Origin of the sequence: Kamptonema sp. UHCC 0994 (assembly GCF_029167235.1) — a bacterium.
Classification (GTDB): domain Bacteria; phylum Cyanobacteriota; class Cyanobacteriia; order Cyanobacteriales; family Microcoleaceae; genus Kamptonema.
In genome coordinates this window covers 1-57,671 of the sequence record NZ_JARFTR010000141.1, presented here as the reverse complement: position 1 = coordinate 57,671, position 57,671 = coordinate 1, and the positions used below count along the sequence as shown (strand labels likewise).

Below are 57,671 nucleotides of genomic sequence, written 5' to 3'. Positions count from 1 at the left end.
AGTTGTCTCGATATCCGCCACCACTGCTGTGCAAAATTGACTCGATATTATCCAAAATAATCAGACATTGAGAGGTTCGCAAACACTCCATTAGTCGCGATAATTGCGCCTCAAAAGTTGCTAGAAAATCTGCTTTTTGCTCTTGATGAGATAGGAATTTAATTAATGTTGCTAAGGTTTCCGAGGCGGGCGGGGCGTTGCGGAGACTGCGCCAAATAACGTACTCGAAGCGATCGCAAATTTGTTGGGCGAGACGGACTGATAATGCCGTTTTGCCAATGCCACCCATGCCTAATAAAGCTACTAAGTGAGCATTATCTTGGACGATCCACCGCTCTAGGTTAGCACGTTCGGTGTCGCGCCCGCGAAAAGAGGAGACATCGGGAGCATCCCCCCAGTCGTGGCGTTTGTGAGTTAGGGGTGGCGGGGTGGGGATACTTTGTGAGATGCCGTCGATATCTGCGATCGCTTGCCAGTCGAGCCCCAGTTTTTCGCAAATTTCCACGAAGTTGAGGAAGTCAACGGGTTTGCCGTTGAGGAAGTTGCTGACGGTGGGGCGAGAGAGTCCCAGTTCCATTGCTAAAACTTTTTGACTGGGGCAACCTGTCCGCTGGGCGGCGGTTTTGACTTGCGGGATGAATGGCGGTGCAACTCGGAGCGATCGCGACATAGCGGAACTCCCTGGAAGTGGTGGTTTGAGAGGGCTAATCAGAAGTTTTACACAAGTTTGATACATCTTTGACGATCGCGATCGTTTCTTTGGTGAGAACTAATTCACGCCCGTTTGAGAATGAGGTTGTTGAGGTGAAAGCAGCTAATTAATGTTGCTAAATGCCTCAAGCTATTGAGTTTTTAGGTGAGTTAGGAATGTTTTTTAGTAATGACAAACCAGAACTCTTTTCGGAAGCGATTGAGGGAGTTGTTGAGGAAACAATTTCTTCGGTGCAGCCAGGGAGAGTTCGGTGTTTGGGGACTTATTGGCCAGCACAACTTTACAAAGTTGAGTGCCAAGTGACTTTGATTCCTGAGCAAGCTGTCTGCATTGTTGGTCGCGTAGGAATTACGTTACTGGTGATGCCTAGATAGAGGTTTTTTACGTTTTGGAAGCTAAGGTTGGTACCGCCTCGCTTCTCCCTTGATTAAACAATTAAATTGAAAGGAGAACCGAGTTATGAATTGGAAAAATTTGTTTGTCTCGCTGCTGTTCATTTTGGGAATGGAAGGGGTTGTTTTGGCAGCGGTTCAGCAGCATAATAATGGGGTTCAAGTGGCAAAAGCTAAGAAGTGTCCGAGTGAAGATGGCAACTTTCCTTGCCCTTAATAAGTTTAGTTGAATTTGTGTTAGGGAGAGCGATCGCGTTTCTGAAACAGAAGCAAGCGCGATCGCTCTCCTTTTGCTATGGATACCACAACGAATGCCAAGATAAAACTCACCCGCTTAATCGATGTATCCACTTTCAAATATTTATTGTGTATTTTTTATCCCATACATACTTGCGACAAGTTTCGCAAGCTTGCTTTTCCACCTCAGTCTGAGGATTTTGAAAGATAGAGTTGTATCGCAATCTGTTACAGGCAACTTGCAGCCATGCCCACCAACTACCTAACCATACTCGTACAGTGTTGTCATAACTGCCACTGACAATCAACAACCCATTAGGACTAATGGCTATAGAACTAACAGCATCCTCATGGCCTTCCAATGTAGCAATAGAGTTGCCTAAGAGATCCCATATCCGCACAGTTCTGTCGGTACTACCACTAACAATTAACTGCCCATCGGGATTGATAGCAACAGAACTAACGGTACGCTTATGCCCTTCCAATGTAGCAATAAGTTTGCCCGTAAGATTCCATAAGCGCACAGTTTTGTCACTGCTTCCACTAACAATTAAATTTCCATCGGGACTAAAGACGATTGAATTGACAGTATCTTCATGTCCTTTGAAGGGTTGATTAATCAGGCGGCTATTGATATCCCACAAGCGTATAGTTTTGTCACTGCTCCCACTAACAATTAACGTTCCATCTGGATTAAAGGCGGTTGAATTGACAGTATCTTCATGACCTTCCAATGTAGCGATAAGTTTGCCCGTAAGACTCCACAAGCGCACAGTTTTGTCACTGCTCCCACTAACAATTAACTTTCCATCTGGATTAAAGGCGATTGAATTGACAGCATCTTCATGTCCTCTGAAAGGTTCATTGATGAGGTAGCCATTGATATCCCACAAGCGTATAGTTCTGTCATTACTGGCACTAACAATTAACTTTCCATTAGGGCTAAAGGTGACTGAACTAACAAATTTCTCATGTCCCCGGCAAGTAATGGATTCTCTGAATTTTTCCACCGCTATCTTGAGGCTAGACAGAACGGGAGCAAGTAGTTTCTCAGCAAATAGAAGTGGATTTTCAGCAGCATTTTTAGGCAAAGTATCTAAATTCAGTCCCATCGTTTGAATAGCCAGCACTAAAGCCTCAACTGGTTGTGCTGTGAGCAAATTCTGTACTCTAGCCGCTTGCTCACGCAACTTAGATTCGGTGAGTGCCTGTTGTAATTCAGCAGTGCGTTGTTTTTCTTTAGCAAGCTGTTCTTCTTTTTCTCTGAGGCTACCTTCCCGAAGTTTTTGACTTGCTTCGATAAATTCTTGCGATAAATTCGACAGTGATACACTTCCCGCATAATTCTCTGCTGCATACAGTTTTGAGCCTTGCCAAAGAAAAGCCAAGTCTTCAGTCTTACCATTGTTCTCCCACTCCTTCGCTGCTTGCTCAATATTCCGCTTAAGTTTAATCGCTTCTCTCTCCACATTCACCCACTCACACAACTTATCCCAATGTCGAATCAATGCTTCATGGACAATATCAACCACCGGAAACCCATTTTCATCGCTCGTAATAATTAACCTAGCTCTTTCATCATTTAAAATCCCAATTACCTGTTCAACTAGCTCCTCTGAATATTCCCCCCTTCCAAAAATTTCTACTAATTGATGTTTCGTAACTTGCCGACGAGTATCCTCCGCATCTTCTCTCAACTGCGTTAACTCGATAAAAATCCACTTGGCTATCTCCTGTTGCGCTGTTGATAAGTTCTCAAAAACTTTATTAGCTTGTTTTTCTAACGTTCCCTTTAAACCTCCTAATTCGTTATAATAATTAAGAGTAAGCTGATTAGGTAATCCTGGCTTTCCTTGTTGCCATTGTTGATGCCACTGCTGCCAAAGTGCTGTGAGACAAAATTGCAATAGTGGCAAACTACCCGCAGAATCTTTCACATCTACAATCATCTGCGTAACTAACCGACGTTCTACTTCTAAGCCTACCTGTTTGGCTGGTTCACAAATCGCCTCATCCAACTCCTCAAAAGTCATAGGTGTAACTGTCACCAAATGCTCTTGAATCTTTTTCGCAAGTCCGGCATATTCCTGTTCGGCACACTTACCCAAGAAATCTGCCCGCATAGTAATAACAACACAGAGTTTATTTTCAGTGCTATCTAATGCTCCTAATAAACACTCAAAAAACTGTTGACGTTCTGCCTCTTGTTTTGCAGTTCCTTGACACAAAGTAAACGCTTCTTCAAATTGGTCGATCACCAAAAATACCCGTTCTGCTTCAACATCTGCTACAAACTCTTGTAGTGCTACACCCACATTTTGATTGAGTGCATCCTTAAGCCAGCGTAAGGCAGTTTTATTGCCTTCAGCAAAGGCTTCTGCTAAACTTTGCAGTGGATATTCTCCGGGTCGAATCACCGGCAAGATTTTCCACTGTTTGCTCTGTAAAAGTCGCTGTCCTAATTTTAATTGATAAAGCAATCCTGCCCTCACAACAGAAGATTTACCGCTTCCTGAAGGGCCGAGAACTGCTAAAAAACTCCCGGTTCTTACTTTTTCAATTAACTCACCAGTTAATGCAGTACGACCATAAAAATATTTGGGGTCAGTCTCGTTAAAATCAAACGCTTGCAAACCTTTGTAGGGACAAATATCAGGTTGTCGCGTACTAACTGTTTCTTCGTTACCAATTTTTACTCCCTGGATGAGTTGAATTGCTCCGCCAGAATTGTTAAAAACTGGACGCTGAGGAAAGTTTCGCCAGTATTCATTAGTTTGTATTTGTTGGTTAACGAAATCTGCTAAAAAAAGGTTATCTATCCACTCGTTAACTCGACGCGGCTGCGGATCGAGTCCTTGTAAAAGAATGCTAGTTAGTACGCCATGTTTGCCAGTGCCGTAAGCAGTTTCCGAAGCACTACAGGCAGCAATAAAACAGCGATCTCGTACTTTGCCTGCATTTCCTGGATCGGCTTTATTTAATACGTCGATAAATTGGCCACTATGACAACAATCCAGCAAGATAATCTGCTGTTTAACATCACTTTCTAGTAAAATATCTCGCAGTGAATTTAAAGCCAAACCATATAATTCTTTTCTAGGGCAAGCATCACTGGTAGCTAAAAATCCTTCTTTTAATCCGCGCGGTTTTCGCAAACCGTGTCCAGCAAAAAACAGCAAGGCTGTATCAGGACAATCTTTTTCTCCTATGGCGAACAGTTGGATGATTGCTTCTTCTAATACCTTAATGTTAACATCTTCTTCTCCATTACCAGGTTTAGGATTGACCTTGAATTTCTGATCAGCGATACCAGTCGGCAACCGACTCACCTTAAAACCGCCGTAGGTTTCTAGGAGATGCGCGATCGCCTCTGCATCAGAAGCGGGTCTTTCCAAATTTTTGATAAAAGGATATCGGTTAATCCCGACTACCAAGGCCTGTCGGTTCATGTATGATTAAAGCTACTCAGGCTGAAAGATATTGAAATCAAGCATACCTTAAATTATTCCCTGATGCAACACTCAAGCCCTTTCTAACCTAACTTCTTAGTATGTAAAACTTGAATACAGCTAAAATACACCTAATAAACTATTGTTATTATCGTCTCATTAATTAATTTTTGTATAAATCTCAGCTACCGCTGATGAGTGTTTGAAAAATAGTAGAACAAACCTACTCTATGATTCAAACACTCGTAAAACCCAAGAATTTCCAATTAACTTCTCAACAAAACAATGCCCTCCAACTCATTGAACAATTTCTCATAAGTTCTAAACGGGTATTCGGGCTATTTGGATATGCAGGCACGGGAAAATCAACCCTTGTCAACCTAGTAGCAGAACAATTAGTCAGCGCTGGAAAAAGAGTCGCTTTCACCGCTCCCACCAATAAAGCAGTAGGCGTATTGCGACGGATGGCTAATGAAAAAGGACTCATAGGAGTAGACTTTATGACCATCCACCAACTACTAGGATTAGCTCCAGTTAAACAGGGGCAAAATAAAATCCTCAAACAAGTTTCTCCTTCTTTCCTTCACCTGTACGACACCATCTTTCTTGATGAGTGTAGTATGGTGACAACAGAACTGTGGAATATCATTCAAGAAAGAATTCCTAGCACTTTGCTCCTTGGTAGCAATCGGCAACTTATTGTCATGGGCGACCCCGCACAATTACCTCCGGTTAATGACGAAATAGAAGAGAAAAAATCCCAAGCTTTCAACGTCCCTGAAAAAGCAATTTTAACAGAGGTCGTTAGGCAAGGTGCGGGCAGCCCTCTGCTAGAATTTGTAACAGCTTGTCGCACGGCTGTTAAGAGCAAAGAAGCATTCAAACCCTTCTCCAAATTTAGCTTTGATAAAAAAAATGGAGCTTTCCTAGTCAGAGAAGAAACGCTGTTGAAATATGCCTTAAAAAAGTTCTCTTCTACTTTCCCTCAAGACCCCGACTGCTTTCGCATCCTCTGCTACACTAACGAGCGCGTTGCCTACTGGAATAGCAAAATCAGAGCCAAAATCTACGGAAAAAATGCTCCCAGATTTATTATTGGAGAGAGGTTGATTGCTAAAGCTCCCGTTATTGCTCCCGACGGCAAAACTGTCATTCTGTCCACATCAGCAGAAGTGGAAATTGCCGAATTTCGAGAGGATAGGTACTCTGGGTATAAAGCTTGGAATCTCCAGGTTAAAACCGATACAGGCGACCTCCGCCAAATCTACATCCTCCACGACAGTGACACTCGCCGATTCCAACAGGACAATGCTAGGTTACTGCAAAATGCTAAAAGCAATCCAAGCTTATGGAAGGCATGGTATAACCATTGTGAAATCTTTGCAGACATGAGAAATTGTTGGGCAATTACTGTGCATAATTCTCAAGGATCTACCTTCACGGAGGTGGGAATTGACAGCAGTGATATCGGCAGAAAAGTTGCTACTAAATTGCTGTATCTTGCTCAAGTTTTCCCTTGTCAAAAAGCTCAATTTCTAAAAGAATACCGCCACAGTATTCGAGCGCATAATCAGCTTATGTACGTGAGTTGTAGTCGTGCGAAGCACCGGATTTTTGTTACTAAGTAAGCCTAGTTTATATTGGCTGAATGGCACTTTTAGGGTTTAAGGGCGATGCCTGCGGACTTGACGGCTCGCGCTCAGTCGAGCCGTCAAACGCTAGCTACGCCTACTCGCTTACGGTCTGACAAGACGAGCGCCCCTTTAGGCCCAATTTACTTGTACCAATAAAAACTATTAAAGCAATGTTTAGTTAATAACTCACACTAAAATAGCATACAACAATTTGACATTTTGTGTCAATTCAACGTAAAGTAATAGAGACTCTAATAAGAGGACAATCGCGATGGTGACACTGCAATTAAAGCAATTAAGCGTCCCCCCTGGACAGCGCGTACAGTTTTTTGATGTCAACTGGCAAGATTTTGAGGCAATTTTGGAGGAATTGGGCGAACATAGGGCAGCACAAATTGCTTATTTTCAAGGAATTTTGGAGATTAGGATGCCTTTACCAGAACATGAATTTAACAAAGAAATCATTGGAGATATGGTAAAGATTCTTTTAGAAGAACAGGAAAGGTCGCGAGAGTGTTATGGCTCGACAACTTTTAAACGGCAAGGAATGGCAGCGGGAATTGAGCCGGATAACTGCTTTTATATTCAAAATTATGAAACCATGATTGGCAAAAGACGGTTAGATTTGATGGTTGACCCGCCGCCAGATTTAGCGATTGAAGTGGATGTTACGTCTAAAACTCAGTTGAACGCATATCAGGCACTAGGCGTTCCAGAACTGTGGCGGTATGAAAAGGATAAATTGCAGATTAATGTGCTAGGAGATGAAGAATATATTGAGTCTCAAACTAGCCCTACTTTTCCTAATTTTCCAGTAATTGAAGGCATTTCTCAGTTTGTAGAAATGAGCCGCACGGCGGGGACAAGTGCAGCTTTGAGGGCGTTTCGCAAATGGGTGCGAGAAAGGATATAAAAAGGAATATTGTACTCAAATCTTAATATCTAAAATCGAGTGACAAACTGAATCGTGCAAGCTATTCTCTACGCAGCTAACGCTGCCCCCGTTTAGCAGCTATTTTAACGCACAAAGATGCAGACCAAATCTCGCAGCGATACAGCTAAAAGACGAAACAAAGAAAACGGTTCCTCCAAAATAAACCCCAAGGCAAGTGTTCCCTTAGAACCAACAAAACCTTTGGTCAAAGATGAGCCAAAACTTGAAGAAGAATCCGAACACCAATCCCCCAATAGCGATTCTCCCCAGCTTTTACCACCAGAAATTAAGCTAGTTTGCACCCAAGACAATTTAGCCAACCATCTCGAACTTGTTAGCAAAGCTGTCCCAGCAAAACCCACCCATCCAGTATTAGGAAATGTCCTCTTAGTCGCTTGCAAAAAAACACAGCGAGTCCAACTCACCGTCTTCGACATGAGATTGGCTATTCAAACCTCCTTTGAGGCCAACGTTCAATCTCCCGGCGACATGACTATTCCAGTCGGACTTCTCAGCGATATTGTCGGGAAATTCTCGCCCGGAGATATCACTTTAGTTAGCCGTGAAGCCTTGAAGCAGGAAGGTGAAGATAGCCAGAATAGCACCACCTTACCAGAGGCTGTTAGCAACAGTCCAGTTGCTACCCTAATAGCTGCTTGCGGTCGCTATCAAGTTCGAGGGATTTCGAGTGAAGAATTCCCTGCCATTCCTGAAGTAAAAACAGCACAAACAATTCGCATTCCCCCTGAAACATTGAAAGAAGGGCTGAAAGGGTCACTGTTTGCCACCGCTACCGATGAAACCAAGTATATCCTGACAGGTGTTTACCTCAAAATCTGCCAAGATAGCCTCGAATTTGCTGCCACAGACGGCCACCGTTTGGTTGTCCTTAATACTTCAATTCAAGGTTTTTCTAAGAAGAAACAAGCAGAAATAGCACAGCCTTTAGAACTAACAGTACCAGCTAAATCGCTTACAGAACTGGAGCGAATTTTATCGAGTAGGACATCCGCTGACCCAGTAGAGCTTTCTTACAGCAATGAAAGCGCTCTCGTAGAATTCCGATGGGGAACACAGCGCTTAGTGACGCGCTGTTTAGAAGGCAAATACCCAGCTTATCAGGAGTTATTGCAGCAGGATTTCAAATATCAGGTGACGCTGGAAAAAGCGCCTTTCATCAAAGCGCTAGAGAGAATTGCTGTGCTGGCAGACAAGAAAGAAAAAACTCTTAGCATTCGCATTAATGGCGAAGCACAGCAAGTGTCATTATCGCTGTTCAGAGAATTTGGAAACGGCTTGGAACAGATGGCAGCGCACGTCAATTCCGACGACAATTTTTCAATTTCCTTCAACATTAAATACCTCTTAGAAGGTGCAAAAGCGATTTCTAGCTCTCAAGTTCAAATGCACCTCACTCAGCACGATGGCCCCGCCATTTTAGTTCCTTTTGGCAACCGCGACAAGCCCAATATCCTGATGGATACGAAATACTTGCTAATGCCAATTTTCAAAGAATGAAGGGGAAGGGAAAGAAAAAATTTAGTTATTGTTAGCTTTTATTAAAGAAATAAAAGTAAAAACTTCTCCTTTCTTTACCTTCCCCTTCCCCTTCTTCTCAGTCCAAATTACACCTAACTATTCAATCATGTACGCAGCATTACCTCAAAAATACCGCCCTCGTACCTTGTCGGAACTGGCCGGACAGGAGTACATTCAAAGAACGCTTTCTAATGCGGTCAAAACTAATAAAATTGCTCCAGCTTACTTGTTTGCCGGCGAACGAGGAACGGGCAAAACTTCAACGGCTCGCATTTTAGCTAAATCTCTCAACTGCACGAATGCAGACAAACCTACTGTAAAACCGTGCGGTAATTGTCAGTCCTGTTGCTCAATTGAAAAAGGCAACAGCTTAGACGTTTCTGAAATTGACGCGGCTTCCCATAACGGTGTTGATGACGCTCGTGTCCTGATTGAGCGATCGCACTTTGCACCAGCTATCAGCCGCTACCGAGTGTTTATTTTAGATGAAGTTCACTGCCTAAGCTCCCAAGCTTTTAACGCTCTTCTAAAATGTTTGGAAGAACCTCCGCATCATGTAGTGTTCATCTTGTGCACAACAGAGCAACACAAAGTGCTGCCAACCATTAACAGTCGGTGCCAAACGTTTCTATTTCGATCGCTGGCAATTTTATCTATTGTCCAGCAGTTAACAATGATAGCTGAGAAAGAGTCAATTGCAATTACCGAACCAGCTAAAATTGCGATCGCCCGCGCTGCGAATGGTGGAATGAGGGATGCCTTGCAGTTACTCGACCAGTTAAGCTTATTAGGAGAGGAAATTAGTAGCGATCGCGTTTTGGAACTGTCGGGGCGGATACCGGAGTCCGATCTAGTCGCAATTTTGCAATCGGCCCGCACCGGTGACGCGCTGAAGCTGCTACAACTGTCCCGCGAACTCATTGACAGCGGGAAAAGCCCTAAAATGCTGCTGGGGTCGTTACTTGCCTGCTACCGAGACTTGTTGCTGGTGAAGAGTGTCCCAGACTGTTCGCTGATGCTAGTTAGCGGCATTTCGCACTCGGCGCTGCGGTCAATTGCCGATGCTTCGGACTATAATGCGATCGCCAATGGCCTCGAACAGTTGCGGACTTCGGAATGGCAACTCAGCAAAAGCGCTCACCCTACGCTGTGGTTGGAACTCTGCTTGCTGGGATTGGCGAAGATACCACAATTAAAATCCTACGCTACAGATAGTGCGATCGCTAATCCCTGTCAATCTGAACGCACCTCCAAATTGCGATCGCCTCGTTCCAAAGAACAAACCATTTGGGAAAAGGTACTCTCAGCCACTTCTGAGAACAACCGCGCTTTACTCTCTGCTGCTTCCCTGATCGCACTAACGGAAAAGAAAGCGGTGCTGGCAGTTCCCACCCAATACCTAGACAAGTTTAACCGAAACGCAGCTAAGGTGCAGAAAATATTTCTGGCGGCAACTGGTATCCACTATCAAGTGTCGTTTGAGGAGAAAAACCTATGATTAGCTTGCTGATAGGGGATGACCTCCACGCGATTCACAAAAAGCTTTCTGCCTTTAAAAAGAACCTCGATCCTGCTTGGATGAGTTTCAATTATCACCGCTTTGATGCTTCAGCATTGGAGGAGGCAGTTGACTGCGCTTTAACTCCTGCTGTGGGAACAGAAAAAGCGAAACTAGTAGCGATCGAAGGGTGTAATTTCAAACAGTTTACTGAGGAGGCGCTGGATGTTTTCCCATTGCTCCTACAGATACCAGAAAAAACCAACCTGGTTTTTATAGCGTCTTCTATTGACAAACGCCTGAAGGTAGCAAAATTCCTGCTTTCTCAAGCTAAATTGTTCGAGTTCGACCTTATTCCCCCTTGGCGAACGGATCTTATTGCCCATTCTATCCGAAGTCAAGCTTTGACAATAGGGTTGTCGCTGAACTCAAATGTCATTGATTACTTGGCAGTTGCGATCGGCAACAATTCGGCTCGTGCTGAATCAGAATTGCACAAGCTGGCGACTTACAGCAGGGGTGCGAACCTCACTTTAAAGGAAGTGCGAGCGCTGGTTCCTTCAACTACTCAAAATAGTCTCCAGCTTGCCGAAGCGCTGAGGGAAGATAACTGTAAGAGAGCAGTTTACTTGCTGCAAGAACTTTTGGCAATAGGAACTTTTCCACTAGCGATTTGTGCAACGCTGATTACTCAATTTAGAACTTGGTTGTGGGTGAAAGCGGCGATAGTTGGAGGGGTTAAGCAAGACGTTGAAATTGCCCGGATTTGTCAAATTGCCAACCCAAAGCGAGTGTACTTTCTGAGAAAAGAAGTAGCTGCTGCTTCCCTAACATCTCTTGCATCTGCGATGTCGCTGCTGCTTGACTTAGAGGGTTCCCTGAAGCTTGGGCGCAAAGGGGATTTTATGTTGCCTGTAATTTTGGCGATCGCTCAACTGTTTTCTTCTAAGAAAGTAAGGCTAACAAAGTAGGACCGAGCTCATTTCCCTCGTTTAACGAATGCAAGAAGTTAAACGGGGGAAATTTTTACCCAAAGACATTCAGTAGACCGAAAAGTTTTGCGCTCGCGCCTAAAGGTTAATAAAATGTAGCTGATGATACAGAATTCCCTGACCTACAGAAAGCTAGTTAACCGTCAAAAACTGATTAGTAAATCTTATCTTTTAAAGGTGTTAACCGATCTTTTGTCAAACCAGAGGCAGGTAGACTGAGAGCCCAAAATCATTAATTCTGAGTTTAAGGTTGTTTGCAGCCGCTCAAACGAACCGTTGGGCATCAGCTACCGAATGCTGTTACTTGGGAGGAGACAATGGCGACACGGCACGATGAGGAGTTCGGGTTGATGACGGCACAAGGCGGTAGCTGGGTGCTAGAGCATCGAGTCCTGTTGGACGGGCAGCTTGTTGCCATTGAGGTTGAGCTAGACGAGGAGAAGCTCGAGCCGCAGCAGCGCCAGGCGCTCCGCCATGTGCTCGCGTTAGGCACGGATGCGTTGGAGAACGCCGCGCCAGCGGTGGTGCAAAATTACGAGGTGTACCGCGAGGCGATTGACGATGACGAGCAGATGCCGCCGTTGGACAGACCAGTGGATGTGTGGCGGCAGGTGCAGATTGACCACATCTGGGTGCCGCGCCACTACCAGGCACACCACGCCTACTTTCTGATCTATGCCGAGTGCGATTGGGATTGCGAGCATGGGCTGGAGATTCGCTTCCGCGATGGTGTAGCCATTGAAGCCGATCGGGTGGGTGATAGCGGCGGTGCGCGGGATGATACCCCTGAGCACTTGGAGATGCTACGGCAGCTAATCGCGGCCGCTTCCTCTGAGCGCGCTCCTTGAGACCTAAACGCCACCGAGAGTAGCGATCCCAAAACTTTTCGGTCTACTGACATTGCTATCTAATGATTTCTAAGCGTTTCGGGAACCCAGCACATACAAGCGACTAGCGTCGCACTGGCGGGTAAGCAATAACTGTCTTACCCGTCTATGCAAGTAATTACAATTACCGATTTAAACTTCCTAATCAATCCCAGCCAGTTGGCTGTACCCATTGATACCGAACAACAACACTTTCAGCTAGCAATGAAACAAACCTGCATGAAACTTCCCACCGAACCATTGCTAGATTCTCATCCACAAATTGATAGATGGATAATGGAAATAGGTTTACTATTTCCTGAAGTGTTTGAATGGAAGCCTCCGCAATTTTTAGTAGATACCCAGTTTATTAGCAAACTTTGTACGAAGAATGAAAAAGCTGTGTGCTTGCAAATAAACACCAATGCCGCTTTTCTTAGAAATGGATATGTTAACCTAATTGAATGGGCAATTCGACATCCGGTATTGAATTGGTCTGATAAATTAAAGTTGTGGATAGCAACAGAATATCTTTCATTACCGCCAGAAAAACTCAAACTGACAATATTAGCACTGCATTCCACCTATACAGGGAAAAGGCACGACATCATTTGGGACAGCCAGCAACACCAAGAAACAAAAGATTGGCTCATGTCCGTTCTGACAGAACAGGAAGCACCAGTTGCCCATCAAGTAACATCACTAAAAGCGATCGCCACCCCGACTAATTTCGACATAAAGAAAATTGACGAGGTAGAAATTTAGAGAGCCTACAAGTGTCATCCTTAAGAGCGAGCACTTGTTAATTTTCGGTCAAATCTTTTTCTCCAAAAGGCTTGTGTCACTTGAACCATAATATAGAAAAATTCCATTGGCTACCACTGCAACCGTTAACGCTTGCCAATGCCGCCCGTGGCAAAAACCCGCCTATAACGCTCAGTTTTACTAACAACTGAGTCTAGCGGGTCAGAGCCAAATTTCTTGCCTGAACCTGGTGGCATCGGTGATGGGGATGGAACGTTACCCCCGGCATCTGGTAGAGGTAACATCCTTTCTGCTTCCTCAATGCGATCGTACAAAGCAGCAGTTAGTTGGTCAAGACTGGCCTGTTTGATGCGACTCTCCAGCCGTAGCCTAACAAGAGCATCCCAGAGGGCCTCACTCTCACTTTGCCGCTGCAAATCAGCTTTAGGAATAGGAATGGTTAGCGCGTAAGGAATTGACCCCTCGCCGCCGGAACTGTAGCCGGGATTCGTAATTACACACCGTCCCTGGGGAAACCGCAAAATCTCATCCACTGAAAACAATGGCATTTTTTGAAGCGACTCGTTCCAACTAATAGATTGATTGCTTTGAGATTGACCACCCATAGAACGGCTGGTAGACTTACTTTTGAGCAAAACTTCTTTTTCTCCGTAGCGTTCGGAGTATTTTTTAGCAGTGTCAGTATTACCAGGATTGAACAAAATGTGAGTGCTACAAGCAGAGGCGATCGCCGCCCCCATTTTCTCTCCATACCCTTCATATAGTTGCTCCAAACTCTGAATTCCCAGAATGAAACAAGCTCCATTCGAGCGATATTCGTTAATCCACTGTGGCATCCGATCCAATCGAATAGAGGGAAATTCATCGAGTGAAATAACCAGTGGATCTTTCCGAGGGCGGCTTAAGTTGGACACAACCAGCAGGTGAATCGCTGCTGCTAGTAATGGCCCCACGACGGAGCGCCTTTCGTCATCTAATTTGAAAACAATCATCTGCCGACCTTCTATTTTCGTCGGGATGTCCGACTTTCCTAAAAATGCTCGTAACAGGTCAGCTTGGATAAAACTGCTGAAAGTTCCCGCCGCCGTCGTCAGAATTCCAGAGATGGTTTTTTCGGCTTCTTTGGCACTCAAAAACTGGTTAAAACTGGTGGCAACCCACTCATCAATTTGACGGGATTGAATCGCATAGTCAATCCGCTTTACCAAATTTGGCAACCTCAAAATTGCATAAAGCATTGCCATATCTGGATATTTAGAACCCTTGACTAATTGAAGGAGTGCTTTAGCTAATAAATCTCCAGCTTTTGAGAAAAATTCGTCACTTTTTCCATTACCTGAACTAGCATTTCTATTAATAACCTGACCAATTTCCCCAGCCATGACCGAATCTTGAGGCGATTTCATAAAGTCGAGGGGATTAATAATACCTGAATAGGCTTCTCCCGGTGCAAATACCCACACTTGGTAGCCATACCGCGCTGCCATCGGTGCGTGGAGCTTAAGCTGATCTCCTTTCTTATCGTAGAGAATAATCGGAAATCCTTGCACCATTGCACTTTCTAGCGCCCTATCAATTGTCGAAAAAGTTTTACCCGACCCAGGTGCTCCAATTACTAAAGTTGATCGTTCTGCATGAGGGAGCCAAACAGTAGGAGAAGAACCCAAAGCTGTCTGAATAGTAGTAACAAAACCTCTAAGTTTTTTTCCTTTCCACCAATAGCGAGGACTGCCACACCAAAGCGTGACTTTATTATGTTTGCGTTCTTTAATTTGTTTCAAGGCAAGCTGAGTAGCTGCCATTTTTTCCGAAGTTCCACACACTTTGCCAGTGGTAATTTTGCCCTTGCCATTCCCTAGAAACCGAGACAGTAAGAGGAGGAAAATCAGCGCTCCTATTGTTAGATACCCATCCGGGTTATTATATTGTTGGAAAAGACCGCCTAAGTCAATTGAGGATAGTGGTGAGGGTTGCTGGGTTCTCCTCTGGGTTTGAGCGAGAACGGGAGTAGAGTTAGCCTGTGCGATCAAAAATTTAATCTCAAAATCCATCTGATTTGTAGTTACAAATTATTGTTAGCAAACAAGTAAGCTTAAATCAAAACTAATCAGTGTTAGCTCAGTCTTAAGAACGAACAATTACAGCCAACAGTTCTAACTTTTGGTAGAAAGCACTGCGTAAGTCCTGATTACTAGCACAGCTTCTCTTTCCCTAGTCCCTAGCCCCTAATCCTAACAGCCTTAGCAGTTGCTATATTATCTCTGCTAACGCAGACAACTGGATAAAAAGCAAAATTCTTGAGAGATATTTTTAGCGTGAATAAGAAACAAAAAGAGTGGCTGTCAGAGCTTTTGAAGAGACATCCAGATTATAGTTTTTTAAAACGCAACACGATTAAACTAGGAAAAGGTAACATTTTGCTAACCTTAGAACGTACAGAATGGATCTACATGGGAGCAGTTGAATTAAAATATTCAGGAGCATATATCCCTGGATTAAAATGGCATTATCTTAAAGCGAAACTGTCACGCAATGGGAAATTACTTTCTGACTTAAGCTACAACTGTAAAGTCATGTCTTATCCTCACTGTCCCCTTGCGCCTGACTCGTTGACAAAATCTAACTTAGAAAGGACAAAAATTCAGGAAGGAGAACAAATGAATCTCCCCTTTCACGAAGCTGTACTGGTGGTAAACCAGCCCCCATTACTGAAAGGAAGTTTTTACCGAGCCAAGCGGTGGTATAGGCGTAAATCAGAACAATCGGCTATAACAAACTATCACCATACTCCCAAAACTTTCCAGCGCGAACTGCCATTTATGAAGCCAAAAGTCCTAGCTCCCGATACTAAATTTGTCCCTCTAGCTTGTACTGATGGCGCTCTCGTACAGGTTCCTGAATACCTGATAAAGTTGTTAGAAGAAGCCAATGCTAGCCCATCTGAACGAGCAGATGTAGCTTCTTTGTACGCAATAGCTGGTTTGAAAGCAGCTATCAACTTGGTAGAAGGACTGCCATTATTGCGAGCGAGAGCGGTAAACCCCAAAAGCCACACCATACTTTAGTGAGATCGCGGATGCGATCTCAGTTTGAACTCCTTCTAAATCTGATATGCGATCCTCTATCTAATGGAATACAATAAAATTTGGTGTTATAAAAGCGATATATGTATGACTGATGAAATGTCCAAACCAAACTTCGATGAAAACGATGCCCTGTTATCTGACTTGCTCAAAGAAGTTCAGAAATGGGAGGGAACTTTAGCTGGCGGGACAAAACTAGGGATAAATGCAGACAAAGTTGATAGCTTATTTCAAACTAAAGTTAACTTTGGCAATCCTAGAGATCGACTAATTCGGCTGACCGAGAATATCTTTACAGATAGCGGTACTGAACTAGATAGCATCTATAAACAACAGATGCAACAACAGTTTGACTTCTATTATATGACCCTAACAGTCGCTCTAATTCCTGAACGTGGCGCTCGATTCTGGCGGTTAACCTGTGAATTAAATTTTAGTCCCAAAGGTAGCAGCGAGCCAATTATTACCAGCTTGTTTCCTGCTCAAAAGTGGCGCTCAGTAATGAACTTTGGAGTGGGCATGGATGTGGGATTAAATGGTAACTTAAACTGGGATGTAGGCGTGGATTCCTCCAAGTTAGCAGAACTATTGGACTTGATACCAGAAGAGATCAAAGCCAATGTCACCAGCAAGAATAACTTTAAGGCATTTTCAGCCATGCCTGCCTATCAATATAATCTCGGTCATTCCGAAATTCTGACAAACGGTGAAGGAAATTCTACTTGCTACTGGCGAATTCAGGATCAAGAACTACAAAAAATTGGCACAGGGAAATTCGGAATCGTTTTTAAAGTTCCCAAAGGTACTGAATCAATTACATTGCAGGGCACAGTATGGGCTGAACCCGATCTTAATTGGCTGACGGCTGATATTCGAGATGTTTTTGCCAATTTGTCCGAAAAATTGAAACAACTACTTAAGCAGAAAAATGAAGCAGCTAGCCATTTTTCTCGTGGCGATGCTGAAAAATGGGAGCTAAATCTGCCGAAAGGGTGATGACTAAGAAATTTTAGTGTTAAAGTAGGCTCAAAGGCAGAGGCGGAAACTTATGGCAAAAACATACTATACCTATCGCATTCGCGTTGCCAACCGCGATCGCATCCAGGTAGAAAAGTGGGATGCTCAACATCAAGACAAGGGACAACCTAGCGGCGCGTTTCGATATCAGGAGAAGCGCTCAGAGATTGCACCACTGCTAGAATCTGCCAAGAATAACGAGTTGAACGATTCTAATTTAGTGCGATCACTCGGAGAAGCCTTATTTGATGTCTTGTTTGATGACGTGCTGCGCCAAGATTTCGTCAACTTTTACTATCAGGTAGTGCAACAGGAAAAACAACTACTGCGAGTTGAACTGGATATCGACGAACAGGGAATGCCTGAAATAGCTGCCCTGCCTTGGGAATTTATGTGTGTGCCTGCAAGAGCTAATCTAGGTACAATTTGGATGGGAACAGTACCGGATCTGGTTTTCTCTCGCAGGCGATCGCAGTGGATTGCCGCACAACCAATTCAACTAGAATCTGATGAAAAGCTGAGAATTGCTTTAATTATCTCTGCTCCTTCTAATTTACCGCCCGTTGCCTACGAACCAGTCCAAGCAGCATTAGAAAAACTAGCAGTTGAGCAAGCAAAACGGGTGGAATTATTGCCAATTATCAGTTCCGCTAACCCTGAAACTATTGATACTATTCTGTCAAAAGACCCTCATATTTTTCAGTTCATTGGTCATGGACGGATGAAGAATGAGGGTAAACAAGAAGTCGGTGAGATAGCTTTAGTCGATCCTGACTTTAATGAGGCAATGTGGGTGGATGCAGATTACTTCAGCGAATTGTTTAATCAACACCGCCCAGGCGTAGTCATGTTACAAGCTTGTGAAGGCGGAATGCTGTCTTCATCACAAGCATTTGTGGGAGTTGCATCTAAGGTTGTCCAACAAAATGTGCCTGTGGTTGTGGCGATGCAATATGAAGTGACGAACAGCACTGCTAGTCGCTTTGCACTGCGCTTCTATCAACAGTTGGCAGCAGAAGATCCGGTTGATATTGCGGTTCAATATGCAAGACGTGCGATCGCTCTTGGGCCAACCCAATATCGTAAACGCGATTTCGCAACCCCTGTCATCTTCATGCGCGTGCGGGATGGTTATCTGTTTAAGCGCCATAGTGCGTCCAGTCAGTCTAACCAACAGCCCGATTCTTCACTGACGGGAATTCCTGAGAACTTACCTCGCAGTGGAGTGGTGCAGTTTGTCGGTCGGGAGCGAGAGCTGGAAATTCTGCACCAGCAGCTTCAAGAGAATGAACGGGTAGCGGTATCTGCGATCGCAGGCATGGGTGGCATTGGTAAAACGGAACTGGCTCTGCAATATGCGCTAATATGCAAGCAAACCTATCAAGGTGGCATCTGCTGGTTACGGGCGAAAGGATTAAATGTAGGCACTCAGATTGTCCAGTTTGGGCGATCGCGTCTCCAACTTCAGCCCCCTGAAGACCTAGACTTAACGGGTCAGGTAGGATTTTGCTGGACGCATTGGGCAGCAGGTGAAGTGCTGGTGATATTGGATGATGTTACAGACTACGAAGCCATCAAACCCTACTTGCCCCCTGCTGAATCCCGGTTCAAAGTGTTAATGACCACTCGCCTGCGGTTGGGTAAATCAGTCAAACAGTTGGAAATTGAGGTGCTAGATGAGTCAGCAGCATTAGCACTACTAGAATCGTTAGTAGGAGCAGAGCGCATTCAGCAACAACGGGATAATGCCCAAAAACTTTGTGCTTGGTTGGGATACTTACCCTTGGGATTGGAGCTAGTGGGGCGCTATTTTGACCGTAAACCTGACCTTTCTCTGGCTGAAATGCAGCAACGGTTGGAGAAGAAGAGATTGGATGAGCGATCGCTTTCTAAACCTGATGCTGACATGACTGCATCTTTGGGAGTTGCTGCTGCCTTTGAACTAAGTTGGGAGGTACTAGATGAGCCAACAAAACAGTTAGGTTGTTTACTGAGCTTGTTTGCCCTAGCTCCCATCCCTTGGTCGTTAGTCGAGAAGTGTTTGCCAAAGCAAAACTTAGAAGACCTGGAAGGGCTGCGGGATGATAACCTACTTAACCTGAACCTACTCCAGCGCAAGGGAGCAGGAATTTATCAACTGCATCAGCTCATTCGGGAGTTCTTTCAAGCAAAACAAGTTAGCATAACCAACTCGGATGAACTCAAACGGCAGTTCTGTCAAGCAATGGTAGCTATTGCTCGGACAATTCCAGAAACTCCAACTCACGACTTGCTTTTAGAACTAGCACCTGCTATACCCCATGTGGCTGAAGCTGCCACATTATTAAATTGCTACTTAACTGACACAGACTTACTCAAACCGTTTGAAGCTCTAGGTCGGTTTTACGAAGGACAGAGTTTCTACGAACAAGCCGCTGACTGGTACGACAGGTGTCGTAGCCTGAGCGAACAACGCTTTGGTAGCGAACATCTTGATATTGCAACTAGCATTAACCATTTAGCTTACATTTACAGACTACAATGTCGTTACTCAGAAGCCGAACACCTGTGTAAACAGGTGTTGGAGATGAGACAACGTTTGCTAGGCACAGAAGCTCCTCAAGTAGCTGACAGTCTCAATCAACTAGCAATTCTTTACAATCTTCAGGGAAAATACGATGATGCAGAGGCTTTATACAAGCAATCATTGGAGATGAAACAACGCTTGTTAGGCTCTGAACATCCGGATGTAGCAGACTGTTTCAACAACTTAGCATACCTTTATCTCTATCAGGGACGCTACGTCGAAGCGGAACCCTTGTTTGAACAAGCAATTATCCTCTATAAAGGTACAAAAAAAGAAATTTATCTGGCTACGAGTTTGAATAACTTAGCACGCCTTTACGATGCTCAAGGACGCTACGCCGAAGCAGAACTTTTGTACGTACAAGCACTGGAACTTTTTAAACAATTATTAGGAGAAGAACACCCAGATGTAGCAAACTGCCTTAACAACCTAGCATTTATCTATGCCCAGCAGGGTGATCTGGTAAAGGCAGAAACCACATACATTCAAGCATTAGGAATGTTTCAGAAGTTCTTAGGAAATGACCATCCTGATGTAGCAGTTAGCTTGAACGATTTAGCAAAATTTTACACTTCTTGGAGGCGTTATGCTCAAGCAGAACCGCTCTATCGGCAAGCCTTAGCAATCCTTGAGAAAAAACTTGGTAAAGAGCATCCACTTACAGTAAGAGTTAATCAGAATTTATCTGAAATGAGGGATGCAGCTCAAATAATTTGACAACAATAAGCTGGTATTTTATGCGTTCAAGAACTGTTTTTCTGCTTTCATTATTCATTGCTGCCTTGACTGGATTACTGTTTTATACTTCTCAAAATCAAAGAATCTTTACTCAGAAACAAAATCGACAAACTCCTAGTAAAGCTTCTAGCGAAACTCCTACTCAAATCTCAAATCCTTGTGCGAAAAATACTATAAAAGATAAAAATCACAGTCCAATTATTAGTCAAATACCTAATAGTGAAAAAGCAGATCTGCTTTTTGAACAGGGAAAAGAACAACGTAATAATTATAAATATGATGATGCTTTAATAACTTTTGAAGAAGCATTAAAACTTTATCAAAAAGAGCAAAATTTTGATAAAGAAGCGCTTACTCTTGGTACTATGGGAACTGTTTACCATAACAAAGCATGTTACAAAACAGCGATTGATTATCATGAAAAACGTTTAGATATTGCTACTAATAAAATCACAGACAGCAAGAAAGAAGAGGCTGCTGCTTTTAGTAGCTTAGGAGACGCTTATTATTTAATGGGAAATTACCCAAAAGCTCGTTATTACTACGAAAAGAGTTTGGCTGCTGCTGAGAAAGATGATGATGATAAAGCGCGAGCAATAGCTCAAGGGGGATTAGGAAGTGTTTACCTTAGCTTAGGTAACTATCCCGAATCAATTAAACTTCATATGAAGCGATTGAAACTTATTGATAAAATTCTCGAAAAAAATCAAGAATTAACTAAAGAAGAAAGGAAAGAACTTTTTAAACTAAGAGGGGCGGCTTTAGGTAGTTTAGGTAATGCTCACCACATGCAAGCAAGCTACGAAGAAACAGAAATGGATATGCAAAAAAGCTACGACATAGCAATGGACTACTTTAAAAAGCATTTAGAAACTGCTACTAATAAAGATAATGAAGATCCACCAGGAGCGGCGATTGCTCTAGGGGAATTAGCAAGTGCTTACCATAGTCGTTGGAAACGGAATGGTTTCAAAAAAGATTCCGGCTCAAACCAGACAATAAATTGTTATGAAGTACCTTCTAAAAATGACTCTGACTTAGGGCAGGCAATAGATTGTTATCAAAAACGTTTAGGCATTGCTCAAAAGATTAAGGATCGTCGTTTAGTAGCATCTACCCACGGTGGTTTAGGTGGTATTTACTATTCAATAGGTAATCTTAAGCCTTCCAAAGAAAATTATATAGCTGATCTTAAGTATTCACAAGAAAATTATGATAAAGCCATTATCTGCACTACTGAATATCTAACTACTTCAATAAATATTCAAGATAGACCTGGGATAGGAAATGCTCTAAACTCATTAGGAGTATCTTATTTTCAGATTAGTAATATCTTTAAAGAGCAAGAAAAATTGCTAAAAGAAAAGGGTCAAGTAACAGAAGCAGAACAAAAATTTATCAAAAGTCAAGAAAATCTGGATAAAGCCATACAAGATCTGAAAGATGCAATAAGTGCAAGAGAATCTCTCCGGGAAGGGTTAACTGAAACAGAGAAAGTATTTATATTTGACACTCAGCAGACGACTTATCTCAATCTGCAACAAGTTTACATTAGTAATAGCCAGACTGAGTTAGCGTTAGAGGTTGCAGAAAGAGGAAGGGCAAGAGCTTTCGTAGATGTTTTGGCAAAGCAGTTAAACACTAATAGAGAAGACTCTGCTATTTTGAATATTCAAGACATCAAAAGAATTGCTCAAGAGCAGCAAGCTACTTTAGTAGTTTACTCAAATATAAAAAAAGAAAATTCTATTATCGATGACAGTCACCAACTTTATATTTGGGTAGTTAAACCTAACCAAGAAAAAGTAGAATTTGAAAAAGTAAATCTGAATGATTGGGAAGAACAGCTTAATAAATTTAGAAATGAGTTGCCAGAAGGTGATAGACCTGTCCCTAGTATTTTAGGAGGTTCAGGAGGTCCAATAGCTCGTGCTTATCTTCGTAGTTCTAAAAAAGAAAAAGGTAAAAATCCTTCAAAGAAAATAATAACTCAAGAGGAAGTGAATAAAGTTTTAGCAACATATTATCAAATTTTAATTGAACCGAATAATAATATTATTTTGCCCACAGAAAATGAAAAAGTCATTTTTGTTCCTCAAGGAAGTTTATTCCAGATTCCCTTTGCTGCTCTATACGATTCCAAAGCTAAAAAATACCTAATCGAGAAACACCCGATTTTAACTACCCCATCAATTCAGGCATTAGATATAATCCGACAACGACAACAAAACAGGGAGTCTAACCGCAAACCTCTAGAAAACAAAGATTGGTTAATTTTGGGAGTAAAAAATGCAAAGCCAGATCAATTTTGCTCTAACTCGGAAAAGTTAAGTCTGACTGAATTAGAAGGAGCAGAAAAAGAAGCAGAAGATATTTCGGTTCTTTTCGATATCTCTCCAACTTTGGGAGTTCAGGAGAAAACAGAAACTGCGGTTAAACAGAAGATGCTTCAGGCCCGCATGATTCATCTGGCAACACACGGCTTACTAAATAATTGTGAGGAAAAGGGAGAAGTTCCAGGAGCGATCGCTTTGAATGCTTCTGGAAACGATGATGGTTGGCTCACTGCCAGTGAAATTTCACAAATGAAGCTACAAGCTGAGTTAATTGTTCTAAGCGCTTGCGATACAGCGCTAGGACGACTGACTGCGGATGGAGTAATTGGTCTATCTCGGTCTGCGCTTGCTGCCGGGTCTTCCAGTGCAATTGTTTCCTTATGGAATGTAGATGACTATTCAACAGCCTTCTTGATGACCGAGTTTTATAGACAACTGAAAGAGCAATCAAAGTCAGGAAAACTGGACAAAGCAGAAGCCTTGCGTCAGGCAATGTTGAACACAAAGAACTATGTAGACAAAGATACAAAAAAGAAGATTTACTCTGAGCCTTATCAGTGGTCTGCTTTTACCCTAGTTGGTGAGGCTACAACACAGTTAGAGAAGCGTCAGCAATGACTTTTTACTCCCCAGTCAGATGTCATATCATGTTCGGTAAATAACTTCTACCATTTCTCCAAATTCATGCAACAGTAGCAACAGGAGGTTGATTCTATGTAGTAAAGTCAACGATGTGGACTGTAGCATACTTTTAGAGAAATGGTATTACGATTAAAATCCAATTTTAGTCCACCAACAAAAAGTAGTTCACCCTTGAATCAAATCTGGCTATTAAAGCAGAGATTGGTATCAGTGAAATAAAACCTCTTCAAAAATACAAATATTGCCAGGTTCCCCCCTCCAGGAGTTAAGGCTACCGCCTTTCTGAGTTGCTCTTTTCAGCAACTTTTATAATGGTTAAAACTAATACCAAAGCTAAAACAAAAACCCCAGTCAAACCAGAAATCACAGAAGACACAACTCAATTTGACTCAGAAGACTTTGATTTTGAAATTGACCCCGAGCTCCTAGAACCTGGTCATAATCAAGTAAGACGACCTATTTTGCCCTATGGCATTGTTGTTAACGAACAAGTGGCAGGAATATTAATTCCAGAGGATCAGCTAGAAAAAGCCAATTGGTTTGTCATGCCAACAGAAGAAGAAATGACTACAATTGGACTAACAGAAGATGTTACAGGTCTGCTACTTTCTAAATGCCACTTATGCGTCCTGGGATTCGTCCCTGAATACATTCGTTACAAGAATGACGTTGCTAATTTAGGCGGGGCGATTGTCGGGCTGTATGAAGAGTATAAAGCTCAACTCGATAAAAAGATAATGGATGTTGTCAGCGAACACGCCGTTGTCTTTTTAGATAAAAACAATCGTCCCAGACACAGCACGCCTATTGTCGTCAGATTTAAGAATGTCGCACTTTGGAGCTTTAAAGCAGCTAGAGACGAATTTTACCGTTTGTTGGAAAAAGCATTCGCCGATTATTTCCAAATTCCTTTCAGCGGAAAAAGCGATAAATGGCGAAGCCTGGGTATCTTAGAAGTTCACTTCAAAGGAGTTAAAGAAGGCGAAGGCTCTAATAAGAGCTACTGCTGCAAAACTATTAACTATACCAAGCCGACTGCTGATAATTTTCCCTTACTCTATCTGGGACGGCCGCAGCATAAAAATGTGATTTGGGGATTGCACGATACCATTGCTGGATTCACTGAAACTCCTGCATTACCGGGTACAGCAGAACCACAAATTCAAGTGCTACCACCCATTGTTAAGAAAATAGAAAATGGGAAAAAGCAGACTGGGAATCATAAAACTCTTCGGAAAATTGCTACTGAAGTAATAGAGGAAGAGGATGATTTGGACGACTTAGATGAAGAAGATGAGTTTGAGGATGAATTTGATTCGGAAGAAGATGATTAACAGTCTCGGCTAGTTTCTTTTCAAGAAATGCCTCATATCCAGTTAAGGAGCGAGGCATTTTTTTTGTGCAGAACAGGCGATATTTAACGGAGATTCAAGCTCAAATACTTTAAAATGCCTATTTCTTTTGATTAGGAAGCTCACTCAAAAAACTATTAGCTAACTGGTACTGGTGGCCGTTGAAGCAAAAAAATAACTGCCGCATACCATTCTTTGACTGCTGCTGTACTTGCAAACAAGGCAAATCAGAGGCTTTTGATGGGTCACTTACTACTTGAATTAGCGGTCTTTTCGGTGGCAAATTGGGATTTAAGTAACTAGCAAATACACGATTAGGAGGAGCATTGTTCTTGAATAAATACGCCGCGTATAAGCAACCTTCTGCTCCGCAAACTCCAGGGCTGTTAAAATTAAAAATAACTAACTTGCCTGCTTGTCCATTTACAGCCCAGGCTAACACATTTGATGCTGAATCCTGGGGGTTAAGCTCAGAATTTTCACCAACTATGGCTTGAACAGTTTTAACAGGGATGAATCTAGTAGCAGGTGCCCAAGAAATCGTTGTAGCACTGGCGGTACAACCAGCAGTTCCTAACAGCACTGATAACAGTAAGAACAAGATGACTCCAAAGCGGAACCACCGCCCAATAAATAAAAATGATGAGGCTCTAGGCGGAGAAGTATTTAGGGAATCACAAGCGGGGTTTGGGAGTTGATTATGAACAGGTGGAGAGAACAGTAATAAATTTCTATTTGCAGCTAAAATGCGTGGTTGATCTATTTGTTCTGCACCTAAAGTTAGTTGTTGGTTTTTGCTAAACATTGATTTGACCTCCATGAATTATTTATACGTAGATGTCATACCAAATCTCATTATGACAGACAGCTTGCAGATTTACTAAATCCACTTTGATCAAAGGTTTTATTGTTGCTTGTAGGACAACTATTACCTTCATCTGATTTAGTATTGGTATCACTTCTTTGGACTGGTTTTACTAAGTGAAGGAACAGTAATACCAACCTGATTAAATGCCCAAAGTTCCTCTTCCGAAAATTGCCAAGCCGGATCTCCCAAATTGGGCTGCAAAGTAGAGCGGAACTTATCAATACTCCCTACTTTGTTGATCGAGTAACGCAATTCTCCCAGAGCGATTTGTTTGGCTACTGATAGCTTGACCGCACGGCTGTAAGGATAAAAATCGTTCGTTGGGTTGGAATAAAGCAATTTACACTGATTTTCTTGGAGAGAAATTAATACAGAAAATGGCACGGCATCTCCCTGCAAATACGCATCGAATAAGCGATAGTGAGTGCTGCCATCTGTTACTTCCGTTACCAACTCTGTTCTGAGAGTGCCTAGACCAACTGGAAGACAAGCTAAAGGGAAATCAGCATTCCGAGGCTGCTGGCTAAAAGCTGGAGAATAGCTGAATAAACTGGTTAACAAATAAACCAGAAAAGCTGTTAATAAGCCCCAGGTAAATTTCAACAGAATTGTCCGTTTTTTCAAAGAAATCATAGTGCTAAACATCTCCGTTTAATTCAAATTCCTTCTTGGTATGGGTTAACAGCCGTTCCATTAATGCGGGTTTCAAAGTGCAAGCGAGGGTCTGCCGTTGTCCCAGTGCTGCCTAGTTCACCTATGACTTGGCCTTGAGAAATGCGATCGCCAACTTTGAGTTTTACTGAACCCTCGCGCAGGTAAGCGTACCGAGTTGTACGACTGTTGCTATGCTCGATTTCAATCCAGTTGCCGTAGCCACCACCGCAGTTTTGTACTCCTTCTTTGCAGTTAGAAACCACTGTTTTGACAACCCCACCATCAACTGCTTTTACTGGACTTGCCATTGAACCCGCAATGGCAATGCCGCTGTAGGTTTTCCGCACGCCGGAAACGGGACGAGTTCGCATCCCAAAGCGCCTGGTTACTGGCCCATTTGCAGGCTTAATACCTGTTGATTGACCGCCGGAGGTAACACTCGCAGAATTAGAGGATTGCGCCGCACTAGAAGTAGGAACGCAAGCAGCAGTATTCGACTCCGCGACTGTTGTACTTCCCCCTCGATAGCGCTTCAAAACATCCTGTCCGTAACTTAAGATAGTTAAACGACCGAATGTATCGGTTGCCCCGCCATCAACTTTGGAATAATCGCCTCCAAAATGTTTTTGAGCTACTCGTTCAATCAGCCTATCCCCACTAAAAAAACTCCCGGTATTAGGGTCTTTTTCTTGAGAGGTAGCATTCAGCTTAGAAGCGATACTTTGAGCAAAAACAGCTTCTTGATCGGCAGGTGGAAAAAATTGAAAAAGTTCTGCTTGAGTGGGTTGATAACCCCCTTGTAACTTGGCTAAAAATTGCTCGCCTTCTGGTTTAGATGAAATTGAACTAGCAGCGTACTCGTTGTAGCTCATAAACTGGTACTTGCCCAATGGAACCCCGCAATTCTTGCCACCATCAGCGCAAACATGAACGCCAACAGTCTCATAAGAACCGCTGCTTTCGATATTGGCGATCGCTTCTGACAAAGCCGCAACATTTACTCCTTGAACATTGCCAATTGACACTGGTGCAGTGGCACTAGGAGGGCAAGGAACGTTAATATTAGCTGCTGTACCTACACCTTTTGTAACAGGAGAAGATACTGAGTCGCGAACTGCCCCAGTTGCTACAGAGGAAGAGCCGCTAGAGGATGATTCTAAGGCTCCAACGAAAATGGGAGAATTAACCCGATAGGTGAAAAAGGGTACTGGCCCAATAAAATAAGGAGAGCAGCCGCAAGGGGAACAAAATCGGAAAAATAGAGCCGTATCAACGGTATCGGTTTGCTCGTCAGGTTCCATGACTACTACCTTAAAAGCACTGCCAAAAGGCAATCTTCCTGTCGGTTCTTTGCCACCGTTGACACCTTTAAGACAGCCCGAGCCGCCCTCGACTTCCTGGTACTTACCGCTAATCCATTGCTTACCTTCCAGATCACCGCGAGCGTTCCGACCTGAATTTTCCAGATCGTCTAGTTCGATGTAAGCACAATCATTTTCTTGGCAGTTAACTGAGAATCCCTGAACGTCGGAGCCTGATATCGTCTTAGTTCGCCGCCGTTCGGCTGGGCCATAAATTGCATCAATTCTCATTACTAAATTACCGATTTCTGCAATTGGATTGGGAAAGCTAGATAGAGGTAAAACATTCAGCCCAGGTACGTCTTTAATTAAGGTTGTTTGCCAAGCTGAAAATGCGCCAAGTTGAGCACTATTTAAGTTCGGAATCGAAGATAGGGAATACTGAGACAGGTCAATTTCTCCCAGTTTCAAATTACCTAATTGTGGATGCGAACTTAGAACCCGATCTAAAGTGCGATCGCCTACATCAATGCCAGCAGCTTTTGTTGTTAGCAGTCCCGCCACTGGTGCAATTTCTGCGACTTTAAATTGACCGAGAAGAGGGATAGCCTGAACTAACTGATTTAACGACTGCTTGGCAACTAAAGTAAATGCGCTTAAAGCTATGCTATCTAAATTCAAACCAGCTTGTTGCGTGACAAAACCAAAGGATAGTAGTTCTGGTTGTAGAGCTTGGCTAATATCGCCCAACATAATGTACTGATCGGGAGTTTGTCCTGCTGTCCAACTTCGACTCAAATCATAGCCAACTGCTTGCTTGTAATCTCCCGCTGAAAGGCTTCCCGATTGACTGATGGGTGGCATTTGAGAAAAAGAAATTTGTGTCCAATCCGGCAAGAGGGCGTTAACTGAATTAGGATTTCCTTGCCTGTCTATCCCTGGTATTTCTAAAAGTCTGGTGGGCATTTCAGTTGTATCAGTTGGTATTTGTGCCAGAGCAAATATTGGTTGATAAAGCCAACTGAAAACTATTAAGAGTAGAGATAATAAACAAATTGACAATTGCCTCATTTTTGTTGATGATATTCTTCTCATGTTTATGCCCCCAATCGGCTTATTAGTTAATGAAGTAACCTGCCGAAGCTTTACAGAGAGCAGCCTCGGCGCAAAGCATTACAGTTCTAAGTCATCGCCGTCGAAATGATAATTAGCTGTTTGATTCTGAGAGGAATTAGAGTTATCTACTCCTCGATCAAAATAAGGGTTAGGGTTAGCAGCCGTCTCCGTCCAGGGAGTATCTGCTAAATTCAAATTGCCTTCAAAAACGTTCTCTCGGTAGCCATCAGCAAAGTAGTCTGGAGTCCCATACCCCTCTGTTTGCTGACTGCTATAACCATTGCTTCGATAGCCGTTAACCGAGGACTCGCATGGGTTACTTTCATAGCCGCTAGCATAGCCATCAGCGCTGTAACCTGGTTCAGTGCCATAGATATTGTTTGGCTCGTTCATAAATCCTGTAGCTACAAAGTAGTAAGAATCAACAATTCAGCGTAGCTAGGGATAACGAGTGGGGGTTTCATCCGATAGTCGTAATTAAACTACCGCCTATCGGCGGATATGTAAGGGCGATCGCCGTAGGCATCAGCAAATAACCAATAGCTGAAACACAATATAGTGCTTAGCTAGAGCAATTAGGAAAAGCGTTGTCCGTCATGCAGCGTCCCAAGGCTGGGACAAACGTAAATTGTCCCAAGATAAAAGCGCTGATACAGATTTACCGACAGAAATTGTAACAGCTAAGTTACCAAAATATAAGTCAAAATTTGAAGGGCAATTGACTTTATTTTAACACGGCACAAAAGTGGCAATTTTCGCCAATTATAGCTCTAATAGCAACACAATTAAAATGAAAGATAGTTCATCGCTTGCAGAAATGCTATATGAGCGAATCCGAGACGCTCCACCTTATTCGTGGTTTCCGTCTCCCCCAGAGCTAATTGAGCTTATGCTTGAAGAAGCTCAAATTGTTTCAGGAATGTACGCCTTAGAACCAACAGCCGGAGATGGTTTATTAGCGCAGGCTATGGTTAGATCAGGTGCAATTTTTGATGTAATTGAGATTAACCCTCTGCTACAAGAACTCCTGTTCCAAAAAGGGTTTAATTTAGTTGGAAGCGACTTTTTAACCACTGACCCCCAAAGGCAATATAGCAGAATCTTGGCAAATCCCCCATTTTCTACGCCCCACATCAAAGGAGTGGATTTAGATATTATACAACGTGCTTATAACCTTTTTCTAGCAAAATCTGGACGGTTGGTAAGTGTTGTTAGCAATTCTATGAATGTTCGAGCCGAGCCGCGATCTCAATCATTTCGAGCTTTCCTTAAGCGCACGTCAGCTAAGTTAATTGAACTTCCCTTAGAGATATTTTGGGGAAGCGATCGCCCGGTGACTGTTGATAGCTACTTAGTCGTAATAGACAAAAAGTAGACGATTACTTCCCCACTAACCAAACGGTATAGTGGGGATATCACTTTTAGGCAAAACCTATCTTTCAACAAATTAAATATAATCCCTTGAGACTTAGATAATTATCTAATAAAAAAAACAGACATGGCTGCGAAATATCCAGAAATATCTCCGCTAGCGCGGTCAATTTTATAACTAAAGCTATTATCTTAAAATTCCTCTCGTGTTATGAATAACTCCCTACACAATACCCTAGCGCCTGTGGTGCAATACGAGCTGATTGCGAACTCTTCCAAGCTCTCTGAGATTCTATCACCTCTGATGAAAGCTCGTGTTATAGCCATAGACACAGAAACTACCGGGCTAGATCCGATCCGCGATCGCATCCGACTGCTCCAAATAGCTGTTCCGCAAAGCCAAGTGATAATTGTCGATCTAGCTGCTCTTACTGACAGCGAATTATCGCCTTTAAAAGCACTTCTAAACAGCAGTGCGCTCAAAGTATTTCAAAATGGTAAGTTCGACTGGCAGGTACTAGAAATGGCTGGGCTTAGACCGTCTGGCCCATTTTTTGATGTGATGTTAGCGAGTCAGGTATTGCGTTCGGGACTGAAGAAAGACCACGATCTACAATCCCTTACCTTTGAATTTTTAGGAATAAAACTTGATAAGAGCTTACAGTCGAGCAATTTCGCAGGAAAACTATCAGCTTCTCAGTTAGAATACGCCGCTTTAGATGCTGCTGTCCTGCTAAAACTTAGAGTGCGGCTGCACTCAAAACTTCGGAGTGCTGGGTTACTAGAAACTGCCCAAATTGAATTTGCAGCGATGCCTGCTGTAGCCCAAATGGAACTAAATGGAATGTTACTGGATGCAGAACAGTGGCAATTAGTGGGTGATGAACTAAAAGCTCAAAAGCAGGCTACGCTGGTGGAATTAGTGAAAGCGGGTCTAAAACCAGCCCCTAGCGCACAACTTTCGCTATTTCCAGATATGGTGGAAACTATAAATCCCCGCTCATCTGTACAAGTTTTAAGCGCTCTTCAGGCTCTCAAGATTCCAATTAAGTCAACAAGCAAGAGCGAACTTATTCCTATAGCTCGCCAATATCCGGTTATCCAGTTGTTACTGAATTATCGAAAATTAGCATCTTTGTGCTCAAATTTTGCTGAGGCATTACCGAAACATATTCATCCGATCACGGGAAGAATTCATCCCAGTTATCGGCAATGCGGTGCGCGTTCGGGACGCTTTAGTTGTAAGCAGCCAAACTTGCAAAATGTTCCCAGAAATTGTACGGCTAAGGGAATGCGTGCGTGCTTTATTGCCACTCCCGGATATCACATTATTAAAGCGGATTACAGCCAAATCGAGCTAAGGATCGTCGCTGAAATATCTGGCGATGCAAAAATGTTAGATGCCTACGCTAAAGGTGAAGATTTGCATACTTTAACGGCTTCTTTGATTACGGGTAAGGTATTAGAGGAGGTAACTTCAGAAGATAGACGGATTGCTAAATCAGTTAATTTCGGATTAATTTATGGTATGGGTGCTGCTAAACTACAAGCTTATGCTGAGGAAAAGTACGATGTCCTTTTAACTTTGGAGGAAGCTAAAGAGTTCAGAAAACGATTTTTCCAAGCTTATTCTGGAGTCCGAAGATGGCACGATAGCATCAGGAGAACGGTGTATGTCAAAGATATCAAGCAAATTCGTACAATTGGGGGACGTAGAAGACGGTGGGCAAAGAAACCCAGGCTTTCAGAATTGCTAAATCACCCTGTTCAGGGAACTTCAGCTGATATGTTGAAAGTGGCGATCGTTCGTTTGTTTAAGCTCTTACCCAAGACTGGAGCGAAGTTGATTGGTGTGGTACATGATGAGATTCTGTTAGAGTGTCCCAAGGCAACTTTAAAAAGAACCAGTTGCATTCTCAAAAAAGTGATGGTGGAAGCTGGAGAATTGTATTTGCAGCAAGTTCCGGTTGAAGTGGAAGTAACTATTTGCTCGTCATGGGCTTGAATAAGAGTATGATTCATTAAAGCCTTTACCACTTAGCACCCTAGCTGCTAATCGCGCTAAACTGAAGTGAAGCGCACATTCCAGACATCTGACTTGGTACAGTAGGACTTTTTAAAAATCCCAGCCAGAAAAATCTCTCTCACAAAAGTTTTCTGGCTTTAGTATTACTTTTTGTGCAAATTAGTAGAAGAGAGTTAAGGAAGATCATATTTCCGTTTTAACTTTTCATAAAGATCAGGATATTCCTCTTTTAACCAATCTGGCAGTCCTAGTTCTGGACATTCAACTAGCTGTTCAAGTATAGACTGAATAGCACCATATTCATTAACAGATTCTAGGCGGTTAAATATCACAACATTGCAAGGATTTCCATCGCGATCTTCAAAACCATAACCGTTGAGATCGACGTGAAAATAATTCTCTACCGCTACAGGGGATTGAATTGCCTCTCCAACTCCAACAATTAAAATTTTTAAGTAACTGTGGTTTTTAAGTTTTTTACATTGATTTTTAATTTCTACAACAAATTCATTAAAATCAGTAAGTTCCCCATCAGTATAAACAAATACAATAGCTCCTCGATCTTCTGGGCGTTCTTCAAACCACTTATTCATTAAACCCTTAAATGTCGGAGTAATAAAAGCATCACCTGCGGGAGTGTTAGCGTCAAATTTGGCATCAACTTGATTATGATCTGTAATATTGTAGTTATTCCGGGCTACTTTATTAATGTTAAAAAAAGCTAGAGTTGCTTGATCGCTAACTCTTTTAGATTCAGCACCTGGACGAACTCTTAAAACTTCCGCAATATGTCCCTTAACTGAATCTTTAATAGCATAATAACGCTCTCTTGCTTTTGAGTCTCTAGCTGCAATGAGATTAGTCATTGATGCTCCTTTAGAAACCAGAAAAAAGCAATCTCGATCATAAATAGATAGATTAAGTGTCATCATCAATCTCCCAGAATTCAGTTTTTTTTGTATTTTTTCGATCCAATTTAGATCAAAAACTTTTCCATAGATAGGATTAGCAACATCCAGAAATCCACCACGTTTTGTTACTAATCCTGACACCAGCAATTCTCTTTGAGCCAAACTTTGCTCAGAAAAATGAGTAAACTTGGGGTGTTGGAGAACTTGCTTGTAAATTTCTAGGGCTAAGAATTGGATTTCTGCTACCCTGGGGTCTCCTTGAATGTAATAATCCTCAATAGCCTGAAAGTGAGAAACAAGTACAGGTTGGCTTGTCCACTTTTGAACTATCTTTTCTTGGACTAAGGTTCTCAGTAGCTCGGTATGAGCATGACTTTCTTCTATCCTAAGCCATTTAACAGCAAAAAAACATAAAAAATTTGTTAAGAAAGGTTGCCCCCCTGTCCAAGTCAAAATATCTTGAAATAAGGCTTTGGGATTTTGACTCACTACCCTCAATCTTCCTTGCAGGGGTGGACATTCACCCTCAAGAGGTGAGATATCAAACACGGTTATCGGATTTTGGCCAGAGTTTTTCAGGGGTAAAACTTTACTAGGATGGACATTTCCGAACAGCACAAGTGCAAAATTAGGGATGCAAAGGTTTTCTAAAAAGGTTCGGAGTCCCTCCCATTCGGCGAGATTTTGGCTATCATCTAAGAAAATAACTAACGTCTTGTTCTTAGAAAACCGAATTGTCTGCCGAATAAATTCTGGAAATTTGATCTCATAAGATTGCTCCTTTAAGGTTTGCCAAAATGACTGTAACTCTAAAACGACTTCTGAACCAAATTGCTTGAATTTGTAACTAATTTCCTGCACTAAATGAGAGTAAAAAAAATCTTCTGTTACAGGATAACTCAAAGTTTGGGCGGATAGAGATATGCTAATGTAACCTTCCTCCTCTAATTTTTTAGCAGTTCTTAACCTGATGCTAGATTTTCCACTTTGAGGAGTCCCAAAAACATAGCAAACTGGGAATTTTTGTTCATAATTTTTGATGAATTCGTAAAGTTTAACATCCACCTCTCGCTTAACATAATTGGCTGCATTAACAGGTAAAACAGTTCCTTTTATTCCATTGGAATAGTAATAGTAACTGTTAAGACGTTGGATGACTTCTACCAGGGTTTTTAGGAAGTTAAACATCGTTTTCAAGTGATGAACTCCTTTCTTGAGTTCTCATATTGACTTGAGACTCAATTAATTTAATAAACCACGCTTGCGAAAACGTTGTGATTCCTAAAATAAACTTCAAAAACTTAAATTTGAATTTAAAATCTAAAGCTTGCCAAAACCCTTCGATTTCTGGCAATGGATAGGAGTCAGCAATGGGATAGTAAATCCACCATTGTTGCTCTGATTCGACTAGGGAAGATAGACCCCGCCAAACCTGAGCCTCCCTGAAACTTTCCTCTTTTTTAATTCCCGTAGATACGAGAAGAACTCCCTCTCTTTTGGGAAGAAAATACTCTCTAATTTCTTCAGCCAGTAAGTGCTTCATTTCTGATGAAATTTTAGCTAACTTATTTAACTCTTGGTCAGGTGGTAAGGGTTGGTTTTGAATCCTTTCTTCTATATTCTGAGGATCAGCTAAACTGAGTAATTCTTGAAAATTTCCCAGAAAACCATCCTCTCCCCCTAATGTTACAGCTTGACTAATTTTTTCTGTAAGTAAAGGGTTATCTTCCTCATCTAAAGCATTAGCAGCTAACATCCGAAAGACGGGTTCAATTTTATCAGAATCTTCAGCAATCCAAGCCACAGAAATCCGAATCGGTCTGGCTGAAAAATCCTTGCGTCCTTGGGGGTGAATAGCGGTAATTAGGAGTAACAAAAGACCCCCTCTTCGAGAAATAACCACTGAGGGACTTTCACTGTAAATCAGATGGATTGATTCATCTTCAAATTGATTCGGAAGTTCATCAACTCGTTCCTGACCTGTATCAGTGAGTTGCAGCCAACAATAACCATTATTTTGTTCAAAACCCCGACTCCGAATATAGATATCCATACTTTCCTCCTTGTCTAAATTAACGATTGATTTTGAAAAAATTATGTCCTTGCAAAATCTCAAATGGGGTTACTTTTCTGCAACCCGAAGCAAATCTCCCCAAAGCTTCTTTGAGATCATCATATCTTTGTAAAAAGTCATTAACTTTAAACCAAAAACCATCTTTTTTATCACCATCTTTTTTATCACCATCTTTTTTATCACCATTTTTTTTATCATCAATATATTGTTTAATTAAAAACAACAATAAGTAGCGCAAAGGTTGATCAGCATATCTAGTTTCTATGGCATCATCAACATGAATTTTATTGAGATACCATCTCTTAAAACGTCCCTTTTCTTCTTCCCATCCTCCACAAACTACACAACCAATGGTTTCTACAGGGGTAAGGACAACAGCTACATTTTGGGCTTTAGGTGCAAGAACTCTTGTAATTAATTGATCGTATTGAGTCTTGAGAGCTTTTACCAGTTCTGCCGGATCTTTACCATTTTGTAAAAAGGTTTCACACTTGACTGGAGCAAAAATAACTAAGCGAGGTTCAGAAATATCTTGATAGGCGGTTTTAATTAATTCAGTGATGTATTTTGGTTCATTCACCTGTTCATTGAAACGTCCACCTCCCATCATTAATGCTAAAGTATCAATTGTAATGATCACGGCTCCACTATTCGTCACAACATTCAAACAATATTCTTTCTCTTTCGTCGATGCCTTGGGACCGAAATATTCCCCAGGAAGATCAATAAATTCTAATTCTAATGATGCGCGTTTACCTAACCAATCTTTTCGATCCAAGGTAAAAGTAAAATCTCTAGGTCCGTCTGTTGCTGTCATTCCTTGATCTGTGGCTTCAAAATATTTAATCATTTTCAGAAGATCCTGATAATGAGCTTCAAGAATTGCTTCACTTTCAGGATCGGTTGATAATCTCAGTTCAGTGGGTGCAGTGGTTTCACTAAAGAATTTATACATCACAGCTAAAAGACTGGTCTTTCCGACGGAACTCCGTCCCAGCATAGCCACTCTCAACTTTAAATTAGGCATTGAATTATTCTCCTGATTTTTTAGATATTTTAACAGTAGCAATCGCTAAATCAATTCTACTTTATTAGCCGTCATTGCTTGTTCAACTAATTGTTCCCATTCTCGCTTTTCTAAACCCACTTGTTGCCCAAATTTATTCGGCCAAATTTCTGAACTTCTCTCTCTCATAAAGTCTTCCCATTGCTTGTCCACATCCTTAGAGCGAACCACTTCATCCACAAATTCATCAATCACTGCAAACGCAGCTAAACTGGGTTCTCCCTCAAATTTTTCTAGTGCTTCTCGACAAGCACAAACTGTATTTCGATGAAAAACGGTCAGCACTTGATGGATTACCTTAAGAAGTTCCTCCTCTGTTTTACCCGCCTCTGAAAAGACGTTTCCTTGCTGCTCTGGATCAAGTTGTTCTAATGCCTTAAGAATTCTGTGTTGAAAATTGGAACGGTATGACATTTCAAAAGATACAAGGCTCTGAAATGCTGCTTGGAGAACTTCATAATGTGCCGGAATTTCTGTTGCCATAAACTCAAGAAATTCTGTGCCTCTAGCAGAAGTTAAGTTTCCTAGACTGGTTTCGGTAAAAATATCTGCTACTTTAACTTTAGCTTGATCTACATACTCTTTTAAGCCATTATCTGCCGATCTAAAGTGTGTTCTTAAATGCGTTCTTAGAACATTTAAACAGGCACGAAAAATCCCGCCCCAGGTTGCACCGACACCTGCTCTAAAGTACATTTTTCTGATTTCTTCCTGTGAAGGAATTCCGGCATCTTGATTACATTTGTTAATCAATGAATCAATAACTGTGGCAAAGAATTCAGCATCTTTTTTATTGCTAGAGGCATCCAATTGTTCGGGGCGTAGCTCTTTAACCAATGTCAGTAATCCTTCTGCCATCGAGTTATCAAACTCGGTAAATAAATCTCTGAAAATTGCAACTTCACTCCCAGATTTAGGACTAGCAACGAAAGCGTGGCGAGCTTTTTCTAAGAAAGAACTAATTTCGGTTTGCAGTTGTTTTAACTCCCGATTAACAATGGCAGCATATTCTCCATCTAGGTCTAAAATATGGGTTTCTAAATAGTCGAGAACTTGGTTTAAAACCCCGGCAGCTTCATCTTTTTTATCACAATTAGCAATCAGACAACGAGCAACTTGAATCCGTCCTTCAGTCTCAATTCGAGTTTTGGTTTCTTCACAGTGTATGCCATTTTCTGCTATCCCTGGTTTGGGATTATCAACTCGATTAAGAACCATAAACGACCATTTCTTAATCGGTAATTCAGTTAAGGCAGAACTAGCGGTATCATAAAGTTTATAGTCCTCTTCTTGAAGAATTCTATTTCCTGGCATATAAATAAACAGAGCTAAATCCACATCTTGTCCGAGACTTTTACGAAGTCTTTGTCTATCTCCTAATACGGTATCTCCTAATCCTGGTAAATCAATTAATGAAATTTGACCCACATCATGATAGGGAAATTCACAGAAGATTTTGACTTCTTGCACCGCTAGATAATTAAAAGAAGTTTTGTGATTAGCTTCATCAGTTTGAGCCACATATTTTCTAATTTCTTCTCGTGAAATCTGTTTCGGTGATGACTCTTGTAGTAAACTGCTGTAACTACTGTGATGAGCATAACACTTGTTCAAATGATCGTAGAGTGCCTTGGCTTCTGAGGTTTGGAGTTTCAACTCAGGAAGGGGTTTATTAATAAATTCTGAAAATTTTTTGGGTTTAGTTCCTAAGTCTAAAAAGTCATAGTAGGGGTAAATATTATCTTCTAAGAATGAGGCTTCTGTGTGAAAGTATACTTCCCCAAAAGTAGCTCGGTCTAAAGAATGAGAAATAGTAACACGCACCCCCGTACAATTGTTCATACTTCCGTCGGGAACTTCAACAGCAGTTAGTCCCGTTAAAGCTTGAATAAAACGACTTTTTCCCTGTCCAGCACGACCGACAAAAGCAATGGTTAAAGTCTTACGAGAAAATCGTTTATCTAACTTTTCTAGGACTTGAATAATTTGCTTAACTTTGTCTTTCAATCCATCAAATTGCAGCACCCGTAGTTTCTCAATCACAGGAATATCGTCAATTTGAGTTAAAATTCGATTGCGATAGGCTTCCATTTTAGCCAACTGTGAATCCATAGATTGCAGATTGGCAATAATAGAACGAGCTTTTTTTGCCTGTGGTTGACGTTTTTCTATAATACTAGCGATGCGAATAGCTCTATCCATAAAATAATTATCCTGTTTATCTGTGGTTGTATTCGGTTTCTCTTCATACTTTATCGCATCTTTTAGGATATGGGAATGTGAGGTTTTCATCATTCGAGGAAATTTATTCATCTTTATTCCATCAATTACAGCGGCTTCATCCGTCGCCCCGATTGCTCTAAGCAAACACTCCATTGTATCTAGCGCTCGTTCAGTCATTTTGTCATCAAATTCAACTTCGTGAGCTTCTTCATTTCGGGTTGTAAGGAGTTCGTAAACCCAGTTTTGATGTTTGATACTCAATACTTGGCTGAAAACACTCTTCCAGTTATTAGCAATCAATTTCAGTAGTTTTTGAGAGTCGAGAACCGTGATAGGAGACCGATCTTCAGCAGGACGAATGATTGTTCTAACTTCAGGAATATTTCTCCATCCTTTTCCTAGAGATTTAGACATTTGTTTATCAACAAAGAGGCTAAGACTTTTCGCCAAGACTTTCAGACCTTTCTTGACAAGGGCAGAATTTTCTAATCCCTCAATTTTGTCATCTTCTATCCCCTCCTCTAGTTCATCGTTTGTTTGTACAGTCCCCCCAGCTAGTTTTTCTCTAATTTCATCAATCCACTCATAATTAAATATTTGCTGATAAATTGGATTAGCAATTTTTAATTGAGCCACTAGCCCACCGTAGCACTTAACCACTAATCCAGACATTAGCAAATCCGCTTGATTTTCATCACTAGCTTTAAAGTTAATCTTGTCTTGATTTAAAATCTTTTCATAAAGCGTTAAAACTTGAAGTTTTTTAGAGATTTGCTCAGAATTTATTTTGAGAAATAAATTTTCTATTCCTTGAAAATGGTATTGGGGATCATTATCTCTCCATTGTTTTAACCAATATTTATTAATTATGGAATCAACATCTCGATCGGGATTATTACTTAAAGGCGGACGCAAGTTCTCAATTAATAATTGACAAGCAAACTGGGTTAAAAATGCTTGACCTCCTGTCCAGTATAAAATTTTATCTATTAACTGTTTTAACTGTTTGGGTTCGGAGGTAATAGGTTCTAATCCTTTTTGCAGGGGAAGACAATCTCCTGATAAATAATCGAGTTCTGTTTTGGTTCCTAGATTGAGATTCGCATCACTATCTTGGGTAAATTCTGAAGGTTTTGCGACTCCGAGTAAAACAAAACTCAACTTGCCAAGAGCAGGATTCTCAACATTATCAGAAATTGCTCTAATATATCTGATGAATGTATCTTGTAAGTTCCAACGAATCAGAGATTGAACTTCATCTAGGAAAATTACGAGTTTACTTTCTGTTAAGTTAGATAAAATTACATCCACCAAAAAAAGAGTAAAAACTTCACTCGGTAGCAATCTTTTATGGTTTTCCCAAAATTCTAACAGTTGGGATGCTAAAGTTTCTGAGTTGGGTCTAGTAACACATATTCTGTACAAAAGAGTCAACCAAAAATCTTCTTCCTGATTAACTTTTCCTAAACCATGAAGATTAACCATAACACAGGCAATATTTTCCTGACGAAGACGGTTAACAGTACGGTTCATTAAGCTTGATTTCCCCGTTTGTCGGGGTGCAAGTACGAAACAAACTCGCCTTCCTCGATGAATAATTTGGCTAAAATTGTATAAGTCTTGATCAGCCTTTCTTTCAACATAAGTTTGATCATCTTCTAAAGTTCCACCTTTCCAAGAAAAATAGTTATCAAGTTGCATCACTCTATACTCCTAAATGATTTTTAAAGTAAATATTATAAAGTTCACAGCGAACTTTGGGTTTACCTGAGTCAAATTTAATCAAGCCTAACTTGGCTAAGTTTTCGGGTGTCAAGTCATTAAATTGTGCCGTTTCACCTTTAATAATTTTAAGAAAGCATTGTTTTAAATCTTCATTTTCGTTCAAAATATCTAAATATCTTCGTAGATGGTTATTAAAAGGTTTATAGGGGGGTAAAGTTGCCTGGATTTGAAAATCATCTATGTTGATATTATGAATAGCCATATCATAAAGTGCCAAATTCACCAGATAAGGATGTCCGTCTAGTAAGTTCATAAGTTTATTGGCATTTTCTACTCCTTCACACCATTCTAAACCATAAATTTCCGATAATCCTAATAGGTGATCTGCTGTAAAATCATCTAAGTCTATGGATGTACCGACATTCTGTAAAGGGGATTCTCTAAAATTAGACTTGGAATAGGGTTCTGTAGAATAAGCAATGACAATACTCGGCCATTTAATGGTTTGTCCATGCAAATTTTTCATTTTTTCCTCATACCAAGTCCGCAATAACCAGAGAAATTCATCTTGGACTTCTTGACCATAAATCTGATCAATACCATCAATTAATAATAGTTGAGGTTTTTTGCTCGTTGTAAAAACTTGCTGTTCTAAGTAACTTGTACATCGGACACCAGATGTTAATCTATCTAGTAGATTAGATCTGGAACTCCCCTCTATTTGATAGACCTGATAAACCATTTCTCTAAATCGATCTAAAAAGCTGTCTACCTGATCAAATAATTGTTGATTATTTTGGGAAAATTGACTACTTTCTAAATCAATATAACCCACAGACCATCCTTTATTTTTAGCATAGTCTTTTAATCGGATCAATAAAGATGTTTTACCAGTGTGTTTGGCAGCCTTTATCTTCAGAAAAGCAGCCGTTCTCCCCAGTTTCATGCTTTGCTCTAAATAAGATTCGCAAAGAGAGTCTGTACTTCTCTTGATATAAAGAGGATTGTCTAGGGGAACGCATCCTTCTAAAGAAGGCCCTCTGTACATATAGAATTTAAGAGTAATTATATTGCCTCGTTTACAGTTCCCACGTTGAATCTGAATCAGTCCATTTTTTGCCAGGTCATCCAAAAACCGTCTTGGTTTGTTTTGATCGGAAAAATGAAGTTTATTAGTCTCCAATATTGTTAAAAATTTACTCACAGGAAATTCAGCAGTCCATCCTTTCTGAATCAGATACTGGGCTAAAACTTCAAACCATTGTTGATCATCAGCACTTAATTGTTTGATGCGATCTTTCAACTGGGAAGGATTGCGAGAATTATCATCCATAGTTTTTTACCAGAAAATAATTAACTGACTATTAGATATAGATAGATTATTACATTTTTATCTATTGTTTGTTATTTGTCAAGCATTTTAATTTTTCAAATCTGTTTTTGAATTCATCATTTATACATCAAGAGTTGTAGCGATTAAATTGTCAGAGTGCTGACGGGGGGAGAACACCTATCAAACCCTTATGAGTAAAGCCTTTAGACTCCATGACCCGAAAAAGGTGGCAACTTATTGACAGGTTTATTGACAACAAAAATTAGGGGAGCGATCGCTATGATTACTGCAATCCCTTAGCTATGTTGATGTTTACGAAGAAGGGAGTAGAATCAGGGATTTGGTGGTGGAACTCAGAACATCCCAACCACCTTAGTGTTTGCTATCCAGTCAGGGAATTTTTAAAATAGCTGAAATCCTCTCTATGAAAGGATTACATTATTTTTCCCCAGGAAACTTCAGTTTAGATGTATAAATAAATAAAAAAATCCTTGTTTTGATGAAATCAATAAATGGATTTCAGCCTAAATTAAAGATAGATGTCAATAATTTGTTCGAGTGAGGTAATTATGAAAACTACAATCAAAAGACGTTGGTTTATTTCCGTTGCAATGGTAATAGGGTTAATGGCTATAACTAACCCAAGTAAGGAAGCTTATGTCGAACACGTGGTATGGGAATTGAAAGATTCTGCCTGCGATCAACAAGACCTTTCAGTTTCAATAAAGATTTCTTGTGCGACTCTGAATACTCTACCCCCTGCGATGACTATGGGAATGCTCAATAGCTACAGTCGTAGACACAATTTTTTATTGTTTAGCACCTACACTACAGATTTTTACGGTTTGGAAAAACAGACTATTGGTTTAGTAGGTTTGTTTTTTAGCATTTTTTAACCAATGGTAAAAATGCTTTATTGTTGTTCTTAGAGTAGATAAAATTCTGCTTTATGAATGACAATATATAAAAATTATTGTAAGGGCGAAGCATTCGAGCAATAAATTATCGACCATAAACCAATGTTTTGTTTTAATAATGCTTCGCCTTTCTCGGGGCTAAACACGCTTGCTTAGATTGGAAACTTCGTCGTGAGTGATCAGTCGAATGCTAGAGAAGAATGCTTTAGAATCAAGGATTTTAGAACTAAAAGTCGCATTTTTTAGTACAAAACTATATTTCTTATCTACACTAACCAAACAATTCCTGTAGTGGAATAGAAAAACGCGATCGATCCGGCCCACTAGCCGAGCGAGCATAAGTCGCTTGATTGCGAATCGCTAGAATCTGCTCTTCATCCCGCAGCATCGACGGCGTAAACTGATAGCGCTGATGTCGCAAGTCCTGCAAAGTCACCTTCAATTCATCAGGCTGTTTCCCTTGTAGCCGATCGCGATAGTAAATTTCCTCAGCACATTTTCTCACAGCATTACCAACTTCTGCGGGCGTACAAAGCCTGTAATCCCTCAACAAAATCCGCCACTCATCATCCGTCCAAGGCGACTCAGAAGCATTACGAAACTCAGGAAAATATTTTTTGAGATGAAGATTGAAAATCTCATACATTGCCCCTTCGTGAGGCAAATCCACAAAGAAAATATCATCAAAGCGACGAATTAATTCCGGTGGTAACATCCCCAAACGGTTAACTGTCGCCACGATATAAATTGGGTATTGATGCTCTTGCATCCACGTTAAAAGCTTCCCCGATAAACGCCTAGAAACACCGCCATCGGCATTGGAATCCCACCCTGCAAAGCCTTTATCAAAATCATCCCAATACAGAATTGTAGGACTTAAAGCCTGAGTCAGTTCCAGCAGTTCGCGCAAAGCTAAATCTGGTTTGGAAGAACCGACAATCGAACCCCAATCAGCCGCCAACAGCGGTACTCCCATCTTCTTAGCCGCAAGTTTAGCACTCAGACTTTTACCCGTACCCGGCGGCCCCCAGAGAATCATTCCCTTGGGAAATTTCAATCCGTATTTCTCTGCTTCTGGACTCAACAACGAAGCCACCTTTGACAGCGACTCGTCTAGCAAGTCTAAACCACCTGCATCCGGCACATCTGCCTCGGCAATAAACTCTAGGCCTCGCCCCCGTAGCTTATTAACCTTATGGTCGAGCACAAACCGCGCCATTTCCTCATAGCTAGAAGCAAAAGCTAGCGATCGCTCTAAAATTAACTCGATCTCACCTTGGGGCAACCCCTGGCAAGCTCGAACCACTTCTGCTTGCAATATCTCGTTACTTTTGTCACCAAACTCAGGATGGCGATCGCAAAACAACTCTACCACCCTTTGCGTTGCAACACGAGACGGTAATGGAGTCGTCAGTACGGGAATCAATGGCTGCAAGTTCATCGGCAGTTGTATGTAGTTTTCCAGTACCACCAAAAACTGACGAGCCGCAGACCAAGATGAGTGATAGTAAGCATTTGCCAGTTGAAACCCCAAGCGCGAACTCACCTGACCCGATTCGTCAAAATCTAGCACTCCTTCGAGAATGTAAATTCCCTCTCTCCTACTTTCTAATAGGAACTTAACCACGTCAGCATCAGGGTGCAGGTCAGTATTTTGTAAGATACACTGCCCGTCACAAGTCACAATTTCCTGCAAGCAACTGTACCCAGAGTTCCAAAAAAACACGGGTAAATGTAGTTCCTGCCCCCAATTGTGAAACTGTGCTAACACTCCAATCCGGTCAGCCGTGTAATACTCCAGTCCGACAATCTTAATGCCTGTTTGTGCCAAACTGAGCCAGTCATTGAGGATACGCATAAATTCAACGATAAGAAATATTCAACTGTTCTCTTCTCATTAATAGGCTACGGTCGAGCGTTGCCATCAGCCAATAGTTCTACATTAGTCAAACCTCGCCTTAATTCTTATGAATTATTTACTTGATTTACTGAATCTGTATAATTATTTATTTCGGCTGATTGCAAATAATTACCTATATCAATTTATGATTTTAATAGCAGTAAATATGATTAAAAACTATTATAAAAATAGTGTAATTTGAGAGCGCCTAACGGCGCTGTTAGCCGTGAATTAGTTTAATAAAATCAAACTTCATGGCTACAACAACAGCTAAAAACCATAACTCTCGCTCATCCAACGGAGCGGGGACTTTGAATGGCAAAAGCAATGGTGGTACTTCGGCAACGCTCAACAACCATGCTGCTAAGTTAAAAAGTCCAGCGACAGCTACCCAATCACAGGTTAGCCGTCGCCCAGTGGCAACAGTAGAAGAGCAAGCCGACGCACTTCTAGGCCGCGTGCGAACTACCATTCTGAAAAAGTTTGGAGTCAAAATTCAACTGCGCGAAAAACGCCTCCAAACTAAGGTGGGTCACGCTACCAAAGAAAAACTTGGTTTGGATATTGCTGCCCAGTTGAAAAAACGTGGCAAAACGATGAACTGGCAGCGGTGGAATAATGAAGTGTTTCCAGCTTTATTCGGTCAACCTGATGCACTGCGCCACGATATCGAAGTCATTGCTCTTGTGATGGCCAAACTGTACGACGTTTTCGAGATTGACCCGCAAGAAGCAATTAAAGGTCTCGTCAAATTCAATCAAGAATCGCTTGCTAAGCGCAACAGCTATAACAAGCAGGATGAATCGGATGATGAAGATGATGATGTGGATGACTTGGAAGATGAACTTGATGCTGATGAAGATGAGGAAACAGATGAATCAGAAAAAGACTTGGACGAAGACAGCGAAGATGATTTCGATACCGAGGAAGAAGATGAAGAAGATGATGCTGATGAAGATGAGGACGAAGATGAAGATTTAGAGTAATCTTTCACCATCGCTCAAATTTTACAGCTTTCTTCACCATCGCTATTGTCAAATATGTAAAACTCTGCTCTCCCAAAAAACGGTAGAGTAGAGTTTTTATTTTCTTCATATTGTTAATATTTTAAACGATGTTCGACTTTAATACGAATATTTAAACTTTTAATTTATTTCAATTTAATTAATTTTAAACACAGCAATTAATGCTTTTGAGAAAAGTTAAGCCCAATAATTGAACTTAAAGAGGCAGCGATTGCTGCTGTGTATATGAACAAACTTGAATTCAGGAAATTTGAGAAATGAGAGTTACTGAAAAAGTTCAAAAGACTAATGCAGCCAATACCGCTAAAGCTCATAAGACTCAGATAAAAGCGCTCGACAAGTGCATTAGTTACAACGATAAACTTCGCCTAATGGTACTAGAAGTTTTGAGGGAAGAATCAGGTCGAGAACTGGCAAGTGTTGCTCGCTTTAACGGTGGCCAATTTGATTGGGAGACACATAATGCCCAATTTCGCGCTGACTACAGCGAGACACCTTTAAAGGAATTGATGCGTGCTGGTCGCATTTTATACGGATTGACCGATATGGATGCAATCCGCGATCGCCGCGCCAAGCATCGGGGCATTCGCAATCAACGGCTCGCCCGTCAGAGCAGCGGAGTCGCTTCAAGCTCGCAAAGTGTGCATGAAGAAGTGGATGTTGCTGACGACGACATTGATGATTTGGATTGAGTCGCTTGAGTAACTAAGAATATCAAAAATTGCCCGTTAAGGGCAGCTTCCCTACTCCTCATTTTAGGAGTGGGGAAGCTTATTGCCTGCCACCCGCCCACCCTTGGATTGAGAGCATTTTATTTTGTTAGAGCTATATTCGACCTAGATGTGAATTTTAGGGGGCTAAAAAAGGAGGAAAAAAGAGGAGAAAACAGCATAGTTATTACTCATTACACCTCATAATTCCTACTTTTTCGGTCACAATCAGTATAAATACTTATCATTTTTGTAAAGAATTGTTGCTTTTGGCACGATTTTTTGTATTTTAGACCCTTCTAAATCCTCTTCAATCCTCGTAGTTAGTACGTTAGTCGCATAGCAAGCCATGTCAAATGTACGTACAAGAGCACGAAATTGACCAATTTATGGTTTTTATGGTTTTTGCAAGACTGCGATGGGAATTGTTAGAAGGCAGGACTGGCACGATCGCACACGACAACAGCCAAGGCGAGAAAGTTTGATGGGGCAGTTTGGACTTTTATAGAACTGTGCGATCGCTCGCATGAGTCGATATCGAAGCCAGGAGCAAGCCTGTTAGTGTACAGGGTAGCCTTGGGTACGATGGAGCGAAGCATCGCATGACGCATTCCAGTTGGTGCAGTTCTTTATAGCAACCGCCAAGGCGGTTAAGACGTAGACTAGAAGTAGTCCCTATCCATGCGATCGCACGCAAAATGCCCAAACCCTACAGCTACGACCTACGTCATGCCGTTATTCAAGCCATCAAGCTGATGGATTAAAAATTAGTGAAGCGAGTATAGTGTTCAACCTCAGTTGCAACACGATCAGCATCTGGAAGACAGCGACAAGCCGAAACTGGGAACTTTCAAGTTTTACCCAACAAGCCCAAGGTTAATGGTCATAAAATTACTGACCGTAGTTTCTTAGAAACTTCAGGGGGCGACAACGAGGCCGTATCGGTTGCTGGATAAGCTCTATGACTCTCAGTCCCCTCTGATAAAACAACTTTTTATTGCGAACCAAACATATCATAGACTCTACCCACTCCTGGCAATAGTTAACGGGACTTAAACAAATTTAGAGTTAGGAGTATTTGGTAAGACAGAACGATATTAAGAATTAAGCTGCCTGTGAGTTTACCAGAACCTCTTGACTTAACCAATGGTTATATAATAAGCTATTATAAGTACCAATGGTTAACAAAATTTTGTGTCCAAATATCATCTCTCAGCAGAAGAAATTAGGCGCATTCGTCGCGCTCTGGGCAAAACCCAAACACAGTTTGCCGAACGCCTGTGTGTAGATGCGGTGACGGTGGCGAGATGGGAAACCGACCAACGGAAGTGTACCGGTCTTTACGCAAAAACGATAGCAGAACTAGACTTAGGCAATTTGACACCAATCAAAAAGGATTCAAAAATGGAAGAAGAACAAGAAATCAGAACTGTAGGGTTGCATCAAGCTTTTAGCTTCACAGCTTCCCTGACCTTTCTCCTTCAGTTCCTTTATAAGGAAGTACCTGTATCGCACCGTGACCAAATTATAACAACTTACCAAGAATGGTTTGAGGGAGAAGCTTATTCAAGTGATTTCTTCAAAGGGGTCTGCAATCAAAAGTTAATTCATGCAATAGGATACTTTTGTCGGCTCATCACCTCAGGCCCTATGCACCCGAATAAAACTAATGGCTACGGTCGCCAAAAATTAGGAAACTCTCATGCCAACATCTTAGCAATTGCTAAACAGTTAGCTCCTGGTTGCCAATTTGCACAAGATAGTAGTATCGAGCCTGACCTCGAACCGCGACAGCGGTATGTCTCAATCCAATTTGTTTTGGATGACTTGCTGGCTGAACCTACTTTGAAAAGTGGAGATATAGTACTTCTAAAGTTTTATCGTACTCTACTCAACTTCGCCAAGGAAGAAATGACAATGAGAAAACGCCTCCCTATTCCGGCAACATTATCTTTTGCCTTTGCTAAAGTTCTTGAAATAGCATTTACAGGACCAATCACAATCGCTGTTCCCAATTTTGATGCGCATTCTGAGATAGAAGACCTTAATCAAGCAATGAGAGGTTGGTTAGTAAACAGATAAGTAAAAATGATGATATCTAAAAAAAAGTAACTCTCGCCAGTTAGATAAGGGTATCTTTAGTTAAATTTTTGAACCCTGTTCCTGAAAAATTATATTTCCAGCGATTCATCGCTGAAAACCACTTGCACTATCTGGTTCCGCTAGCTCCCAATCCCTACTTCTAGCCTCTATCCGATCTAGCTCCTCTGCCACCACTGCCCAAAAATCAATATCTTCAGAGGAAATACCCTGAGCTAAAACCAAATCTTCTCCACGAACTTTGATTAACTCTCCTTGCGCAAAAACAGTCAGAGAAGACACCGAAACCCCCTCCGACTCTTCCACGATCAGATCGTACAAATCTCCTACCCGAACGCGAGTGTACTCATCAGTCTCTTCCACGCGATCGCGTGCATAATTGAGGAAATACTCAAAAGCTCTTTGAGCAGTTGGCAGAATAGCAAAAGCCATTTTTACCTGCTGAATATCCATTGTGGCTGCTGGCGGTACTGAATCAGCATTCAAATCGCCCGCTGGCGGGTTCGGAATTATCGGCTTTAACCAGTTACCCAAATCCTCAGAATTTTCTTTTACAATTGCACCCAAAACCTTTGCATCGCCATAAGATAAAGCACTTTGCACTTCACCCTCTAAAGTAATCCGCAGCACGATATGGCTGTCTCGATCTGAAATCACCCTAATTGCTTCACCCTCCTCCAAAAATGCTGTCCAATCTTCTATAACCTTGCATTTCCCCAGCTTCAACTGTTGATAGCCATCTAATAAAGCCCTAGATAGTAAATTCTCTCGCTATAAGCGCTCTTCTTCCACCTTTACTACCTCTTCTGTAAACTGTTCTCGGACTCCCTCTTCACTTTCCTGAGATTTCAAAAGAGCCAAATTGCTTAAACCCAGAGGTACGATTAGTTCGCTAGAATCAGAGCGATCGCTCTTTAAATCTTGCTCCTGTATTTCAGCTAAAGCCCCCGCTTCTGTCGATCGCGAATCAGCTTCATCCTCCTCTCCTTCACTAACCAACGTCCCAACTTGATTGTCACCATCCACTTGCGACAGCCAAACCAGCAAATTTTGTTTTGGTTGCCCATCTTGCCTCTTTAAGGATGATAATCCTTTAAGCTCAAGAACTCGGCGCTCCCAATCTTTGTTTAATTCGATGAAATTGGCGGCGTTAGTTTTTACCAGACTGATTTGAGCATAGGCATATTTCTCCCCAGCCAAGGACAGGGCAAAATCAATAGCAGCGAGGCAACCGTGATAGAAATCTTGAGTCTCGCCAATGCAGATACAATTTTCTATAGCCGATTCGTAATCGGTTTCTCTTCCAATTTGTCTAAGTTGAGAAATGGATTTAACAGGCAACCTAGAAATGGATAGCTTACAGTCACCTTCTACTGAACTCGCACTTAGAGGTTGTTGAGGTAAGTCATCTTCATTAATAAAAGTTGCTATTTTAGCTTCTAAAAGCCTAAGTGTTTGTACCCCGCCTTCTTCATCTATTAACTTAACTGCCCCATCCAATCCCGCCAGCAATCCCTGATAAAAATCTTGGGTTTCTCCAGCTATTGCTCGGTCAGTTGCTATCTTCTCAAAAAAAGCTAACCCTATTTGTTTAAGCCTCAAAATATACTCAGGAGAAAATCTCTGCATCGTGCCTAAAAACATAAGCCAGCCACCACCTAAAAGTGCGTCTATCTTTTAGCAATCAACCTATCATGCACTCTTGTCATTCTCAGTACACCTTCAGTTGTAACTAACTTTAGTTCTCAAGGCACAGCACATTAAAGCGGTACTTGTTGTATCAAAAAGTAGTCGAACAAACGCCTATTGCTATAGCTAGCTGGAATTAGAACAAACAACAACCAATCGGACTATAGTTTCTGCATCTGAATCGCGTTTCAATAGTCCGCCAGAGTAATTTTACCGATGACTTTTGAGGTGGGAAATTAGGAAGGACGGCGGATTGAGTTTACAGCCTTTAGCTTTTAGCTTAAATCAGTAACTTTTACTGTTAATCGGAGAACGCCGTTCCCATGCAATTTAACCATCAACAGAGTTCTCGACAGCCTATACCCGCAGATCCCCTGCGGCATAGCAGGAGACACATACTAGCATCCATCCTATTGCTACTGGATAGCGATCGCGCCCTTGCCGATTGGTCTCTTCCCCAACTACCTCACGTATCAGGATTTACATACAAAGGCAATCGCTTTCTTGTAGCTACAATTAAAGAGGTTGAGCAGATAGTTTGGGGATGGATCGAGAATAATTTATGGGCAGTAAGCAATACTGACGAAGATATTAACTTGCTGCTCCAGCACTTGCAAATTTCCCCATCTTTAATTGAAGCACTCAATGGACAAGCTACTCTCAATTATCTTCGGACTGTTCATCCTAGAAAATTCTCCAAGCTTTTGTCTCCTGCCATAGCCAATCCCACCCAGTTCGTACAAGCTTTATTTGAGAACCGTAGCCGACCGGGACTGGTTAAACGTGCAATTTGTGAGTCGGCCCAATTCTCGCCTCTCGCTTGGACAGAAGTGGAACGGGCGGGATATCTCATTTACTGCATTGTTAATCAACCAGAGGTACTTCCTGGCTCCATCAAACTAACAATCAACTATCCTTATCCCTACAAGCCCATCAAAAAGCGAGCTTAGGAGTATTTACAGAACAGGCAGAAAATTAGGCTCTCAAGCGAACAATTAAGCCAGGACTTACGCAATAGCCGTTGTTTTTTATAGCAACGGCATTGTCACTGTTGCCTGAAAAAAATAAAAAAATCCCGAATGCGCCTTAAAAAATATCACCTTAACATGAGACTATAACTATAAGTTTTTCTACAAAACGGTCAAAGGATAGAGTTTCTGCAAAAAGTGCAGATATCCCCAGACTTCAAAAAGAATAGAACTATGCTTACATTTTTAACCGCCACCTCCTCTTGCACGCAGCATGGAAACTATGGCGGCACGCTACAGGAGCACAAGTTATGACCAAGATCATCTCCCTATTCAACCAAGCCGGCGGTGTCGGAAAAACCACAATCACGCTCAATCTTGGCTACCAATTATCTAAGCGCGGTCGCAAAGTTCTGCTCATCGATATCGATCCTCAAGGTTCCCTGACGCTCTTCATGGGCGTTGACTCTCAGAACTTGGATAAAACTGTGTTTGATGCCATTGTCAATGAAGAGCCTCTGCCCATCCACACGGGTATTCACGGCATGGATTTGGCTCCTACCAACATCAACCTCAGCGCCGCTGAAATTCAATTAGTTAACATGGATTTTCGGGAAATTCGTCTCAAAGATGCGATCGCCCCCATTCAAGACAACTATGAATTCATCCTCATAGATTGCCCTCCCAGTTTAGGGTTGCTCAGCTACATCAGCCTGATCGCCGCTACTCACGTCTTAGTCCCCGTTGAGACTCACTACAAAGCCTTTGAGGGTACCAACCTGTTGTTACAAACAGTAGCCAGAATCAAGAAGAAGGGCAACCGTTCTTTGCAGGTAGCTGGTTTTGTTCCCTCACGCTACGCGGCTGCCAACTCTCAGGACAAGCGGACTCTCAAAGCCATAAACGAGCAGTTTGCGACCGTCGCCCCCGTTTACACCCCCATTCCCCGCATAACTGCTTTTGCGGATGCTTCGGAGAAACAAGTCCCGCTTGCTGTTTACGAACCTAAAAATCCCGTCGTCAAAATATTAGACCAGCTAGCTGCCAAGATGGAGAAACTCAATGTCAAGTAAGAATGACCAACCCTATAAAGGCAAGGCAAATTTGAGCGTTTTATTTGGAGATGATGAAGTGGTAGAACCAACAGAGAGACTTCTATCGGTTGAGTCCATCCAGATTGCCTCCTCTCAACCCCGGCGATATTTCGACTCCCAAGCAATGCAGGCTTTGGTTGAGTCAGTAAAAACTGACGGAATTCTCCAACCTTTATTAGTTCGTCCTTTGGGAGAGGAAAAATACGAGCTAGTAGCAGGGGAAAGACGCTATCGGGCTGCTAAAGAATTAGGATTAACAGAAGTTCCTGTTATCGTTCGGGATTTGACAGAACAACAAGCTTTGCGCGTCGCCTTAGTTGAGAACCTCCAGCGGGAAGACCTCAACCCAGTCGAAGAAACAGAGGGGATTTTGCAACTGCTCTCCCATCATCTTGAGTACGATCTAGAAGAGGTGGTACACCTGCTCTACCGGATGCAAAATGACGTGCAGAGAATGAATGATAACGTTATCATTCATCCTGAAATGCAAATAGTTGTAAAGGTTTTTAGCGAATTGGGGCGGATGTCATGGGAGTCTTTCGTCAGCAACAGACTGGGATTGCTGAAGCTGCCAGCAGACATTCAAGAAGCTCTGCGCCAGGGTCAGATCGAGTACACTAAGGCGCGAGCGATCGCCAAAGTTAAAGACGAGCCAGCCAGAAAAATGCTTCTGGAATCTGCGATCGCTGAAAGTTTATCTTTAACTCAAATTAAAGAACGCATCGCAGATTTAAAGACAGATACTTCGGCAGAAAAACCAGACGAAAATCTGAAAACCCAAATCAAGGGAGCTTTAACAAAAGCGAACAAGTCAAAAGTTTGGAGCGATCCAAAGAAGCAGAAGCGCCTCCAAAAAATTCTCACAGAGCTAGAATCCCTCTTAGCAGATTAGGAAAAATTTAGCGATGCCACATTCCAGCTAATGGCTACAACCCGAATTGAGATAAAAAGTTCAGCCAAAAAAAGTGATAATTCTATTCAAAGGCAGAAGCGCTTGACACTTATTCTGAATTAAAGCTCCGCATTCTAGCTTCTGCCTTAAATCAGAAATTAGCTTGGCAGCAGTGAAGGAAAAATCAGCTTTTAGGTAGAGCTAGCTCAAGCTTAGTAGTTGATAGATTAACACTTAGAACTGAACCCGAAAAATACCAACTCCAACCAAGTCTTGCGAAGGTTGATAAATATGGTACAAACTAACACTCTCTCAAACCGCAGCCAACTTTCACTGCCAGCAAACTATCAAACCCTGTCCGGCTATTTTTTGACCAATTTTCAAAAGTCTCTCAACGCTTTTACCCGAGCCTGGAACAAGTATCAGCCAAACGATTCGCTCTCGAACGACAGAAAACAAGACTTAGAGTGGCTGGAATCAATACTGCAAGAGTACAAGACTTCCATCCACAATACTTCAACCAGCAGTCAAGCGTTTTGGAAAGGTTACACCGATGGAAAAGAAAGCAGGAGAACAATTTCTGACTTCGACTCGCCAAGCGTCGCACAAACCTTACTCAAAGTAATCGCGAATCCTAAAGCCACTCAAATCTACGAGTTGGGGATTCAAGTAGGATGGCGGTACGTTCGCCTCAAAGACTACTTGCTACGAATCAGAAAGCAGCGAAAATTGGAAGAATCGAAGCAGGTTCAAGATTATCGACAATTTTTAAGTTTTATCCGTCAAAAGGCTGATTTAGAAGATATGGACTCATTCGTAAGTTTTGGATGGAGGGGTGAAAGGAAGTCAGGACAATGAGAGATAAACCCAGTAAAATCTTGGCCGTTGACGATGCAGCCGACAACTTATTTATTATGCAGGCAATCCTCTCAGAAGAAGGCTACTGCGTCACCACAAGATCAAGCGGACTTGAGGCTTTAGCTCAAGTTGAGAAGTCGCCACCAGATTTACTCCTGTTGGATGTAATGATGCCAGAAGTAGACGGTTACGAAGTGACTTACAGAATTCGCTCAAATCCTCAACTTCCCTTTATCCCCATCCTGTTAATTGCGGCTGACAACTCAACGACTATTGCAGATGGACTCGACTTGGGGGCTGATGATTTCGTTTGCAAGCCCATCCAGGTAAATGAATTATTGGCTCGCGTCCGCAGCCTCCTGCGACTCAAACATAGCATAGATGCAATGCTGGAAATGACAAAGGCACGAGAGGATTTTGTGGCTCGTCTTACCCACGACTTACGGATTCCCCTAGTGGGCGCTGATAGAATGTTGAACCTACTTCAACGAGGGAAATTCGGCGAACTGCCCCAAAAAGCGATAGAGGCGATCGCCACCATCAGCAACAGTAACGAAAATTTGCTTTCGTTAGTCAATACTTTACTGGAAGTTCACCGATTTGAATCTGGTTGCAAGAGCCTCGCGATCGCCCCCTTTGACCTCAAAAAACTGGTCAAAGAAGTCGTCAAGGAACTGGAGGCTGTGGCTATTGATAAAGGACTTGTCCTAACTTTCGAGGAGCCTGACCCACAACCGTTGCGGATTGAGGGCGATCGCCTGGAACTCCGCCGAGTCATCACCAACTTACTCGGAAATGCCATTAAATTCACCGATTTGGGTTGTGTCAAAATCATTGTCCGTTCAGATGCTAAGTCGGTAAGCATTAGTGTAGAAGACACCGGCCCCGGCATCAGAGCCTCAGAACAAGCTTCGCTGTTTGAACGATTCCGCACGGGAAACCATGCTAGAACAGGCTGCGGTTTGGGGCTGCACTTGTCAAGCCGGATTGTAGAAGCCCACTCTGGCAGTATTAACGTGACATCAATGGTGGGTCAAGGCAGCACATTTACTGTACGGCTCCCCATCTCGCTCTAAAAGTCTTGTTTGGATACAGATTAAGTACAATTGTCCTTTTTTTAAACCAACCATGAATAAAATTAGTGTTGCCTTAATTGAAGACCATCACCTGACAAGGGCTGGAATCAAAGCAGCTTTAGAAGACTGCGAAGAACTCGAATTTATCGGAGAGGCGGCGAATGGCCTGCAAGGGATAACTTTACTGGAGAAAACCCGGCCTGATGTAGCGATCGTTGATATCGGACTACCGGGGTTAGTAGATGGGATTGAACTGACAAAAAGGTTCAAAGAATACGTACAAACTGCCCAAACTCCAAGCGTCGATAACCAACCGAAAGTGTTGATTTTAACGATGCAGGATAACGAGGAATCAGTGCTGGCAGCTTTTGCAGCCGGAGCCGACTCTTACTGCATGAAAGATGTCAGTTTTGAAAAGTTAGTGGAAGCTGTTATTGAGACAAACGCTGGCGAAAACTGGATCGATTCTTCAATTGCTAGAATCGTTTTGGCTCGCATGAATAACCCTTTCAAGGAAGCTGTTAACTCAGCAACTATTTCCACTGTGTCAATCAATGGAGTCGAGCCAGAGTACAGTCAGTTGTTAATGGCGAACCCTTTAACAGAACGAGAAAAAGAGGTTATAGAGTTGATTGTAGAAGGTTGTAGCAATGAGGAAATCTGCAAGCAGCTATACATTTCCCTCGGTACTGTGAAAACTCATGTGCGTAACATCCTTAATAAGCTGTTTTGCGACGATCGCACTCAAGCTGCTGTTAGAGCCCTTCGTGCTGGTTTAGTTGACTAGGCGAACGGTAGCGAGGTCAGCGGACTTCGGGATGAGATGTTTGGCAGGCAACCCGCGAGCGTTAACGTTCCACTGCGATCGCGCCGAAGTCCTACGGCTTAGAGCGGAGACGCTCAGACGTTCGCCTCGCGTTCAGTTGAGCGGTCGAACGCTGATGTGAGCCTACGCAATATGGTACGCTCAATAGCCGGACATTTGAGTTATTTGGGCGGGATAGAAAGCAAAATAGAAAAGGCATTATTGCCATTGATTTAGGGAGGTGGAACCCATGATTAAAAATGAAAAAGAGTATGAATATAGTCAAGAATGCGCCCAAAAATTTGCATATTCTATTAGGGCGTTAGAACAAGATGAGGAACTGAAGAAAAAAGATCCCGAAGGGTGGCAACTTTCTTGCGATGTCAAACAATCTCACCAGATGGCTTTACAAGCAGAAATTGCTGAATATGAGAGGCTTACATCTCACGATCGCCACACTCCAATAGTGCTAATACTAGATGATATTCATTATTTACCTCAAATCTTGATAAAAGCTCGCATGGCCGCTAAGCTAAGCCAAAAAGAATTGGCAGATTTAGCTGGACTGACGGAAGAAAAAATCAAACGTTATGAAGATAATGATTATGAAGATGCCAGTTTTTTGGATGTAAGATTTGTAATTGATGCACTGAAAATCCAAGTTCAAAAAGGTGAGTTTTTAGTTCCTTTAGATACTCTAAGAAGAACGTCGGTTACTAAAGAAGAATTACTTTTCTCCAGTCATTGTACCATGAGCCCACAAGAGCGACAAATGGTTGAGCAAGTTCAATGAAAAAGTGGCGATCGCGCTCTTTGTTCAAGTATCGATCTCCCTAGTGCTATCAGAAAAAGTTGTCCATAAGCCAGAGGTCGGAGATTTCGCAATATAGAATAGACACAGATGGAGCCTAAACAGGACAAACTTCATGCCCGCCAAAGACCTCTACCATGATAATGTCCGCACCGCCCTCATCAAAGACGGTTGGACAATTACTGATGATCCGCTCATCCTCAAGATAGGGAGACGATCCGCCTTTGTCGATCTGGGGGCTGAAAAACTGATTGCTGCTGAACGAGATTCTGAAAAAATCGCTGTCGAAATCAAAAGCTTTCTTAGTCCTTCTCCCATCAACGATCTCGAAAATGCCTGGGGACAATTCTTTTTGTATGCTAGAGCGCTCCAAAAAAGAGAGCCAGATCGTCGTCTTTATCTAGCTGTTAGTCGCAACACCTTTGAGACTTTATTCCAAGAGGAAGCGGGACAACTTTTGTTAGAAGAGCCTGACTTCCGCATGATAGTTTTTGACTTCATAAGTGAGGAAATCATCCAATGGAAACTGTAAATCAACCCCTAGACGAATGGCGTGAGATTCTGGAGAAAATTCTTCAATATTATGCCGATCTTCCTTACCGTTATGGTGATGTGATTACATATATGATTGTCAGCCGCGATCGCAACCACTTTATGCTGGTACATGAAGGGTGGGAAAATGACCGACGAGTTCATGGCTGTGTCGTTCATGCCGAAATTCGCAATGACAAAATCTGGATTCACTATGATGGGATTGAAGATGGCATTACTGATGAACTTGTCGCTGCTGGAGTACCTAAAGATTGCATTGTCCTAGCGTTTCATCCTCCCCAAGTCCGAGAACATACTGGCTATGCGATCGCATAGTGTCTGGAAAGCCACCATTTTGTAATGGCGATCGCGCCTAATTACCCAAGTGCGATCGCAGTAGAGGCAAGCATTTCTGAAACCAAACAAAATTGGAATCTGCCATGAATCAACAACTCCAAATACCCGACCCCCAAACAAGAGCGCAAAGTGTCGCTAGGTGGCGCGAAGTTAACCAACAAATCGACTTGCTCACACTCCAGCTTGATGAATTAATTGCGATGGTAGAAACTGGTCTGCGAGAGCAACGTCTGGCTAGACTTCAAGGTAAAGGTAAAGGTCAAACAGCAGAGACTATTAAGGGGTAAGAGAGGATGTGGGCGATCGCTATAAAAACGAAAAATTTTCAATTAAAAAAGTGAAGAGCGCTCGCACCTGACCCCTATAGGTTGCGAGTGCTCTATTCCATTTTGGCTCTCCCGTACCTGTGGTGATAAGCACGGCTTATTTAAATAAGCAAGCTAATAACTTTTCTCGTAAATAATCAAAGGTCTTAAAGCCATAGCTTTGTCTAATAATCAACTTAATCTTGTTATTAA

At 42.0% G+C, this 57,671-nt stretch carries 46 protein-coding genes (1 of these 46 running past the window's edge); 31 read left to right on the top strand and 15 right to left on the bottom strand.

Features of this window, described 5'->3' with window-relative positions; translation table 11 throughout:
* Positions 1-670: the beginning of an NB-ARC domain-containing protein gene (locus tag PY364_RS13315; RefSeq protein WP_275523168.1), read on the bottom strand. 2,867 nt of this gene lie to the left of the window's left edge; 670 of the gene's 3,537 nt are visible here — the first part of the coding sequence; it begins with the start codon at positions 668-670; its stop codon lies beyond the left edge, outside the window.
* A gap of 161 nt (positions 671-831) precedes the next feature.
* Here PY364_RS13315 and PY364_RS13310 point away from each other — a divergent pair, with 161 nt between their 5' ends.
* Together PY364_RS13310 and PY364_RS13305 are read left to right on the top strand one after the other, a co-directional pair.
* Entirely contained in the window at positions 832-1,086 is a 255-nt protein-coding gene (locus PY364_RS13310; RefSeq protein ID WP_275523166.1) for an NfeD family protein, read from the top strand.
* 85 nt (positions 1,087-1,171) lie between these two features.
* On the top strand, positions 1,172-1,321 hold the full coding sequence (locus tag PY364_RS13305) for a hypothetical protein (protein ID WP_275523165.1): 150 nt from the start codon (positions 1,172-1,174) through the stop codon (positions 1,319-1,321).
* 136 nt (positions 1,322-1,457) lie between these two features.
* Here PY364_RS13305 and PY364_RS13300 read toward each other — a convergent pair whose 3' ends face one another.
* On the bottom strand, positions 1,458-4,790 hold the full coding sequence (locus PY364_RS13300) for a caspase family protein (protein WP_275523164.1): 3,333 nt from the start codon (positions 4,788-4,790) through the stop codon (positions 1,458-1,460).
* Positions 4,791-5,020: 230 nt separating this feature from the next.
* Here PY364_RS13300 and PY364_RS13295 point away from each other — a divergent pair, with 230 nt between their 5' ends.
* From PY364_RS13295 to PY364_RS13265, 7 genes are all read left to right on the top strand, one after another.
* Positions 5,021-6,418 (top strand): AAA family ATPase, encoded by a 1,398-nt coding sequence (locus PY364_RS13295; RefSeq protein ID WP_275523163.1) that lies wholly within the window; start codon positions 5,021-5,023, stop codon positions 6,416-6,418.
* A 277-nt stretch (positions 6,419-6,695) separates the two neighbouring features.
* Positions 6,696-7,337, top strand: a complete 642-nt coding sequence (locus tag PY364_RS13290; RefSeq protein ID WP_275523162.1) for a Uma2 family endonuclease — start codon at positions 6,696-6,698, stop codon at positions 7,335-7,337.
* A 117-nt stretch (positions 7,338-7,454) separates the two neighbouring features.
* Positions 7,455-8,876 (top strand): DNA polymerase III subunit beta, encoded by a 1,422-nt coding sequence (gene dnaN / locus PY364_RS13285; RefSeq protein ID WP_275523161.1) that lies wholly within the window; start codon positions 7,455-7,457, stop codon positions 8,874-8,876.
* Positions 8,877-9,003: 127 nt separating this feature from the next.
* Complete coding sequence (gene dnaX, locus PY364_RS13280; protein ID WP_275523160.1) at positions 9,004-10,395, top strand: DNA polymerase III subunit gamma/tau; 1,392 nt, start codon at positions 9,004-9,006, stop codon at positions 10,393-10,395.
* Positions 10,392-11,366 (top strand): DNA polymerase III subunit delta, encoded by a 975-nt coding sequence (holA, locus tag PY364_RS13275; protein WP_275523159.1) that lies wholly within the window; start codon positions 10,392-10,394, stop codon positions 11,364-11,366. Before dnaX ends, holA begins: the two co-directional genes overlap by 4 nt.
* Before the next feature lie 338 nt (positions 11,367-11,704).
* Positions 11,705-12,235, top strand: coding sequence for a hypothetical protein (locus tag PY364_RS13270; RefSeq protein ID WP_275523158.1), 531 nt, complete (start codon positions 11,705-11,707; stop codon positions 12,233-12,235).
* A gap of 147 nt (positions 12,236-12,382) precedes the next feature.
* Positions 12,383-13,018, top strand: coding sequence for a hypothetical protein (locus PY364_RS13265; RefSeq protein ID WP_275523156.1), 636 nt, complete (start codon positions 12,383-12,385; stop codon positions 13,016-13,018).
* Between the two features lie 125 nt (positions 13,019-13,143).
* Here the strand turns inward: PY364_RS13265 and PY364_RS13260 are convergent, their stop codons facing one another.
* Positions 13,144-15,069, bottom strand: coding sequence for a type IV secretion system DNA-binding domain-containing protein (locus tag PY364_RS13260; RefSeq protein WP_275523155.1), 1,926 nt, complete (start codon positions 15,067-15,069; stop codon positions 13,144-13,146).
* 264 nt (positions 15,070-15,333) lie between these two features.
* On the opposite strand from PY364_RS13260, the gene PY364_RS13255 reads away from it, so the two are divergent.
* The 5 genes from PY364_RS13255 (at position 15,334) to PY364_RS13235 (ending at position 24,734) form a co-directional block, all read left to right on the top strand.
* Positions 15,334-16,083: a hypothetical protein gene (locus PY364_RS13255; RefSeq protein WP_275523153.1), complete on the top strand. Its 750-nt coding sequence runs from the start codon at positions 15,334-15,336 to the stop codon at positions 16,081-16,083.
* A gap of 105 nt (positions 16,084-16,188) precedes the next feature.
* A complete protein-coding gene (locus tag PY364_RS13250; RefSeq protein WP_275523151.1) occupies positions 16,189-17,097 on the top strand; it encodes a hypothetical protein in 909 nt (302 codons plus the stop codon).
* A 52-nt stretch (positions 17,098-17,149) separates the two neighbouring features.
* Positions 17,150-20,401 (top strand): tetratricopeptide repeat protein, encoded by a 3,252-nt coding sequence (locus PY364_RS13245; protein ID WP_275523150.1) that lies wholly within the window; start codon positions 17,150-17,152, stop codon positions 20,399-20,401.
* A gap of 20 nt (positions 20,402-20,421) precedes the next feature.
* Positions 20,422-23,376 (top strand): CHAT domain-containing tetratricopeptide repeat protein, encoded by a 2,955-nt coding sequence (locus PY364_RS13240; protein WP_275523149.1) that lies wholly within the window; start codon positions 20,422-20,424, stop codon positions 23,374-23,376.
* A 335-nt stretch (positions 23,377-23,711) separates the two neighbouring features.
* Positions 23,712-24,734, top strand: a complete 1,023-nt coding sequence (locus PY364_RS13235; RefSeq protein ID WP_275523148.1) for a DUF5895 domain-containing protein — start codon at positions 23,712-23,714, stop codon at positions 24,732-24,734.
* A gap of 118 nt (positions 24,735-24,852) precedes the next feature.
* Here PY364_RS13235 and PY364_RS13230 read toward each other — a convergent pair whose 3' ends face one another.
* The 4 genes from PY364_RS13230 to PY364_RS13215 form a co-directional block, all read right to left on the bottom strand.
* Positions 24,853-25,557, bottom strand: coding sequence for a hypothetical protein (locus PY364_RS13230; RefSeq protein ID WP_275523146.1), 705 nt, complete (start codon positions 25,555-25,557; stop codon positions 24,853-24,855).
* A gap of 150 nt (positions 25,558-25,707) precedes the next feature.
* Complete coding sequence (locus PY364_RS13225) at positions 25,708-26,265, bottom strand: hypothetical protein (protein ID WP_275523144.1); 558 nt, start codon at positions 26,263-26,265, stop codon at positions 25,708-25,710.
* 11 nt (positions 26,266-26,276) lie between these two features.
* Positions 26,277-28,646 carry a M23 family metallopeptidase gene (locus tag PY364_RS13220; protein ID WP_275523142.1) on the bottom strand — a complete coding sequence of 790 codons (2,370 nt, stop codon included), beginning with the start codon at positions 28,644-28,646 and terminating at the stop codon, positions 26,277-26,279.
* A gap of 102 nt (positions 28,647-28,748) precedes the next feature.
* Positions 28,749-29,084, bottom strand: coding sequence for a hypothetical protein (locus PY364_RS13215; RefSeq protein ID WP_275523140.1), 336 nt, complete (start codon positions 29,082-29,084; stop codon positions 28,749-28,751).
* 397 nt (positions 29,085-29,481) lie between these two features.
* On the opposite strand from PY364_RS13215, the gene PY364_RS13210 reads away from it, so the two are divergent.
* Both PY364_RS13210 and PY364_RS13205 read left to right on the top strand, forming a co-directional pair.
* Entirely contained in the window at positions 29,482-30,066 is a 585-nt protein-coding gene (locus PY364_RS13210) for a class I SAM-dependent methyltransferase (RefSeq protein WP_275523138.1), read from the top strand.
* Positions 30,067-30,273: 207 nt separating this feature from the next.
* The gene (locus PY364_RS13205; protein WP_275523137.1) at positions 30,274-32,067 is read left to right on the top strand and encodes a bifunctional 3'-5' exonuclease/DNA polymerase; all 1,794 of its coding nucleotides are present in this window, start codon (positions 30,274-30,276) and stop codon (positions 32,065-32,067) included.
* A 194-nt stretch (positions 32,068-32,261) separates the two neighbouring features.
* On the opposite strand, the gene PY364_RS13200 is transcribed toward PY364_RS13205, so the two are convergent.
* From PY364_RS13200 to PY364_RS13180, 5 genes are read right to left on the bottom strand one after another with little or no spacing between them, the layout of a single operon-like run.
* On the bottom strand, positions 32,262-34,187 hold the full coding sequence (locus PY364_RS13200) for an ATP-binding protein (protein WP_275523135.1): 1,926 nt from the start codon (positions 34,185-34,187) through the stop codon (positions 32,262-32,264).
* A complete protein-coding gene (locus tag PY364_RS13195; protein ID WP_275523134.1) occupies positions 34,180-35,052 on the bottom strand; it encodes a hypothetical protein in 873 nt (290 codons plus the stop codon). Before PY364_RS13195 ends, PY364_RS13200 begins: the two co-directional genes overlap by 8 nt.
* Positions 35,053-35,071: 19 nt before the next feature.
* A complete protein-coding gene (locus PY364_RS13190; RefSeq protein ID WP_275523132.1) occupies positions 35,072-36,100 on the bottom strand; it encodes a hypothetical protein in 1,029 nt (342 codons plus the stop codon).
* Positions 36,101-36,145: 45 nt separating this feature from the next.
* Positions 36,146-40,063 carry a Swt1 family HEPN domain-containing protein gene (locus tag PY364_RS13185; RefSeq protein WP_275523130.1) on the bottom strand — a complete coding sequence of 1,306 codons (3,918 nt, stop codon included), beginning with the start codon at positions 40,061-40,063 and terminating at the stop codon, positions 36,146-36,148.
* Between the two features lie 4 nt (positions 40,064-40,067).
* A complete protein-coding gene (locus PY364_RS13180; protein WP_275523128.1) occupies positions 40,068-41,420 on the bottom strand; it encodes an AAA-like domain-containing protein in 1,353 nt (450 codons plus the stop codon).
* Between the two features lie 569 nt (positions 41,421-41,989).
* On the opposite strand from PY364_RS13180, the gene PY364_RS13175 reads away from it, so the two are divergent.
* Positions 41,990-42,316: a DUF4359 domain-containing protein gene (locus PY364_RS13175; protein ID WP_275523126.1), complete on the top strand. Its 327-nt coding sequence runs from the start codon at positions 41,990-41,992 to the stop codon at positions 42,314-42,316.
* 292 nt (positions 42,317-42,608) lie between these two features.
* On the opposite strand, the gene PY364_RS13170 is transcribed toward PY364_RS13175, so the two are convergent.
* A complete protein-coding gene (locus PY364_RS13170; RefSeq protein ID WP_275523124.1) occupies positions 42,609-44,195 on the bottom strand; it encodes an AAA family ATPase in 1,587 nt (528 codons plus the stop codon).
* Between the two features lie 296 nt (positions 44,196-44,491).
* On the opposite strand from PY364_RS13170, the gene PY364_RS13165 reads away from it, so the two are divergent.
* The 4 genes from PY364_RS13165 to PY364_RS13150 all read left to right on the top strand — a co-directional run bounded on the left by PY364_RS13165 (position 44,492) and on the right by PY364_RS13150 (position 48,054).
* A complete protein-coding gene (locus PY364_RS13165; RefSeq protein WP_275523122.1) occupies positions 44,492-45,223 on the top strand; it encodes a hypothetical protein in 732 nt (243 codons plus the stop codon).
* 296 nt (positions 45,224-45,519) lie between these two features.
* Complete coding sequence (locus PY364_RS13160; protein WP_007352772.1) at positions 45,520-45,954, top strand: hypothetical protein; 435 nt, start codon at positions 45,520-45,522, stop codon at positions 45,952-45,954.
* Positions 45,955-46,328: 374 nt separating this feature from the next.
* Entirely contained in the window at positions 46,329-46,457 is a 129-nt protein-coding gene (locus PY364_RS13155; protein ID WP_275523120.1) for a hypothetical protein, read from the top strand.
* A gap of 709 nt (positions 46,458-47,166) precedes the next feature.
* The gene (locus tag PY364_RS13150; protein ID WP_275523117.1) at positions 47,167-48,054 is read left to right on the top strand and encodes a helix-turn-helix domain-containing protein; all 888 of its coding nucleotides are present in this window, start codon (positions 47,167-47,169) and stop codon (positions 48,052-48,054) included.
* Between the two features lie 105 nt (positions 48,055-48,159).
* Here PY364_RS13150 and PY364_RS13145 read toward each other — a convergent pair whose 3' ends face one another.
* Entirely contained in the window at positions 48,160-48,729 is a 570-nt protein-coding gene (locus PY364_RS13145) for a hypothetical protein (RefSeq protein WP_275523115.1), read from the bottom strand.
* A 114-nt stretch (positions 48,730-48,843) separates the two neighbouring features.
* Positions 48,844-49,716, bottom strand: a complete 873-nt coding sequence (locus PY364_RS13140) for a hypothetical protein (RefSeq protein WP_275523113.1) — start codon at positions 49,714-49,716, stop codon at positions 48,844-48,846.
* Between the two features lie 368 nt (positions 49,717-50,084).
* Between PY364_RS13140 and PY364_RS13135 the strand changes: the two genes are divergently transcribed.
* The 10 genes from PY364_RS13135 (at position 50,085) to PY364_RS13090 (ending at position 57,440) form a co-directional block, all read left to right on the top strand.
* On the top strand, positions 50,085-50,711 hold the full coding sequence (locus PY364_RS13135) for a hypothetical protein (RefSeq protein WP_275523111.1): 627 nt from the start codon (positions 50,085-50,087) through the stop codon (positions 50,709-50,711).
* Between the two features lie 329 nt (positions 50,712-51,040).
* Positions 51,041-51,802 carry a ParA family protein gene (locus PY364_RS13130; protein ID WP_275523109.1) on the top strand — a complete coding sequence of 254 codons (762 nt, stop codon included), beginning with the start codon at positions 51,041-51,043 and terminating at the stop codon, positions 51,800-51,802.
* Entirely contained in the window at positions 51,792-52,715 is a 924-nt protein-coding gene (locus tag PY364_RS13125) for a ParB/RepB/Spo0J family partition protein (protein WP_275523107.1), read from the top strand. Before PY364_RS13130 ends, PY364_RS13125 begins: the two co-directional genes overlap by 11 nt.
* A 291-nt stretch (positions 52,716-53,006) precedes the next feature.
* Complete coding sequence (locus PY364_RS13120) at positions 53,007-53,573, top strand: hypothetical protein (protein ID WP_275523105.1); 567 nt, start codon at positions 53,007-53,009, stop codon at positions 53,571-53,573.
* A complete protein-coding gene (locus tag PY364_RS13115; RefSeq protein WP_275523103.1) occupies positions 53,570-54,649 on the top strand; it encodes a hybrid sensor histidine kinase/response regulator in 1,080 nt (359 codons plus the stop codon). The genes PY364_RS13120 and PY364_RS13115 overlap by 4 nt, the downstream gene beginning before the upstream one ends.
* 52 nt (positions 54,650-54,701) lie before the next feature.
* Positions 54,702-55,436 carry a response regulator transcription factor gene (locus PY364_RS13110; RefSeq protein WP_275523101.1) on the top strand — a complete coding sequence of 245 codons (735 nt, stop codon included), beginning with the start codon at positions 54,702-54,704 and terminating at the stop codon, positions 55,434-55,436.
* 268 nt (positions 55,437-55,704) lie between these two features.
* The gene (locus PY364_RS13105) at positions 55,705-56,247 is read left to right on the top strand and encodes a helix-turn-helix transcriptional regulator (RefSeq protein WP_275523099.1); all 543 of its coding nucleotides are present in this window, start codon (positions 55,705-55,707) and stop codon (positions 56,245-56,247) included.
* 133 nt (positions 56,248-56,380) lie between these two features.
* The gene (locus tag PY364_RS13100; RefSeq protein ID WP_275523097.1) at positions 56,381-56,797 is read left to right on the top strand and encodes an element excision factor XisH family protein; all 417 of its coding nucleotides are present in this window, start codon (positions 56,381-56,383) and stop codon (positions 56,795-56,797) included.
* Positions 56,785-57,132 carry a XisI protein gene (locus PY364_RS13095; RefSeq protein WP_275523095.1) on the top strand — a complete coding sequence of 116 codons (348 nt, stop codon included), beginning with the start codon at positions 56,785-56,787 and terminating at the stop codon, positions 57,130-57,132. The genes PY364_RS13100 and PY364_RS13095 overlap by 13 nt, the downstream gene beginning before the upstream one ends.
* Positions 57,133-57,236: 104 nt before the next feature.
* Positions 57,237-57,440 (top strand): hypothetical protein, encoded by a 204-nt coding sequence (locus PY364_RS13090; protein ID WP_275523093.1) that lies wholly within the window; start codon positions 57,237-57,239, stop codon positions 57,438-57,440.
* Positions 57,441-57,671 lie beyond the last annotated feature (231 nt).

Coding starts and splice junctions, on each gene's coding strand:
- PY364_RS13310 (WP_275523166.1), top strand. CDS start 832: ATGCCTCAAGCTATTGAGTTTTTAGGTGAGTTAGGAATGTTTTTTAGT.
- PY364_RS13305 (WP_275523165.1), top strand. CDS start 1,172: ATGAATTGGAAAAATTTGTTTGTCTCGCTGCTGTTCATTTTGGGAATG.
- PY364_RS13300 (WP_275523164.1), bottom strand. CDS start 4,790: ATGAACCGACAGGCCTTGGTAGTCGGGATTAACCGATATCCTTTTATC.
- PY364_RS13295 (WP_275523163.1), top strand. CDS start 5,021: ATGATTCAAACACTCGTAAAACCCAAGAATTTCCAATTAACTTCTCAA.
- PY364_RS13290 (WP_275523162.1), top strand. CDS start 6,696: ATGGTGACACTGCAATTAAAGCAATTAAGCGTCCCCCCTGGACAGCGC.
- dnaN (WP_275523161.1), top strand. CDS start 7,455: ATGCAGACCAAATCTCGCAGCGATACAGCTAAAAGACGAAACAAAGAA.
- dnaX (WP_275523160.1), top strand. CDS start 9,004: ATGTACGCAGCATTACCTCAAAAATACCGCCCTCGTACCTTGTCGGAA.
- holA (WP_275523159.1), top strand. CDS start 10,392: ATGATTAGCTTGCTGATAGGGGATGACCTCCACGCGATTCACAAAAAG.
- PY364_RS13270 (WP_275523158.1), top strand. CDS start 11,705: ATGGCGACACGGCACGATGAGGAGTTCGGGTTGATGACGGCACAAGGC.
- PY364_RS13265 (WP_275523156.1), top strand. CDS start 12,383: ATGCAAGTAATTACAATTACCGATTTAAACTTCCTAATCAATCCCAGC.
- PY364_RS13260 (WP_275523155.1), bottom strand. CDS start 15,069: ATGGATTTTGAGATTAAATTTTTGATCGCACAGGCTAACTCTACTCCC.
- PY364_RS13250 (WP_275523151.1), top strand. CDS start 16,189: ATGACTGATGAAATGTCCAAACCAAACTTCGATGAAAACGATGCCCTG.
- PY364_RS13245 (WP_275523150.1), top strand. CDS start 17,150: ATGGCAAAAACATACTATACCTATCGCATTCGCGTTGCCAACCGCGAT.
- PY364_RS13240 (WP_275523149.1), top strand. CDS start 20,422: ATGCGTTCAAGAACTGTTTTTCTGCTTTCATTATTCATTGCTGCCTTG.
- PY364_RS13235 (WP_275523148.1), top strand. CDS start 23,712: ATGGTTAAAACTAATACCAAAGCTAAAACAAAAACCCCAGTCAAACCA.
- PY364_RS13230 (WP_275523146.1), bottom strand. CDS start 25,557: ATGTTTAGCAAAAACCAACAACTAACTTTAGGTGCAGAACAAATAGAT.
- PY364_RS13225 (WP_275523144.1), bottom strand. CDS start 26,265: ATGTTTAGCACTATGATTTCTTTGAAAAAACGGACAATTCTGTTGAAA.
- PY364_RS13220 (WP_275523142.1), bottom strand. CDS start 28,646: ATGAGGCAATTGTCAATTTGTTTATTATCTCTACTCTTAATAGTTTTC.
- PY364_RS13215 (WP_275523140.1), bottom strand. CDS start 29,084: ATGAACGAGCCAAACAATATCTATGGCACTGAACCAGGTTACAGCGCT.
- PY364_RS13210 (WP_275523138.1), top strand. CDS start 29,482: ATGAAAGATAGTTCATCGCTTGCAGAAATGCTATATGAGCGAATCCGA.
- PY364_RS13205 (WP_275523137.1), top strand. CDS start 30,274: ATGAATAACTCCCTACACAATACCCTAGCGCCTGTGGTGCAATACGAG.
- PY364_RS13200 (WP_275523135.1), bottom strand. CDS start 34,187: ATGTTTAACTTCCTAAAAACCCTGGTAGAAGTCATCCAACGTCTTAAC.
- PY364_RS13195 (WP_275523134.1), bottom strand. CDS start 35,052: ATGGATATCTATATTCGGAGTCGGGGTTTTGAACAAAATAATGGTTAT.
- PY364_RS13190 (WP_275523132.1), bottom strand. CDS start 36,100: ATGCCTAATTTAAAGTTGAGAGTGGCTATGCTGGGACGGAGTTCCGTC.
- PY364_RS13185 (WP_275523130.1), bottom strand. CDS start 40,063: ATGCAACTTGATAACTATTTTTCTTGGAAAGGTGGAACTTTAGAAGAT.
- PY364_RS13180 (WP_275523128.1), bottom strand. CDS start 41,420: ATGGATGATAATTCTCGCAATCCTTCCCAGTTGAAAGATCGCATCAAA.
- PY364_RS13175 (WP_275523126.1), top strand. CDS start 41,990: ATGAAAACTACAATCAAAAGACGTTGGTTTATTTCCGTTGCAATGGTA.
- PY364_RS13170 (WP_275523124.1), bottom strand. CDS start 44,195: ATGCGTATCCTCAATGACTGGCTCAGTTTGGCACAAACAGGCATTAAG.
- PY364_RS13165 (WP_275523122.1), top strand. CDS start 44,492: ATGGCTACAACAACAGCTAAAAACCATAACTCTCGCTCATCCAACGGA.
- PY364_RS13160 (WP_007352772.1), top strand. CDS start 45,520: ATGAGAGTTACTGAAAAAGTTCAAAAGACTAATGCAGCCAATACCGCT.
- PY364_RS13155 (WP_275523120.1), top strand. CDS start 46,329: ATGTACGTACAAGAGCACGAAATTGACCAATTTATGGTTTTTATGGTT.
- PY364_RS13140 (WP_275523113.1), bottom strand. CDS start 49,716: ATGTTTTTAGGCACGATGCAGAGATTTTCTCCTGAGTATATTTTGAGG.
- PY364_RS13135 (WP_275523111.1), top strand. CDS start 50,085: ATGCAATTTAACCATCAACAGAGTTCTCGACAGCCTATACCCGCAGAT.
- PY364_RS13130 (WP_275523109.1), top strand. CDS start 51,041: ATGACCAAGATCATCTCCCTATTCAACCAAGCCGGCGGTGTCGGAAAA.
- PY364_RS13125 (WP_275523107.1), top strand. CDS start 51,792: ATGTCAAGTAAGAATGACCAACCCTATAAAGGCAAGGCAAATTTGAGC.
- PY364_RS13120 (WP_275523105.1), top strand. CDS start 53,007: ATGGTACAAACTAACACTCTCTCAAACCGCAGCCAACTTTCACTGCCA.
- PY364_RS13115 (WP_275523103.1), top strand. CDS start 53,570: ATGAGAGATAAACCCAGTAAAATCTTGGCCGTTGACGATGCAGCCGAC.
- PY364_RS13110 (WP_275523101.1), top strand. CDS start 54,702: ATGAATAAAATTAGTGTTGCCTTAATTGAAGACCATCACCTGACAAGG.
- PY364_RS13105 (WP_275523099.1), top strand. CDS start 55,705: ATGATTAAAAATGAAAAAGAGTATGAATATAGTCAAGAATGCGCCCAA.
- PY364_RS13100 (WP_275523097.1), top strand. CDS start 56,381: ATGCCCGCCAAAGACCTCTACCATGATAATGTCCGCACCGCCCTCATC.
- PY364_RS13095 (WP_275523095.1), top strand. CDS start 56,785: ATGGAAACTGTAAATCAACCCCTAGACGAATGGCGTGAGATTCTGGAG.
- PY364_RS13090 (WP_275523093.1), top strand. CDS start 57,237: ATGAATCAACAACTCCAAATACCCGACCCCCAAACAAGAGCGCAAAGT.